This is a genomic window from Alistipes timonensis JC136 (assembly GCF_900107675.1).
In the GTDB taxonomy this organism is placed as follows: domain Bacteria; phylum Bacteroidota; class Bacteroidia; order Bacteroidales; family Rikenellaceae; genus Alistipes; species Alistipes timonensis.
On record NZ_FNRI01000001.1, the window covers coordinates 461,374 to 519,044 of the forward strand.

At 58.5% G+C, this 57,671-nt stretch carries 47 protein-coding genes, 1 tRNA gene and 1 other RNA gene (2 of these 49 only partly in view); 27 read left to right on the forward strand and 22 right to left on the reverse strand.

The features are described from left to right. The 7 genes in view from BLU78_RS01820 to BLU78_RS01850 are tightly spaced (at most 54 nt apart) and all read right to left on the reverse strand, a layout consistent with a single transcriptional unit that may run on beyond the window. Positions 1–233, reverse strand: the 5' portion of a protein-coding gene (locus tag BLU78_RS01820; RefSeq protein ID WP_010259716.1) for an acyl-CoA thioesterase. 178 nt of this gene lie to the left of the window's left edge; only the first 233 of its 411 coding nucleotides appear in the window; it begins with the start codon at positions 231–233; the stop codon falls past the left edge of the window. A gap of 54 nt (positions 234–287) precedes the next feature. Continuing rightward, on the reverse strand, positions 288–878 hold the full coding sequence (locus BLU78_RS01825; RefSeq protein ID WP_010259719.1) for an FAD synthetase family protein: 591 nt from the start codon (positions 876–878) through the stop codon (positions 288–290). Further along, on the reverse strand, positions 871–1,521 hold the full coding sequence (locus BLU78_RS01830) for a redox-sensing transcriptional repressor Rex (RefSeq protein WP_010259722.1): 651 nt from the start codon (positions 1,519–1,521) through the stop codon (positions 871–873). Before BLU78_RS01830 ends, BLU78_RS01825 begins: the two co-directional genes overlap by 8 nt. Positions 1,522–1,528: 7 nt before the next feature. Beyond that, complete coding sequence (locus tag BLU78_RS01835) at positions 1,529–3,355, reverse strand: LysM peptidoglycan-binding domain-containing protein (protein WP_010259725.1); 1,827 nt, start codon at positions 3,353–3,355, stop codon at positions 1,529–1,531. Continuing rightward, positions 3,352–4,119 carry a 3'-5' exonuclease gene (locus tag BLU78_RS01840; RefSeq protein ID WP_010259726.1) on the reverse strand — a complete coding sequence of 256 codons (768 nt, stop codon included), beginning with the start codon at positions 4,117–4,119 and terminating at the stop codon, positions 3,352–3,354. The genes BLU78_RS01835 and BLU78_RS01840 overlap by 4 nt, the downstream gene beginning before the upstream one ends. Before the next feature lie 10 nt (positions 4,120–4,129). Further along, positions 4,130–5,254 (reverse strand): DNA polymerase III subunit beta, encoded by a 1,125-nt coding sequence (gene dnaN / locus BLU78_RS01845; protein WP_010259728.1) that lies wholly within the window; start codon positions 5,252–5,254, stop codon positions 4,130–4,132. 33 nt (positions 5,255–5,287) lie between these two features. Beyond that, positions 5,288–6,166, reverse strand: coding sequence for a nucleoside phosphorylase (locus BLU78_RS01850; RefSeq protein ID WP_010259731.1), 879 nt, complete (start codon positions 6,164–6,166; stop codon positions 5,288–5,290). A gap of 114 nt (positions 6,167–6,280) precedes the next feature. Here BLU78_RS01850 and glmM point away from each other — a divergent pair, with 114 nt between their 5' ends. From glmM to glmS, 5 genes are all read left to right on the forward strand, one after another. Continuing rightward, positions 6,281–7,669: a phosphoglucosamine mutase gene (gene glmM / locus BLU78_RS01855; RefSeq protein WP_010259735.1), complete on the forward strand. Its 1,389-nt coding sequence runs from the start codon at positions 6,281–6,283 to the stop codon at positions 7,667–7,669. A 4-nt stretch (positions 7,670–7,673) separates the two neighbouring features. Then, complete coding sequence (locus BLU78_RS01860; protein ID WP_010259738.1) at positions 7,674–8,117, forward strand: copper resistance protein NlpE; 444 nt, start codon at positions 7,674–7,676, stop codon at positions 8,115–8,117. A gap of 4 nt (positions 8,118–8,121) precedes the next feature. Continuing rightward, positions 8,122–9,489: a dipeptidase gene (locus BLU78_RS01865; RefSeq protein ID WP_010259740.1), complete on the forward strand. Its 1,368-nt coding sequence runs from the start codon at positions 8,122–8,124 to the stop codon at positions 9,487–9,489. A gap of 2 nt (positions 9,490–9,491) precedes the next feature. Further along, positions 9,492–10,274, forward strand: coding sequence for an inositol monophosphatase family protein (locus BLU78_RS01870; RefSeq protein ID WP_010259742.1), 783 nt, complete (start codon positions 9,492–9,494; stop codon positions 10,272–10,274). Between the two features lie 123 nt (positions 10,275–10,397). Then, a complete protein-coding gene (gene glmS, locus BLU78_RS01875) occupies positions 10,398–12,242 on the forward strand; it encodes a glutamine--fructose-6-phosphate transaminase (isomerizing) (RefSeq protein WP_010259744.1) in 1,845 nt (614 codons plus the stop codon). Positions 12,243–12,298: 56 nt separating this feature from the next. On the opposite strand, the gene BLU78_RS01880 is transcribed toward glmS, so the two are convergent. Both BLU78_RS01880 and glyA read right to left on the reverse strand, forming a co-directional pair. Then, complete coding sequence (locus tag BLU78_RS01880; RefSeq protein ID WP_010259746.1) at positions 12,299–12,979, reverse strand: DUF2461 domain-containing protein; 681 nt, start codon at positions 12,977–12,979, stop codon at positions 12,299–12,301. Position 12,980: 1 nt separating this feature from the next. Then, on the reverse strand, positions 12,981–14,261 hold the full coding sequence (gene glyA / locus BLU78_RS01885) for a serine hydroxymethyltransferase (RefSeq protein WP_010259748.1): 1,281 nt from the start codon (positions 14,259–14,261) through the stop codon (positions 12,981–12,983). A gap of 308 nt (positions 14,262–14,569) precedes the next feature. Between glyA and fabG the strand changes: the two genes are divergently transcribed. Beyond that, positions 14,570–15,316 carry a 3-oxoacyl-[acyl-carrier-protein] reductase gene (gene fabG, locus BLU78_RS01890; protein ID WP_010259750.1) on the forward strand — a complete coding sequence of 249 codons (747 nt, stop codon included), beginning with the start codon at positions 14,570–14,572 and terminating at the stop codon, positions 15,314–15,316. Positions 15,317–15,564: 248 nt separating this feature from the next. Then, positions 15,565–16,446: a PorV/PorQ family protein gene (locus BLU78_RS01895; protein WP_026020599.1), complete on the forward strand. Its 882-nt coding sequence runs from the start codon at positions 15,565–15,567 to the stop codon at positions 16,444–16,446. On the opposite strand, the gene BLU78_RS01900 is transcribed toward BLU78_RS01895, so the two are convergent. Then, positions 16,424–16,912: a low molecular weight protein-tyrosine-phosphatase gene (locus tag BLU78_RS01900; RefSeq protein WP_010259755.1), complete on the reverse strand. Its 489-nt coding sequence runs from the start codon at positions 16,910–16,912 to the stop codon at positions 16,424–16,426. The genes BLU78_RS01895 and BLU78_RS01900 overlap by 23 nt on opposite strands. A 50-nt stretch (positions 16,913–16,962) precedes the next feature. Between BLU78_RS01900 and BLU78_RS01905 the strand changes: the two genes are divergently transcribed. The 4 genes from BLU78_RS01905 to BLU78_RS01920 all read left to right on the forward strand — a co-directional run bounded on the left by BLU78_RS01905 (position 16,963) and on the right by BLU78_RS01920 (position 20,927). After that, a complete protein-coding gene (locus tag BLU78_RS01905; protein ID WP_231290725.1) occupies positions 16,963–17,391 on the forward strand; it encodes a DoxX family protein in 429 nt (142 codons plus the stop codon). Between the two features lie 87 nt (positions 17,392–17,478). Further along, on the forward strand, positions 17,479–17,997 hold the full coding sequence (locus BLU78_RS01910) for a hypothetical protein (RefSeq protein ID WP_010259758.1): 519 nt from the start codon (positions 17,479–17,481) through the stop codon (positions 17,995–17,997). 6 nt (positions 17,998–18,003) lie between these two features. Beyond that, a complete protein-coding gene (locus BLU78_RS01915) occupies positions 18,004–19,200 on the forward strand; it encodes a BamA/TamA family outer membrane protein (RefSeq protein WP_010259760.1) in 1,197 nt (398 codons plus the stop codon). 14 nt (positions 19,201–19,214) lie between these two features. Beyond that, positions 19,215–20,927 carry a phosphoethanolamine transferase family protein gene (locus tag BLU78_RS01920; RefSeq protein WP_010259761.1) on the forward strand — a complete coding sequence of 571 codons (1,713 nt, stop codon included), beginning with the start codon at positions 19,215–19,217 and terminating at the stop codon, positions 20,925–20,927. Positions 20,928–21,035: 108 nt separating this feature from the next. Here BLU78_RS01920 and BLU78_RS01925 read toward each other — a convergent pair whose 3' ends face one another. Further along, on the reverse strand, positions 21,036–21,209 hold the full coding sequence (locus tag BLU78_RS01925) for a histone H1 (protein WP_010259762.1): 174 nt from the start codon (positions 21,207–21,209) through the stop codon (positions 21,036–21,038). Between the two features lie 165 nt (positions 21,210–21,374). Between BLU78_RS01925 and BLU78_RS01930 the strand changes: the two genes are divergently transcribed. The 8 genes from BLU78_RS01930 to BLU78_RS01965 all read left to right on the forward strand — a co-directional run bounded on the left by BLU78_RS01930 (position 21,375) and on the right by BLU78_RS01965 (position 33,950). Next, on the forward strand, positions 21,375–22,484 hold the full coding sequence (locus tag BLU78_RS01930) for an efflux RND transporter periplasmic adaptor subunit (RefSeq protein ID WP_010259763.1): 1,110 nt from the start codon (positions 21,375–21,377) through the stop codon (positions 22,482–22,484). A 4-nt stretch (positions 22,485–22,488) separates the two neighbouring features. Continuing rightward, entirely contained in the window at positions 22,489–25,626 is a 3,138-nt protein-coding gene (locus BLU78_RS01935) for an efflux RND transporter permease subunit (protein ID WP_010259764.1), read from the forward strand. Then, positions 25,623–27,008 (forward strand): efflux transporter outer membrane subunit, encoded by a 1,386-nt coding sequence (locus BLU78_RS01940; RefSeq protein ID WP_010259766.1) that lies wholly within the window; start codon positions 25,623–25,625, stop codon positions 27,006–27,008. Before BLU78_RS01935 ends, BLU78_RS01940 begins: the two co-directional genes overlap by 4 nt. Positions 27,009–27,120: 112 nt before the next feature. Beyond that, on the forward strand, positions 27,121–29,643 hold the full coding sequence (gene feoB, locus BLU78_RS01945) for a ferrous iron transport protein B (protein ID WP_026020600.1): 2,523 nt from the start codon (positions 27,121–27,123) through the stop codon (positions 29,641–29,643). Between the two features lie 196 nt (positions 29,644–29,839). Further along, entirely contained in the window at positions 29,840–30,211 is a 372-nt protein-coding gene (locus BLU78_RS01950) for a CidA/LrgA family protein (protein WP_010259769.1), read from the forward strand. Further along, entirely contained in the window at positions 30,204–30,902 is a 699-nt protein-coding gene (locus BLU78_RS01955; RefSeq protein WP_010259770.1) for an LrgB family protein, read from the forward strand. The genes BLU78_RS01950 and BLU78_RS01955 overlap by 8 nt, the downstream gene beginning before the upstream one ends. Positions 30,903–30,992: 90 nt before the next feature. Beyond that, a complete protein-coding gene (locus BLU78_RS01960; protein ID WP_010259771.1) occupies positions 30,993–32,657 on the forward strand; it encodes a putative transporter in 1,665 nt (554 codons plus the stop codon). Between the two features lie 105 nt (positions 32,658–32,762). Continuing rightward, a complete protein-coding gene (locus BLU78_RS01965; protein WP_010259773.1) occupies positions 32,763–33,950 on the forward strand; it encodes a pyridoxal phosphate-dependent aminotransferase in 1,188 nt (395 codons plus the stop codon). Between the two features lie 106 nt (positions 33,951–34,056). Here the strand turns inward: BLU78_RS01965 and BLU78_RS01970 are convergent, their stop codons facing one another. The 4 genes from BLU78_RS01970 to purT are packed head-to-tail and all read right to left on the reverse strand — an operon-like array spanning position 34,057 to position 38,042. Continuing rightward, entirely contained in the window at positions 34,057–35,220 is a 1,164-nt protein-coding gene (locus tag BLU78_RS01970) for an acyltransferase family protein (RefSeq protein WP_010259775.1), read from the reverse strand. Between the two features lie 4 nt (positions 35,221–35,224). Then, complete coding sequence (locus BLU78_RS01975) at positions 35,225–35,665, reverse strand: peptidylprolyl isomerase (RefSeq protein WP_010259777.1); 441 nt, start codon at positions 35,663–35,665, stop codon at positions 35,225–35,227. Between the two features lie 21 nt (positions 35,666–35,686). Beyond that, positions 35,687–36,820, reverse strand: a complete 1,134-nt coding sequence (locus BLU78_RS01980; RefSeq protein WP_010259780.1) for an acyltransferase family protein — start codon at positions 36,818–36,820, stop codon at positions 35,687–35,689. 52 nt (positions 36,821–36,872) lie between these two features. Further along, positions 36,873–38,042 (reverse strand): formate-dependent phosphoribosylglycinamide formyltransferase, encoded by a 1,170-nt coding sequence (gene purT, locus BLU78_RS01985; RefSeq protein WP_010259782.1) that lies wholly within the window; start codon positions 38,040–38,042, stop codon positions 36,873–36,875. Positions 38,043–38,293: 251 nt separating this feature from the next. Here purT and BLU78_RS01990 point away from each other — a divergent pair, with 251 nt between their 5' ends. Next, a complete protein-coding gene (locus BLU78_RS01990) occupies positions 38,294–40,282 on the forward strand; it encodes an LruC domain-containing protein (RefSeq protein WP_010259785.1) in 1,989 nt (662 codons plus the stop codon). Positions 40,283–40,333: 51 nt separating this feature from the next. On the opposite strand, the gene BLU78_RS01995 is transcribed toward BLU78_RS01990, so the two are convergent. The 3 genes from BLU78_RS01995 to BLU78_RS02005 all read right to left on the reverse strand — a co-directional run bounded on the left by BLU78_RS01995 (position 40,334) and on the right by BLU78_RS02005 (position 44,866). Further along, entirely contained in the window at positions 40,334–41,344 is a 1,011-nt protein-coding gene (locus BLU78_RS01995; protein WP_010259788.1) for an acyltransferase family protein, read from the reverse strand. 131 nt (positions 41,345–41,475) lie between these two features. Then, positions 41,476–41,879, reverse strand: a transfer-messenger RNA (tmRNA) gene (gene ssrA / locus BLU78_RS02000). Positions 41,880–42,004: 125 nt separating this feature from the next. Next, positions 42,005–44,866, reverse strand: coding sequence for an ATP-binding protein (locus BLU78_RS02005; RefSeq protein ID WP_010259791.1), 2,862 nt, complete (start codon positions 44,864–44,866; stop codon positions 42,005–42,007). A 224-nt stretch (positions 44,867–45,090) separates the two neighbouring features. On the opposite strand from BLU78_RS02005, the gene BLU78_RS02010 reads away from it, so the two are divergent. From BLU78_RS02010 to udk, 3 genes are all read left to right on the forward strand, one after another. Then, positions 45,091–45,834 carry a cell division ATP-binding protein FtsE gene (locus tag BLU78_RS02010; protein WP_010259793.1) on the forward strand — a complete coding sequence of 248 codons (744 nt, stop codon included), beginning with the start codon at positions 45,091–45,093 and terminating at the stop codon, positions 45,832–45,834. A 118-nt stretch (positions 45,835–45,952) separates the two neighbouring features. After that, positions 45,953–47,911 carry a DNA topoisomerase (ATP-hydrolyzing) subunit B gene (gene gyrB / locus BLU78_RS02015; protein ID WP_010259796.1) on the forward strand — a complete coding sequence of 653 codons (1,959 nt, stop codon included), beginning with the start codon at positions 45,953–45,955 and terminating at the stop codon, positions 47,909–47,911. 116 nt (positions 47,912–48,027) lie between these two features. Beyond that, entirely contained in the window at positions 48,028–48,651 is a 624-nt protein-coding gene (gene udk, locus BLU78_RS02020) for a uridine kinase (protein ID WP_026020601.1), read from the forward strand. Between the two features lie 87 nt (positions 48,652–48,738). On the opposite strand, the gene mutS is transcribed toward udk, so the two are convergent. From mutS to BLU78_RS02035, 3 genes are all read right to left on the reverse strand, one after another. Beyond that, the gene (mutS, locus tag BLU78_RS02025) at positions 48,739–51,372 is read right to left on the reverse strand and encodes a DNA mismatch repair protein MutS (protein WP_176791116.1); all 2,634 of its coding nucleotides are present in this window, start codon (positions 51,370–51,372) and stop codon (positions 48,739–48,741) included. A gap of 243 nt (positions 51,373–51,615) precedes the next feature. Further along, positions 51,616–52,191 carry a uracil-DNA glycosylase family protein gene (locus tag BLU78_RS02030; protein WP_010259803.1) on the reverse strand — a complete coding sequence of 192 codons (576 nt, stop codon included), beginning with the start codon at positions 52,189–52,191 and terminating at the stop codon, positions 51,616–51,618. Further along, entirely contained in the window at positions 52,184–53,599 is a 1,416-nt protein-coding gene (locus BLU78_RS02035; protein WP_026020602.1) for an ATP-dependent DNA helicase, read from the reverse strand. The genes BLU78_RS02030 and BLU78_RS02035 overlap by 8 nt, the downstream gene beginning before the upstream one ends. Positions 53,600–53,647: 48 nt before the next feature. Between BLU78_RS02035 and BLU78_RS02040 the strand changes: the two genes are divergently transcribed. The 4 genes from BLU78_RS02040 to BLU78_RS02055 all read left to right on the forward strand — a co-directional run bounded on the left by BLU78_RS02040 (position 53,648) and on the right by BLU78_RS02055 (position 55,534). Next, on the forward strand, positions 53,648–54,283 hold the full coding sequence (locus tag BLU78_RS02040; protein ID WP_010259811.1) for a hypothetical protein: 636 nt from the start codon (positions 53,648–53,650) through the stop codon (positions 54,281–54,283). Next, positions 54,261–54,878 carry a DUF3822 family protein gene (locus BLU78_RS02045; RefSeq protein ID WP_231290726.1) on the forward strand — a complete coding sequence of 206 codons (618 nt, stop codon included), beginning with the start codon at positions 54,261–54,263 and terminating at the stop codon, positions 54,876–54,878. The genes BLU78_RS02040 and BLU78_RS02045 overlap by 23 nt, the downstream gene beginning before the upstream one ends. Further along, positions 54,869–55,405: an RsmD family RNA methyltransferase gene (locus tag BLU78_RS02050; protein ID WP_010259817.1), complete on the forward strand. Its 537-nt coding sequence runs from the start codon at positions 54,869–54,871 to the stop codon at positions 55,403–55,405. Before BLU78_RS02045 ends, BLU78_RS02050 begins: the two co-directional genes overlap by 10 nt. 55 nt (positions 55,406–55,460) lie before the next feature. Beyond that, a tRNA-Asp gene (locus tag BLU78_RS02055) sits at positions 55,461–55,534 on the forward strand. Between the two features lie 88 nt (positions 55,535–55,622). Here the strand turns inward: BLU78_RS02055 and BLU78_RS02060 are convergent. Beyond that, a protein-coding gene (locus tag BLU78_RS02060) for a DUF4906 domain-containing protein (RefSeq protein ID WP_231290727.1) crosses the window boundary here: on the reverse strand, positions 55,623–57,671 show its 3' portion. Its footprint extends 786 nt past the window's final position; only the last 2,049 of its 2,835 coding nucleotides appear in the window; its start codon lies beyond the right edge, outside the window; its stop codon occupies positions 55,623–55,625.

Genomic DNA, 57,671 nt, shown 5'->3' on the forward strand with positions numbered 1-57,671 from the left:
ATGCGCACCGTAAGCAGTTCGTCGAAATAGGCCGGCTTGCGGTATTTGGACTGCACTTCGAGGATCGGCATCATGATGCCCCGCCGCTCGACTTCGGCGAACGACATGCCCAGCGCGCGCAGGAATTCGCTGCGGGCGGCTTCGTAGTAGCAAATGTAGTTCGAATGGTGGCAGATGGCCATCTGGTCGGTGTGCTTGTACCACACCCGTATCTGACAATCGTGGCTTAACATGTTTTCCTTATTTATTTGTTTTCAGTTTGGCAACGCAGGTCAGGATCAATCGCCCTAAAGCCCGCTTTTTAAGCGGACGCCTCTTAGGCGGGCGGCTTCCTCGGTCTTTCCCTCTTCCAGCAGCCGGCGGATCAGCGTCGAACTGACGCGCACGCCGTCGACCGTGCACGGCCCCACTTTCACGACTTTCAAAGGGCCCGTCGCCGCAAGCGCGTCGCAGTCGACCCGGTCGTGGCCGAAGCGGTGGTTATAGCCTGCGACGAGTGTCTCGGCGCCGACCTTTCCAATCAGGTACTCCTCGACGAACTCTGCGCCTGTCAGGGCGCTGAAAGCCCGGTCGAAAGGGATGACGATCACATTGTCCACGCCCAAATCCCCGAGCAGGGCGATCTTCTCGTCGAGGGTCGTCAGCAGTCGCAACCCCTCGCCACGGCCGAGCGTGATGCGCGGATGCGGTTCGAACGTCAGCACGATGCTCTCTCCCCCTGCGGCGCGGGCTTCGGCCACGAGCCGCTCGATCAGCGCCCGGTGCCCCCGGTGCACGCCGTCGTAGGAGCCGACGGTCACGGCCGGATGGACGAAGTGCGGAAGTGCGTCAAAACCGTGAAATACCCGTATACCGTTCCGTTGTTTCGTTTCAGGCATTGCTGATCTCCTCGTTCTCCTTGACGAAATAGGCGACTTTTTCCAGCAGCGTCGTAATGTCGTAGTTCTCGACGATGATTCCCTGCGGGAAATTCAGCGGCGTGGAGGTGAAGTTCAGCACGCCCTTGATGCCGGCGTTGATGATCGGCAGCACGAGCGTCGGGGCCACCTTCGTCGGCGATGAGACGATGACGATCGAGATGTCCTTGTCCTCGACCACCTCCTCGAACGTGTCCATGTGGTAGCACGGGATGCCGTCGATGGTCTTGCCGACCTTCTCGGGGTCGACATCGAACGCTGCGGTGATCTTCAGTTTGAGGCCCTTGCCGTTGAAATACTTGGTGATGGCCTGTCCCAGGTGACCCATACCCAGCACCGCGATATTCATTGGCGAAGGACTGTCGAGGATCCGGCTGATATATTCGATCAATACCTGCACGTCGTAGCCTTTCTTCGTGTCGCTCGAGAAGCCGATCAGCATCAGGTCTCGGCGCACCTGCACGGCCGTAATGCCGTGAATGCCGGCCAGCACGTGTGAAAAGATGTGCGTAATGCCCTGCTTGTGGCTGGCGAGCAGCGTGCGGCGGTATTCGCTCAGGCGCTCGATGGTTTTCTCGGGGATCGTATTGGTCAGAGTTGCCATGATTCTGCTATTCAATGGTTATCGTGAAGTCACTGTTGTAGTTGACGCGCATCCAGTTGCGGTTGATGTGGTTCTCGCGTCCCTCACCCTGGCCGAACCGGTACACGGTCTGCAACGGCGCATAGCGGCGGTCTTCGAGGTCGTACTCGATATCGCCGTACATGGCCGGGGCGAAGATCACGGCTGTGTCGTAACCCCGGTAGGAGTAGAGCGTCGGCAGTGCTCCGAACGCCCGGATGTAGGCGCTGTCGAATGTCCGCACAATCTCGGAATCACGCTTGGCGTGGTAAGCCGAGAAGAAGACCACGCGGTCCTTGAAGTAGATGGCACGGTCGATAGTGTTGAACCGGTTCCAGCGCGGGTTGCCCAGCACCACGAAACGGGGCGCCGTGCGTCCGCGGCTCGTGATGCTCGTATCGGCAGACGCCAGGGCCGCAAGGATGCGCTCTACGTCGACACTGTTGTCCGAGAGGATGATGAAAACATTGTCCTGCCCGTTCTCCAACAGCGGCGTGAGGTCGCTCGGGCTGTTCGACGAGCGCACCGTCGGATGCTCATACTTATAGGTGTACCGGGAATATTCCGAATCCCCCAGCAACGCCAGTATCTCGCGTTCGAACTCCTTGTCGGTCGATGCGGTGTAGATCAGCGTCACACGCTTGCCGCCGTCCACCAGATCCCCCGCTTTCTCATATTTGAGCGACGGATCGGGAGCCAACTGGAACAGCACGTCGCTGTTATGGTCGGCGATATGGGCCAGCGGCGATACCACAGGCACCTTTTTCTCCTCGGCGAAGCGAATCACCGGAGCGAGTCCCTCTTCATAGATCGGGCCGATAATCAGGTCCGATTTGCGGAACGCCTCGTCCCGCTCGACGATCTCGCGGATGCGGGCCGTATCGCGGGCCGTGTTGTAGAGATGGACGTTCACCGAGATGCCCTGCCGGATCTTAATGCTGTCAATCCCCAGCAGGAAACCCTGGTAGAACTCCAGGTAGTTGCCGTTGGCCTCGCCGCCCGTAGCAATGGGCAACAGCAGCGCCACATTGAGCGGCTCGCTGCGGCGCAAGGCCCGGAATTCGATAGGAATGGCCTGCGGTTCCGCAGCGACCACGCTGTCCCGGTGCAGGCTGTCGGCAACTTCCGCCGTCACGGCGCCGTCCAACTGCGGGATTTTGATCATCGCTCCGGCCTTGAGATCCGCGGGTTTCAGCCCGCCGTTGAGCTGGCTGAGTTCGGTCTCGGAGATTCCGAAACGCCGCGAGAGCGAATAAAACGTCTCGCCCGGGTGGACGATATGATATGCCGTGCCCTCGTCGGCGACGCTGTTCAGCGATTGGCGGTACTCCTCCCACTGCTCTTTAGTCCCGGCTTCGTCCTCCGATCCGATCTGCTTCTTGCGGATCAGAATGCGCTCCCCGAGGCGCATGTGCAGCGGATCGAGGTTGGGATTGTCTTCCAGGATGGTCTTCACGGGAATTTCATACTGCCGCGAGATGGCGTAAAGCGTCTCGCCCTTCGACACGAAATGGAAATCGAAGGTCTTGCGCAGCTTTTTATCCGACTTCGGCTCGGGAACATCGCTCACAAAAGGAATCTTGATGTTCTCGGCCGTCTTCAGCCCGCGGGCGATCGAGGGATTGTTCTCTAAGATCACCTTTTCGCCCACGCCGTAGGTCTTCGAGAGCCCGTAGAGCGTTTCGCCCGGCTGGACGGTATGGATGTAGAACTTCGAGCCGTTGATGTAGACGATCGTTCCGGACTTCTCCGCCGCAAAAGCGCAGAGGGCCCACACGATCATCAGGGCTGTGGCACAGAGTTGTTTCATCGTCATTTCAGTTTATCGCGCATCCGGATTTCGGTGATGACCTTCTTGGTGTAGAGCGGGAAATCGCCGTTCATCATCCACGCGTAGTAGCTGGGCTCGATGCGGAACACTTCGGCCACCGAACGTCCCTTGTACTTGCCGAATCCGAAAACTTCCTCGCCCTTTTCGTTGAAGAGAATGCGCCCGGCATAGTCCGCCGCCTCGGCGCGGCACGAGTATTCGGCCAACTTGTCGATGTCGTTCTCCAGATCGTCATAACGGTCCAACTGCGCCATCAGCACTTCGTAGGTAGCCTTCGTGTCGGCCTCGGCCGAGTGGGCGTCCTCGAGGTTCTTGTCGCAGTAGAACTTGTAGGCCGCCACCAGCGTCCGCTGCTCTTTCTTGTGGAAGATGTTCTGCACGTCGATGAACTTACGGCGCTTGAAATCCACGTCGACACCCGCCCGCAGGAACTCCTCGACCAGCACCGGCAGGTCGAAGCGGTTCGAGTTGAAACCGCCGAAATCACAGCCGCGGATGAACTGCTCGAGCGACTTGGCGACCTGCGCGAACGTCGGGCAGTCCTTCACATCCTCGTCCGTGATGCCGTGTACGGCCGTGGCCTCCTCGGGAATGTGCATCTCGGGGTTTATCCGGCGGGTTTTGGTGATCTCCTCGCCGTCGGGCATGACTTTGACCATCGAAATTTCGACGATCCGGTCCTTGGCGGTATCTATGCCGGTGGTTTCGAGGTCGAAGAAAATGATCGGGCGTTTGAGGTTTAACTTCATCTGACAGCCGTTATGCGTTGATCATCATCGGCATCAGCAGCATCAGCGTCGCGCTGGTCTGCTTGTCGTCGTAAACGGGCTTGAAGACGCCGGCACGGGTTGAATCGGCCAGCTCCACCACCACCGTCGGGGTCTCCATGTTCGAGAGAATCTCGACCAGGAACGTCGACTTGAAGCCGATCGAGATGGCTTGTCCGTCGTAGCTGCACGAGATCGTCTCGTTAGCCGACACCGAGAAGTCGATGTCCTGGGCCGTGAGGTTGATCTGGTTGCCGGAGATGTCCATACGGATAAGGTTTGTCGTGGGATTCGAGCAGACAGCCACGCGCTTGATGCCGTTGACCAGTTCGATGCGGTCCACCAACACCTTGTTGGGGTTGTTCGCCGGAATCACGGCATTGTAGTTCGGATAGTTGCCCTCGATCAGGCGGCACACGAGCGTATGGCTCTTGAGCTTGAACAGGGCGTTCTTCGAATCAAATGCCATCTCGATCGCATCGTCCTCCTTCAGCAGCACCGACTTCAGCAGGTTGGCGGGCTTCTTGGGAAGGATGAACGAGGCGGTCACCTCGTTTTCGGTCTCGGCCTCGTATTTCACGAGTTTATGCGCATCGGTACCCACGAATGTCAGTACATTAGGGGCCAGGTTGATATAGATGCCGTTCATCACCGGACGCAATTCGTCGTCCGCCGTGGCGAAGATGGTCTTGTTGATGCCGTTCACGAGCGTGTCGACGTTCAGGCTGAGCTCCTTTTTCTCGGCACTGAGCACCGGTACGGCGGGATAGCTTATGGCGCTGGCGCCGGGGATCGAAAGCGAACCGCTCTTCCAGTTGATCGTGATTTCCCAGTTCTTGTCGTTGACCTCGATGGTCAGCGGCAGTTCGGGGAACTCCTTCAGGGAGTCGAGCATCAGTTTGGCCGGCGCGGCGATCGTACCTTCGCGCTCCACGCTGTCCACCTCGATCTGTCCGACGAGCGTCGTTTCGAGGTCCGACGTGGTGACCTGCAGCGTGTTGCCGCTGAGTTCCAAAAGGAAGTAGTCCAGGATAGGCAGCGTGTTCTTATTGCTGATAACCTTGCCGGTGGTAGCCAGCAGCGAAAGCAGGGCCGAGCTTGATACGGAAAATTTCATACGTTTGTCTCTGTTTTTTTCTGTTATGGTTTCTTACTCTAAAATTGCCAGTTTGTCGAGGGCCGTTTGAATCATCTTCTTCACGAACGGCTTGTAGTCCGTGTTGACGTCCTGCGCGATGCGCTGGGCGATGATCGTACAAATCGTGGCGGCGCGGTGGCCCATCAGGGCTGCAAGACCCGCCAGCGCCGAACCCTCCATTTCGAAGTTGGTGATGCGGCGGCCTTCGAAGCTGAACGACTCGATCTTCTCGTTCAGGTGTGCGTCATGCGGTTCGAGACGCACCCAGCGGCCTTGCGGGGCATAGAAGCCCGGGGCGGCGATGGTGATGCCCTCGCGCGTGACGTCGCTGAAATGCTCGAACAGCGTCTTGTCGGCATTGACGAAATAGGGACGCGGCATCTTCTCGTACCAGCCCGTGTGCTTCACGAAAGCCTCCTCGAGCGCCAGGTCGCAGACTCCGTCGCGGCCCTTGTAGTAGCTCAGCAGGCCGTCGAAACCGCACGAGGTGCGCGAAAAGACGAACTCGCCGACTTTGATGTCGGGCTGAATGGCGCCCGACGTGCCGAGGCGTACCAGCGTCAACTGCTTCTTCACGGCCTTCTCCTGCCGCGTGGCGAAATCGACGTTGGCCAGCGCATCGAGCTCCGTGACGCAGATGTCGATGTTGCCGATGCCGATGCCGGTCGAGAGGACCGTCATGCGCTTGCCCTTATAGGTACCCGTCACGGTTTTGAACTCGCGGTTCTCGACCTCGCACTCCTTTTTGTCGAAAAATCCGGCCACGAGCGCCACGCGGCCGGGATCGCCGACCAGTATCACGGTGTCGGCAAGTTGTCCGGGATGCAGGTGCAGGTGGAATATCGAACCGTCGTCGTTGATAATCAATTCGGAAGCGGGGATCGTTCTCATAATAGTGGTTTTTTAATTTCCATAATTGGCATAAAAGTAATATATTTACCTCGAATATCAAAACTTCGAAGCGAATATTTCATAAATATAAGTATATCCAAAACCGAATAAAACATGACTCTTATCAAATCCATTTCGGGCATCCGCGGCACCATCGGAGGTCCCGCAGGAGAGAACCTGACGCCGCCCGACGTCGTGAAATTCACCACGGCCTACGTGCGTCTGATCGCCCGCCGTACACCGGGCAAAAAACTTACCATAGTCGTAGGACGCGACGCCCGGATTTCGGGCGAAATGGTCTCGAACCTCGTCGAAGGCACCCTGCTGGCCTGCGGAGCCGACGTCATCAACGTCGGGCTGTGCACCACCCCGGGAACGGAAATGGCCGTCATCACGAAAAAAGCCGACGGCGGCATCATCATCACCGCCTCGCACAATCCCCGTCAGTGGAACGCCCTGAAACTGCTGAACTCCGACGGCGAATTCCTGAACGACGCCGAGGGCAAGCAGGTATTGGCGATGTCCGAGGAAGAGGAGTACGACTACCCCGCGATCGACGCCATCGGGCATGTGCTGTCGCGCGAAGATTTCAACGACGAGCATATCCGCCGCGTGCTGGCGCTGCCGCTGGTCGATGTTGAAGCCGTGCGCAAACGCCGCTTCAAAGTGGTCGTCGACGCCGTGAACTCGGTGGGCGGTATCGTCATGCCCAAACTGCTGCGCGAACTGGGCTGTGAGGTCGTGGAGCTCAACTGCGAGCCCACGGGCGAATTCGCCCACAACCCCGAGCCGCTGCCGCAGAACCTCACCCAGATATCGGAGGCAATGGTGCGCGAGAAAGCGGATGTAGGCATCGTGGTCGACCCCGACGTGGACCGGCTGGCGTTCGTCTCGGAAGACGGCTCGATGTTCGTCGAGGAGTACACGCTGGTAGCCGTCGCCGACTATATCCTCTCGGAAAATCCCGGCAACACGGTTTCGAACCTCTCCTCGTCGCGTGCCCTGCGCGACGTTACGGAGCGTCATGGAGGCAAATACTACGCTTCGGCCGTCGGCGAAGTCAACGTTGTAACGAAGATGAAGGAGGTCGGCGCCGTAATCGGCGGCGAGGGCAACGGCGGAGTCATCTACCCCGAGTTGCACTACGGACGCGACGCGCTGGTGGGAACGGCACTCTTTTTGACGTGGCTGGCCCGGAAAGGCATGACGATGACCCAGCTGCGTGCCACTTATCCCTCGTACTACGCTTCGAAGAACAAGATCGAACTGACGCCGGCCATCGATGTAGATAAAGTGCTGCGTGAGGTAAAGAGCCGTTACGCCAATGATAACGTGAACGATATCGACGGTGTGAAGATCGACTTCCCGGAGAATTGGGTTCACCTGCGCAAGTCGAACACCGAGCCGATCATCCGCGTCTACACCGAAGCCAAGTCGATGGACGAGGCCGACGCGCTGGCGCAGCGGTTCATTGCCGAAATCAAAGATATCTGTAATATTTAAGACAATGAAGAAGAACGTATTGATCCTCGCCGCAGCGCTCGCGCTGGTCGCCTGCGGCGGAAATGCCCCGAAAAAGAAAGCTGCCGCCGAAACGCAGACTACAACCGCGGCGGTGCCCGACATGCACACTGCCGAAACGTCGCTCGACTACCTGGGAACCTACGAAGGAACCCTCCCGGCGGCGGACTGCCCGGGAATACAAACGACGCTGAAGCTCAATCCCGACAGCACATACGAGCTGCACATGAAATACATCGACCGCGATGCGGAGTTCGACGAGACGGGCGTTTTCACTGTTAAGGAGAACCTGCTGACCCTGTCCCAACTCGACGACGGCTCGGAAGAGTACTACAAGATTGAGGAAAACCGACTGCGCATGCTCGACGCTGAAAAACACCCCGTCTCGGGAGCGTTGGCGGAGAATTACGTACTGCAAAAAATCAAATAGTCCAATGGATAAAGCAAAAGTTTACATAAAAGAGAATAAAGAGCGGTTTATCAGCGAGTTGTTCGATCTGCTGCGTATTCCGTCGATCAGCGCGCAGAGCGAACACAAGCCCGATATGCTGCGCTGTGCGGAGTTCCTCGCCGCAGCACTCGCCAAAGCCGGCGCCGACCGTGCTGACGTGCTGCCTACGGAAGGCAATCCGGTGGTCTACGCCGAGAAGATCGTCGACCCGAAGGCCAAAACGGTGCTGGTCTACGGCCACTACGACGTGATGCCCGTGGACCCGCGCGACGAATGGCGCACCGAACCGTTCGAGCCCGTCATCAAGGAGGGCCGCATCTGGGGCCGCGGGGCGGACGACGACAAAGGCCAGTTGTGGATGCACGCCAAGGCTTTTGAGGCGATGTGCGCCACGGACACGCTGCCCTGTAACGTAAAATTCATGCTCGAGGGCGAGGAGGAGATCGGTTCGCCGAGCCTCTACCGCTTCTGCGAGGAGAACAAGGAGATGCTCGAAGCCGATATTATATTGGTGTCGGACACTTCGATGATTTCGATGCAAACACCCTCTATCACATGCGGTTTGCGCGGGTTAGCTTATATGGAGGTTGAAGTGACGGGCCCCAACAAGGACCTCCACTCGGGGTTGTTCGGCGGCGCGGTGGCCAATCCGGCCAACGTGCTGACGCGGCTGGTGGCCAGTTTGATAGATAACCAAGGCCGTGTGACGATCCCCGGCTTTTACGACGATGTGCGTGAGCTGACGCCCGGGGAACGCGAAGCGTTCAACAAGGCTCCGTTCAGCATGGAGGACTACAAGAAATCGCTGGAAATCGGCGACGTGGAGGGTGAAGCGGGCTACACGACGCTGGAACGCACGGGCGTGCGTCCGTCGCTCGATGTCAACGGCATCTGGGGCGGCTACACGGGCGAAGGCACCAAGACGGTGATTCCCGCGAAAGCCTCGGCCAAGATCTCGATGCGCCTGGTCCCGAATCAGGACTACCGCAAAATTTCGGAACTTTTCGAGAAGCATTTCAATGCCATCGCACCCAAGAGCGTGAAAGTGGTGGTGAAGTCGCTCCACGGCGGCATGCCCTACGTCTCCCCGACCGATATGCCGGCCTACAAGGCGGCTGAAAGGGCCGTCGAGGCGACTTTCGGCAAAAAGCCCCTGCCCTTCTATTCGGGCGGTTCGATCCCCATTATCAGCGGATTCGAGTCAATCCTGGGCATCAAATCGCTGCTGATCGGCTTCGGACTGGCCGAGGACGCCATCCACTCGCCGAACGAGAGCTACGGGCTCGAGCAGTTCGACAAGGGCGTGGAGACCATTCCGCTGTTTTACAAGTATTTCGCCGAAAGCAAGTGACGATGTACGAAGAACTGCTGGAATTTGCCGTTCGAATGGCCCGGGAAGCCGGAAGGATCCACCTCGCCTACTTCCGGAGCGACAAGCTCGCCATCCGGACCAAATCCAACGTCTACGACGTGGTGACGCGCGCCGACAAGGAGAGCGAGGAGCTGATTGCCGGGATGATTGCGGAACGCTATCCCGACCACGCCGTTCTGGGCGAGGAAGGCGGCAGCCGCGGCAGTGCGGAAAGCGACTGGCGCTGGGTGGTCGATCCGTTGGACGGCACGACCAATTACAGCCAGGGATTGCCCGTCTTCGCGGTCTCTATCGCCCTGCAGCACAAGGGCGAGACGGTCGTGGGCGTGGTCTATGCCCCCTATCTGAACGAGTTGTTCACCGCCGTAAAAGGCAGCGGGGCTTTCCTGCAATACGCTTCGCGGGAACCGGAACGCATCCGCGTCGGGGAAAAGCAGGCGCTTGCCACGTCGGTAATCGCAACGGGATTCCCCTATGACAAGGACGTGAATCCGGACAACAACAGCGACAACGTCGCCCGAATCATCCCCTACGTGCGGGACGTCCGGCGACTGGGATCGGCGGCCTACGACATCAGTTGTGTCGCGGCAGGGCTGCTGGACGGTTACTGGGAGCTGGCGCTCCACGAATGGGACGTCTGCGCCGCCGAACTGATCCTCCGGGAGGCCGGAGGCGTCGTTTGCGACCTCCGCCGTGACCGCGGCATCTCGATCGTCGCAGGCAACGCCGGAATCGTGGAGGAGATGCGGAAATACGTCAGGTAACCGACTGAAAAACAGCTTCGTTTCCAAAAAATCGACAGGGCGGGTGTAAATTCCCGCCCTTTTTTTGCGAATATTCGTAAAATATTTTACTATTTTTAACCCGGACAAATACCGAAAAAGCAGATGTGCGGAATTGTAGGATATGTCGGCCGGCGTGATGCCTGTCCGATTCTGGTGAAGGGTCTGCACCGCCTCGAATACCGGGGTTACGACAGTGCGGGAATTGCGCTGGTCAACGCAACGGGGACCCTCCACGTTTTCAAATGCAAAGGCAAGGTCTCGGACCTGGAACATTTCCTCGAGGGCAAGGACCTCGGCGGAACCATCGGCATCGCGCACACGCGCTGGGCCACGCACGGGGTTCCGAACGATGCCAACGCCCATCCCCACTACTCCGAATCGGAGAGCATCGCCCTGATACATAACGGCATCATCGAAAACTACCGTGTGCTGAAAGATGCGCTCGTGGAGAACGGCTACACGTTCCGCAGCAGCACCGACTCCGAAGTATTGGTGAACCTGATCGAATATGTCCGCGAGACGAACGGCTGTTCGCTGTTCGAAGCCGTGCAGCAGGCGCTTCGCCAAGTGGTCGGGGCCTATGCCATCGCCGTCGTCGAAAAGGGCAACACCGACCGGATCATCGCCGCACGACAGAGCAGCCCGATGGTCGTGGGCATCGGCGAGGGCGAGTATTTCCTTTCGTCCGATGCCGCGTCGATCATCGAATACACGCAGGATTTCGTCTACGTGGGCGACGGGGAGATCGCCGTGATCGAGCGCGACAAGCCCCTGAAAGTCGTGACGCTGGACAACCACGATGCAAAGATCGACATCCGCAAGCTCCAGCTCTCCATTTCGCAGCTCGAGAAAGGCGGCTATCCTCATTTCATGCTCAAAGAGATTTACGAACAACCCTCGACACTCGTGGACTGCATCCGCGGACGCATCAATCCCGACACCTGCGAGGTGAAGCTCTCGGGGGTGATCGACCACCGCGAGAAGTTCGTGAATGCCCGGCGCATCATCTTCGTGGCGTGCGGCACTTCGTGGCACGCCTCGCTGATCGGCGAGCACCTTATCGAGTCGATCTGCCGCATTCCCGTCGAGGTGGAATACGCCTCGGAGTTCCGCTACCGCAATCCCATCATCCGTGAAGACGACATTGTGATCGCCGTGTCGCAGTCGGGCGAAACGGCCGACACGCTGGCCGCCGTGGAGCTGGCCCGCAAGGCCGGGGCTTTCGTCTTCGGCATCTGCAACGTCGTGGGATCGTCCATCGCCCGGGCGACGGATTCGGGGGCCTACATTCACGTCGGACCCGAAATCGGCGTCGCCTCGACGAAGGCTTTCACCGGGCAGGTGACCGTGATGGCGATGCTGGCGCTGGCCGTCGGCCGCGAAAGAGAAACCGTTTCGGACGCATATTACCACGAAGTTTCGAGCGCCCTGCTCTACCTGCCCGAAACGCTGGAGGAGGTGTTGAAGGTTGCGCCGCAGGTCGCCGACCTGGCGAAGATATTCACCTATGCCCACAATTTTATTTACTTGGGCCGCGGATACAATTACCCTACTGCATTGGAGGGCGCCTTGAAACTCAAAGAGATTTCCTATATCCACGCCGAGGGCTACCCCGCCGCCGAGATGAAGCACGGCCCCATCGCGCTGATCGACGCCGAGATGCCCACCGTAGCCATCGCCACGCCGGACCACACTTACGAGAAGACCGCATCGAACATCGAGGAAATCCGGGCCCGTGGCGGCAAGATCATCGCCGTCATCGCCCGCGACGACCGACAGGTGCGCCGCTCGGCGGACTATGTGATCGAGGTTCCGGTCATTGCCGAGTGCCTTATGCCGATTGTGGTGTCGGTACCGCTGCAACTGCTGGCTTACTACATTGCGGTGTACAAGGGCCGCAACGTCGACCAGCCCCGCAACCTCGCCAAATCGGTGACCGTGGAGTAACAATAGGAAAGGTCGGCCCCGCTGGGTCGACCTTTCTCAATGATATGCGGAAACGCTTACATCATTTCGTCGTAGGCGTACTGTATGGCGCGGTTCAGGATGGCAACGAACGGCTGCGTGCGGCGGAACTCCTCGACCGTGCGGTCCAGCAGGTCCGGAGCGAGCAGGTATTCCTCGGTGATCGGCTGGTCAATGTAAAAATCTTTCAGCTTCAGCATCTCGGCATATTCGCTGTCGGCAGGAAACCCCGTCGGAACCCGCTTAAGTTTGTTTCTTTCGCTCAGACGGAAACCCTTTGCCTTTTTGATAGCCGCTTCGATCTCCGCACCGTTGTCGAGAACCTCCTCGCGGATCGAACGCAGGACTGTCGGCTCGATGCAGACGGCACCTGCCGAGAGCAGATTGCACCACACCAGCGAATCGGCACAGGGTTCGATGTGGAAGTAGTATCCCGCAAAGCCCGATTTCTTGCCCTTCGGGGCGATGTAGGCGCCGATATAGGTCTTGTAGGGCGACTTGTCGTTCGAGAAGCGCGTGTCGCGGGCGATGCGGTAGGTGCAGTCCTGCGGACGCAGGCCCCGCACCGTGGGATCGAACGACGCGATGCCGTCGATCAACTGTCCGGTGAAATCCGCAAACCGCCCCTTCACCCGGGTCCATTCGGCGCGGTTGGCGTCGAACCACTCCCGGGTGTTGTTGTCGTGCAGGCGGCGGAAGAAGTCGATGACCTCTCTCATCTTACCACGCGAAAAGCGGATAGTCGGCCATCAGGGCGTTCACGTCCTTGCGGACGGCGGCGATATTCGCCTCGTTCTCCGGATCGTGCAGCACGCGGTCGATCAGCTCGACGATGTAATCCATCTTGTCCTCCTTCAGGCCGCGGGTCGTGATGGCCGGGGTTCCGAAACGCAGACCCGAAGTCTGGAACGGCGACCGGCTGTCGAACGGCACCATGTTCTTGTTGGTGGTGATGTCGGCGGCCACAAGGCATTTTTCGGCCAGCTTGCCCGTCAGCTCGGGGAACTTCGTGCGCAGGTCGACCAGCATCAGGTGATTGTCCGTACCGTCGGAAACGATCTTGTAACCGCGCTTCACGAAAGCGGCGGCCATCGCTTTGGCGTTCTTCTGCACCTGTGCCTGGTACTCCTTGTAGGCGGGTTCCAGCGCCTCGCCGAAAGCCACGGCCTTGGCGGCGATGACGTGCTCCAGCGGACCGCCCTGGATGCCCGGGAAAACGGCCGAATTGAGTATCTGCGACATCATCTTCACTACGCCCTTCGGCGTGGTCTGGCCCCAGGGGTTCTCGAAGTCCTTACCCATCAGGATAATGCCACCGCGCGGTCCGCGCAGGGTCTTGTGAGTCGTCGAAGTGACGATATGGGCGTATTTCACGGGATTCTCCAACAGCCCGGCGGCGATCAGTCCGGCCGTGTGGGCCATGTCCACGAGCAGCAGCGCCCCCACCTTGTCGGCGATCTCGCGCATGCGCTTGTAGTCCCATTCACGCGAGTAGGCCGAGGCGCCGCCGACGATCAGCTTGGGTTTGCATTCCAGCGCCTTGCGCTCCATGGCGTCGTAGTCGATCACGCCGGTGGCCTCGTCCAGCTGGTAGCCCACGGCATTGAAATATTTACCCGACATGTTGACCGGCGAACCGTGCGAGAGGTGTCCTCCGTGTGCCAGATCGAGGCCCATGAAGGTATCGCCCGGCTGCATGCAGGCGAAGAAAACGGCCATGTTGGCCTGCGCGCCCGAGTGAGGCTGCACGTTGGCGTATTCCGCGCCGTAGAGCTTGCAGATGCGCTCGATGGCCAGCGACTCGACCTTGTCCACGACCTCGCAGCCTCCGTAGTAGCGGGCGCTTGGATAGCCTTCGGCGTATTTGTTGGTCAAAACCGAGCCCATGGCCTCCATCACCTGGTCGCTGACGAAGTTCTCCGAGGCGATCAGCTCGATGCCGTGCATCTGGCGGCTGCGCTCGGCGGCAATCAAATCGAAAATCTGGGAATCTCTTTTCATTATCGTTAGGGATTTTGTGAAATGCTTTTACAGCGGGTAAAGATAAGCAAAAATGCCGAAAATGGGTTCGTCGAAAAACGGTTTAAGATATTTTTCCTATATTTGACGGGGCAAAACCCGGTCTTGGACAGGCTGCGCCTCGGCAAAACCGCAAACTCCGTTTGCATTTGCCCTCGGCTTGTAGTATCTTTGGCTTCGCCTTAGATAGGCTGCGGCTCGGGAATGCCCAAATAAATTTGGCATTCCTCTCGCCTTGTACTATCTTTGTGCCGCAAAATCGACAGATATTACCTTAAAATATAAGTATTATGAAATTACTGGATGGAAAAGTGGCCGTTGTGACCGGCGCCGCACGCGGCATCGGCAAGGCCATCGCACTCGAATTTGCCAAAGAGGGCGCCAACGTGGCGTTCACCGACCTCGTGATCGACGAGAACGGCAAAGCCACCGAGGCTGAGATCGCCGCGCTGGGCGTAAAGGCCAAGGGATATGCTTCGAACGCCGCGAACTTCGAAGAGACGCATCAGGTCATCGACCAGATCGTGAAGGATTTCGGACGCATCGACATCCTCGTCAACAACGCCGGCATCACGAAGGACGGCCTGATGATGCGCATGTCCGAGGCTCAGTGGGACGCCGTGCTGACGGTGAACCTCAAATCGGCGTTCAACTTCATCCATGCCGTGACGCCGATCATGGCGCGTCAGAAAAGCGGCTCGATCATCAACATGTCGTCGGTGGTGGGTGTCAGCGGCAACGCCGGCCAATGCAACTACTCGGCATCGAAGGCCGGTATGATCGGATTAGCTAAATCCATTGCAAAAGAGATGGGTCCTCGCGGTATCCGCGCCAACGCCATCGCCCCGGGCTTCATCATGACCGAGATGACCGACAAGCTGCCCGACGAGGTGAAGGAGGGCTGGTACAAGCAGATTCCGCTGCGCCGCGGCGGTACGCCGGAGGACGTAGCCAAGGTGGCGCTGTTCCTCGCTTCGGACCTTTCGTCGTATGTCAGCGGTCAGGTTATCCACTGCTGCGGGGCGATGAATTGTTAAGAAACGATAGACAACAAACGAGTTGTTGAAAAAATGCCGCAAGGCATCGACTGGAAATAAAAACGTCCGTCCAAGCAAACTTGGCGGACGTTTTTATTTCCGGTCGGATTCCCACGGGGACTTTCGGCGACTCGTTTACTGTTATCGCGCCGCCAACGATCACCGAGCGAAGCGAAGGTAACTGCGCTCCGCCCTACATAACTTGCATCTTTTTTGCACCCATTCCGCTTTTTACTATCTTTGCAATTATGAAACGACTCATAACCTTGCTTGCGGCCCTGGCCGCACTCCAGACATACGCCCAGAGAATTGAGGCGACGCTCCCCAGCCCCGACGCCAAGGCGATCGGCATGGGCGGCGTGATGATGACCACCCTTTCGGGCTCGCACGCCATCTACAACAACTCGGCGATGGCTGTCTTTTCGCGCATGCCGTCGCAGATATCGTCGTCCTATTACGGACAGAAAAATTTCGATTACTATGCCGTATCGGGATTCTGCCGCTTCGACAACGTCAACCTCGCACAGGTCGGCTGGCGTCAGTATCTCCGCGAGCACGGCAACAACGACATGGCCGTAGACCTGGGCTATTCGCGCCGCATGGGCGACAACTGGTCGCTCGGCGTCGTGGCGCGCTACATGCACCTGAAACGCCCGGATATTTCGGCCGATGCGCTGGCCGTGGACCTCAGCGCCGCCTACCAACTGCCGCTGGAGAATGTCGGCAGTTATTCGACGCTGCGCGCAGGCGCCAAACTGGGCAATCTGGGCGGCTATGTCGACGATACGGATTATACGCTTCCGATGGATTTCACCGTCGGTGCGGCTCTCGACACGTTCCTCTCCGATGCACACGAGATCACCGTCGGCACCGACGTAGGCTACTATTTCTCCCCGAAAGCGGTCCGCGGATTCCAGATGTCGGTGGGTGCGGAATACAACCTCATGCAGTTGGTCCAACTGCGCACGGGCTATCACTACGGCGAACAGCGCGACTACTATCCGAGTTACTGGACCGTCGGCGCCGGCGTGCGCATCCTCCACCTGCGGTTGGACTTCGCCTACCTCTTCGCCAAGAAAGACACGCTCCTGCGCAATACCTACAGCATCAGTTTCGGGCTGGATTTCTAAGATATTCCATAATCCCCTCGCATCCATCCTCCAGCATGTCGAGCACCAGCTCGAAGCCCTCGTGTCCCTCGTAATAGGGGTCGGGGACATAGGTGCGGTCGGGATGTCGGCGGCAGAACTCCGCCATGCGGTATATTTTGCGGGCGGCCTCGCGGGAAGGCGCCAGGCGGTTGAGCGTCTCGTAGTTCCTGTCGTCCATAGCGACAATCATGTCAAAACGGTCGAAATCCTCCTCGCTCACCTGCCGGGAGCGATGTGTCAATGCATATCCCCGGCGCGAAGCGGCGCTGCGCATGCGTGCATCGGGCAGTTCGCCCCGGTGACCTCCATAGGTGCCTGCCGAGTCGATCGTGAACCGGTCGGCGACTCCCTGCTTCTCCACCATGTCGTGCATGATGCCGTCGGCGGCCGGAGAGCGGCAAATATTGCCCAAACAGACGAATAAAATCCTTGTTTTCGATTCCATGCCGTAAAGATAACGATTTTTTCGGAACGCGAATTGCAGAATACAGGGGCATGGAAAAGAAAATATCTGATCGGATCGGACAATCCCGCTGCATGGACTGGGCCGTGCTTTACATGCGGCTGTTCGCGGGAGCCATGATGCTGTTTCACAACATCGGCAAAATACAAAATTACAACGAAATAATAGCTTCATATCCAACGGTGCTCAACATCAATCCCGCCGTCGTATTTGTCGTCGTGTCGGTCGCAGAAGTGTTGCTGGCCGTGCTTGTCATCATGGGACTGTGGGTGCGTCAGGCGGCGTTCCTGATGGCGCTGGGTGTCCTCCTGACATTCGTCTGGGGCGGACTCGGCGCCGGGGAGCCCGAGTTCGTATGGCTGGGTATCTATGTCTTTCTGATCGTTTCCGGAAGCGGATTTTACGGATTCGACACCGCCCTCGCCGCTGCAGGCGGAAAAAAGAGACCAATCGAACAATAATAGGACTGCCGACATTCCCTATGTTCGAAGAAATGTCGTATCTTTGACGCGATTTGTTTTCGTTAGACACCACAAAAACAGAACGTAATGAAGATGAAAGTAATCGTGATGCTGGCAGCTTTCGCGCTGACCGCATCGGCAGCCTCGGCGCAGGAGTTGCCCCGCAAGGTGCAGAACGTCGAAGTGCTCGACCTGGATGGCAAACCGGCCAAACTGCCTCATTTCGGCGAAAAGAACCTGATGATATTCTACGTGGATCCCGACCGGCACAAACAGAACGAGGATTTCACCATCGAACTGGAGAAGAACGGCCGCGCGGCGAGCGAAAACATCTACGGCTTCGGGGTGATGAATCTCAAAGACGCTCCGATGGTTCCCAACGGCATGGCCCGCAGCATGGCCAAGAAACGCACGGCTTCGAACGGCGCCACGGTGCTGGCCGACCAGGACCGCATCCTGAGCACGGCGTGGAAGTTGGGCGACTGCAATAATCAGTTCGTGCTGATGATCGTATCGAAGGAGGGCGAGTTGGTGTTCCTGCGCAAGGGCATCCTCTCCGACGCGGACAAGGAGGCCTTTTACGAGACCATCGAGCAATATAAATAGGTCTCGATGGTGCGCAGAATCGTTGTCCTGATCCTCGTGCTCTCAGGTTCGGTCCTCACGGGCCGGGCCCAGGAGGAGGGCACCCGTATTGCAGACGGCGACACGCTGCACTACACCTACACCCCGCTGCCGCAGGAGGCTCCCCGAAAGAAACCTTTCCTGCGGCGCGTCGTCGATTATTTCGGCGAGTCGACCATCGACAAGACTTTCGAGAAGAAAATCGACTTCACGTTTGCCGGAGGTCCCAGCTATTCGAAGAACACGAGTTTCGGCATCGGTCTGCTGGCTGCGGGACTCTACCGCCTCGACCGTACGGACTCGATCACGGCGCCTTCCGACGTTTCGATCTTCGCCAACGTCTCGGTTTCGGGATTCTATGCGCTGGGCGTAACGGGAAACAACATCTTCGCGCATAACAAACGCCGTATAAACTATACGGTGATGTTCGCTTCGGCGCCCCGTAGTTTCTGGGGCATCGGCTACAACGCGGGGCGTGACAACTCCGAAAGCACCTATTCCGAGAAACGCTACCTGGTCGAAGGGCGCTACCTGCACGAGTTCCTGCCCCACACCTACATCGGCGGACTGGTGAGTTTCGAACACACGCGGGGTTTGAAGTTCACCGAACCGGCGTACCTCCGCGGAGAGAAGATGAAATACACGGCGACGGGTATCGGGGCGATCCTCGAATACGATTCGCGCGACTTCATTCCCAATCCGTTCCGGGGCCTCTATGTGAGTTTTCAGGAAACGCTCTTCCCGAAAGGGCTCGGAAACTGCGGCAAAACGCTGTGGCGCACGACCTTCACGGCCGACGCCTACCAGCGGGTGTGGAAAGACGGTATCCTCGCCGCCGACCTCTATGCGGTGTTCAATACCGACGGCACGCCGTGGCCGATGCTCGCCCGGCTGGGCGGCAGCCAGCGGATGCGCGGCTATTACCAGGGCCGTTATACGGACAACGATATGATTACCCTGCAGATCGAGCTGCGCCAGCGCATCTGGCGGCGGATCGGATGTGCGGTCTGGGGCGGTGCGGGCAACGTGTTTCCGTCGCTCGGCGAGTTCGATTGGTCGCAGACGCTTCCCAACTACGGCATCGGCTTCCGGTGGGAGCTCAAAAAAAGAGTTAACGTTCGCCTCGATTACGGATTCGGCAAGAAAACAAGCGGTTTCCTGCTAAGCATAAACGAGGCATTTTAAGAGCTATTTGGTTTATGAGTGCTGATACGAACCGGAAAAACAGACGGCGGGTTGTCAAAACCCGCAGCCGTTTCACCACGCTGCTGACCGTCTATTTCTTCGTGGCGCTGATTATCCCCAATTGTGTGTTGGCCAACACCGAGCCCTACTCGGTGTGGACCGTCGAGTCGCTGATCCTCATGCCGCTGGGGTTCTACATGATGTGGAGCGTAGCCCTGCGCCGTTCGGGCGTGATGATCTGGCTGGCGTTCCCGTTCATCTTCTTCTGTGCCTTCCAGATCGTGCTGTTGTACCTCTTCGGCAATTCGATCATCGCCACCGATATGTTTACCAACCTTCTGACGACCAATCCGGGCGAGGCGGGCGAACTGCTGGGCAACATCTATCCTTCGGTGGTGCTGGTCTGCGTGATCTATCTGCCGCTGCTGTGGTTCGCGGCGCGCGAGATAGGCCATAAACGCTACATCACCCGCACGGCACGCATGAACATCGGCCTGACCGGCGCGGCGCTCTTTGCATTGGGACTGCTGGCCCTGTGGCCCGCCTACCACGTGAGCGAGGACCGGCACGTGCTGCGCGACGAAATCTTCCCCCTGAACATCCTCTACAACCTCGGGCTGAGCGGCTCGGAGTTCCGCAAGTCGTTCAATTACGAAAAGACCTCCGCAGGTTTCACCTACGAGGCCCGGCGCACGGCCGAAGCCCCCGGACGCGAAGTCTATGTATATATTATAGGTGAAGCCGCGCGGGCCATGAACTGGCAGTTGTACGGCTACGAACGCGAGACCAATCCCTTGCTGTCACAGGAGAAGGGACTGGTGGTGTTCCGCGATATGCTCACCCAGAGCAACACCACGCACAAGAGCGTGCCGCTGATCCTCTCGTCGGTAGCCACCGACGAACACGAGGAACTGTACCGCCGCAAGGGACTTCCGGCGTTGTTCAACGAGGCGGGCTTCGATACGTGGTTCATCTCCAACCAGTCGCGGCAGGGCGCCATGATCGACCACCTGGCCCACGATGCCAAGCACCTGATTTACATTCGTTCGCCGCGCCACGACACGCAGTTGCTCGACGAGATGCGCAAAGTGCTCGAAAGGAGCAGTGAGCAGAAGATCCTTTTCATCCTCCACTGCTACGGGTCGCATTTCAGCTACCACCAGCGTTATCCGCGGGAGTTCGCCTATTTCCAGCCCGACGACGACGTGGCGATCGCCAAACAGCACCGCCCGATGCTGGTCAACGCTTACGACAACTCGATTCGCTATACGGACTACGTGCTGTCGCAAATCATCGACTACCTCGGGTCGCTCGAAAACACCTCCTCGGCGCTGCTCTACTGTGCCGACCACGGCGAGGACCTGATCGATGACGGCCGCGAACGCTTCCTGCATGCCTCGCCCACCACCACGGCCTACCAACTTTATGTGGCATCGCTGGCATGGTTCTCGGAGAGTTACCGGGAGCATTTCCCCCGGAAAGTCGCCGCCGCCGAGGCTAATGAAACGGCTCCGGCCACGACCCATGCGTTGTTCCACACCATGGCTGACATGGCTTCGATCCAGGGACGGTTCCTCTCGACGAAAGTTTCGCTCGTGAGCCCCGACTTCGACCGTCAGGCCCCGCGCCGCTATCTGAACGACCATAACGAGGCCGTACCCTACCGCAAAACGGGACTCCGGCCCGAAGACATGGAGGTGTTCCGGCGTTACGGAATCCAACCTTAGGTTCCGATTTCATGCGTCCATTTCCGCATATCCCCCGGACGGACGGGACAAACAAGAAACAATAAAGGCTGCCCGAAAAGGCAGCCTTTATTGTGAACCGAGTTCGAATTATTTCGCAGCGTCTACGGAAACCTTGCGGAACTCCTTCATCAGCTTCGAAAGCTCCAGAGCCGATTTACGGGCACGGGTGCCGGCAGCTTTGTTGTTCTTCTCAACCTGAGCAGCTGCATTGGCTGCAAATACCTCAAACTCTGCGTTAATTTTTGCTACTAACTCTTTCATAGTTTTATTTATTAAATTGGGTTTGTTATCAACGCAAAGATATAAAAATATTCTAAACTCAATCGCCCGGAGAACGAAAAAACAGCATTTTTTCACCAAAAAAGTCCATTTTACGGGGGCACCGGTACGTTTTTTGCCCTTACCCGGGGGTAAAACATACCCTATATGGATAAATTCTACCTTACAGCAGGCCTCTTTGCAGCGCTTCTCACGGGCTGCGGAAAACACGCTTCCCGGCAGGCGATGCCTCCCCTGCGGGTCGAAGTGGCCGAGGCCGCCGTGGACTCCGTTCCCAACCGGATGAGCTTTATCGGCTACCTTGCGAGCAATTTCGACGCCGTGATCCAGCCGCGCGTGAACGGTTACCTGTCGTCGAAACGCTACGGCAACGGCATGCCCGTCAAACGGGGACAGTTGCTCTTCACCATCGATCCCGACCAGCTTTCGACCTCGATGCTGGCTGCCGAGGCCCAGTTGGAATCGGCCCGTGCGCAGGCCATCGAGGCACGCAACAACTACGACCGTGCGGTGCCCCTGGCGAAGATCGACGCCATCAGCCAGTCGCAGCTGGACCAGTATACCGCACAATGGAAAGCCGCCGAAGCCTCGGTGCGCGCGGCCGAACAGACGCTCAGCAGCGCCCGGATGAATGTCGGCTACGCCGAGCTGCGCTCCCCGATCGACGGCATCATCGAGCATACGGCGGCGCATGTCGGCGACTACGTGGGACCCGGTACGCAGTTCAGCGTGCTGACGACCGTGTCGAACATCGACACGCTGACGGTCGACGTGGCAATCCCGATGTCGCAATACCTCCGCTATGCCGGCGACCGCACGTCGATCTACGACAACGAGGGGCTGCTCTCGGACATCCGCCTCGTGCTGGCCGACGGCACGCAATATCCCCACGCAGGGCTCTACGACTATACGCGCAAGGACGTATCGTCCACCACGGGGACGCTCGTGCTGGTGGTGATGTTCCCCAATCCTGACGAGACGCTGAAACCTGGGCAGTTCGCCCGTGTGGAGGCCAACGTAGGCCCCGTGCGACCGCGCGTCGTCGTGCCCCAGCAGGGCGTGAGCCAGGCCCAGGACCTCAGTTCGGTGTGGGTCGTCACGGCCGACAGCACGGCGCAGTACCGCCGCGTCACTCCGGGCGACACTTACGGCGCGCTGTGGTGCATCGACGAGGGGTTGGAACCGGGTGAACGGATCGTGGTTTCCGGGCAGCAGAAGTTGCGCAACGGCGCGAAGGTGATTCCCGAAAAGAGGTAGCCCTATGGAGAAATTTTTCGTTTCGCGCCCGATCTTCGCCATCTCGCTGGCCATCGTCATCGTGCTCGTGGGGCTGATCTCAATCACGCAACTGCCGATCGAGCAGTACCCCGACATCACGCCCCCGGTCGTGGAGGTCTCGGCGACCTACGACGGCGCCGATGCCGAGACGGTGAACAACGCCGTGGCGACGCCCGTGGCACAGGCCGTGATGGGTGTCAGCGACATGCTCTACATGCAGGCCACCTCGGCCAACGACGGGTCGATGACCCTGCAGGTTACGTTCGACATCGGCTCCGATCCCGATCTGGACGCCATCTTCACCCAGAACAACGTTTCGTCGGCCACGGCCGAGCTTCCGGCGACGGTCACCCGCCAGGGAGTCACCACGCGCAAGACCATGACGGGATTCCTGATGGTCTACTCGCTCCACAGCGACGGCCGCTACGACGGGGAGTTTCTCTCGAACTACGCCTACATCAACCTGCAGAACGAACTGCTGAAGATCGACGGCGTGGGCAAGGTCTCGATCATGGGCGCCGGAGAGTACGCCATGCGTATCTGGCTGCGGCCCGACGTGCTGAAATACTACGGCATCGCCGTGGACGAAGTGACGGCGGCCATCGAGAAGCAGGGCGGCATCTACCCTGCCGGACAGTTCGGAGCCGAGCCGGCTCCCGACGGCGTGGCCTATACCTATACGGTGACCATGCCGCCGCAGATCTCCACCGCCGGGGAGTTTGCCGACATCGTTGTGCGCACCACCTCCTCGGGCGAGCAGATCCGCCTGGGCGACATCGCCGAGGTGTCGCTGGGCAGCCAGACCTACGGCGTCAGTTCCTCCTACGAGAGCGATCCGACGGCCATGATCGTCGTCTACCAGCAGCCGGGCAGCAACGCCGTGGCCGTCGGCGGCAAGGTCAAAGCCGCGATGGAACGGCTCGCGGAGCGTTTCCCCGACGGCATCGAAGCCGCCACGATTGTCGATACCACGACGAGCATCGACGCCGGCGTGAAGGACATCTTCCGCACGCTCATCATCGCGCTCCTGCTCGTCATCTTCATCATCTACCTCTTCCTGCAGGACTGGCGGGCGACGGTCATCCCGCTGGTGGCGATCCCCGTGTCGCTCGTGGGAGCTTTCGCGCTGTTTCCCCTGCTCGGATTCTCGATCAACATCATCTCGCTGCTGGGGCTCGTGCTGGCGATCGGACTTGTGGTCGACGACGCCATCGTGGTCGTCGAGGCCGCGCAGGTGAATATCGAGCGGGGCATGAAACCCCGTGCGGCGGCACTGGAAGCCATGCGCAACGTGGCCTCGCCGATCGTCGCCACGACCGTCGTACTGCTGGCCGTCTTTATTCCCGTGTCGTTCACGGGCGGCATCACGGGACGGCTGTTCCAGCAGTTCTCCGTGACGATCGCCGTGTCGGTGGTCATCTCGGCATTCAACGCCCTGACCCTCTCCCCGGCGCTCTGCGCCCTGCTGCTCCGCCATCGGGAACCGTCGCAGAAAGGGTTCTTCGCGGCTTTCAACCGCTGGTTCGCCCGGCAGATGGACCGCTATACGACCTTCACCCCGACGCTGATGCGCCACGTCGCCCGCACGGGCGTCTTCGTGGCCGTGGTCCTGGGGGTGATCTTCGTCGTATGGCGCAAGCTACCCGCGGGATTCCTGCCCGAAGAAGATCAGGGCTATGTGATGGTGATGGTCTCCACGCCCGAAGCCTCGTCGCTGCAAGTGACCCGAAAAGCCATGACCGACGCCGATGCCGTGATCCGTACGCTTCCCGAAGTCGCCTCCACGTCGTTCGCCGCAGGATTCAACATGATGGCCGGCATCGCCTCGACGTCGAGCGGCATCATCTTCGTCAAACTCGTCGACTACTCCGACCGCAAACTTTCGGCCATGCAGATCGCACAAAAACTCACCGACGAACTTTACGTAGCGGTCGCCGGGGCCGAATGCTATGCTTTCATCCCGCCCTCGATCCCGGGGCTGGGCGTCACCTCGGGCGTTTCGGTAGAGGTGCAGGACCTCGAGGGGCGCGGCACGGCCTACCTGCTGGAAAACGCCGGACGGCTGATGGACTCGCTGCGAAAAAGTCCCTCCATAGCCTCCGTCACCACGCAGTTCAACGCCGGAGTGCCCCAGCGGCGGCTGCGCATCGACAAACAGCAGGCGTTGGCCGCAGGCGTGGACCTCGGAACGCTGTACGGTGAACTGACCACCCTGCTGGGCGGCGCCTACATCAACAATTTCACGCGCTTCGGCAAGCTCTACCAAACCTATATGCAGGCCGCGCCCGACTACCGCCTCGACCGGCGGTCGTTGGACAGCTACTATGTCACCTCGGCGTCGGGCGAAAGCGTCCCCGTGGCGTCGCTCGTCGAGGTGGCCGACACCGTGGGCGTGGAGTACGTCTCGCAGTTCAACCTCTACCGCTCCATATCGCTTACCGTCACCCCTGCCGCACGGGCTTCGACCACGACCGTCATGCAGGAGATCACCGCGACGGCCGCCGACGTGCTGCCCGACGACATCGGCACGGCGTGGAGCGGCACCTCCTACCAGGAGGCCAACGCCTCGAAGACCGGCGGGCTGGTCTATGCGCTGGCGCTCGTGTTCGTGTTCCTCGCGCTGGCGGCCCTGTACGAATCGTGGGGACTGCCGCTGGCGATCCTGATGAGCGTCCCGGTGGCGGTGCTCGGCGCCGTGCTGTTCGTCGGCGGGACGCACCTGATGAATGCGCTCTATGTCAACGACATCTACATGCAGATTTCACTCGTCATGCTGATCGGGCTGGCGGCCAAGAACGCCATTCTGGTCGTCGAATATGCCGACCGGCTGTTCCGCGAGCAGGGTGCGTCGCTGATGGACGCGGCCATCGGGGCCGCGAAGCTGCGCGTAAGGCCGATCATCATGACCGCCTTCGCCTTTATCCTCGGCGTCATGCCGCTCGTCTTCGCCAGCGGGGTCTATGCCACGGCCCGCAACATCATGGGCGTGGCGCTCGTGGGCGGCATGTTGTTCGCCACCCTGCTGGGCATCTTCGTCTACCCCGCGCTTTACTATTTCGTCGGGAAGATCGGTCGCTTCGAACAGCGCCGCGAACGTCAAAAAACGGAGGAAGCACAATGAAAACGAAACTTACGATAACCGCCGCCGTCGTGATGCTGGCCGCCTGCACCCCGAAATTCTACCCGCCGCAGGTCGCCACGCCCGACCGCTACATCTACGGCGAGGGTTTCTCGCAGGACACGACGGGCGTGGGCGAACGCTGGTGGGAGCTGTTCGGCGACACGACGCTCAACGCCTTCGTGGAACGGGCGCTGACGAACAACCGCGATGTGGCCGCTGCCGCCGCACGGGTCGAGGAGGCCCGGGCCAATCTCCGGAACGTGCGGGCGCAATACCTGCCCCAGATCGGCGTCGGGGCTTCGGCCGGGGGCGAATACACCCCTGAAACCAAAATCGTGCAGTCGTATGCCGTCGAGCCGACCCTTTCGTGGGAGCTCTCGCTCTTCGGGGCCCTGCGCAACGCCAAACGCGCTGCCAAGGCTGAAATAGCGGCTTCGGAATGGGCTTTGGCAGGCGTCCGCCTCTCGCTGGCCGCCGAGGTCGCCACGACCTACTTCACGCTGCTGGAATACGAGCGCGACCTCTCGATAGCCCGGCAGACCCTCCAACTGCGGCGTGAATCGGCCGCGCTGATCGATTCGATGTTCCGCTACGGCATGTCCGACGGCGTCGCGCTGGAGCAGGCCCGGAGTTTGGTCTACACCGCCGAAGCCGACGTTCCGCAATACAGCCGCGCCGTGGAGCAGACATGGCTCTCGATGGGCATTCTGCTGGGCGAAACGCCCTCGCGGGTGCAGCTTTCCGGGGCGGGCCTCCGCCTGCTGACCGACTACCGGCCTGCGGAGATTCCCGTGGGCCTGCCGTCGGAACTTCTGAAACGGCGTCCCGACATCCGCGAAGCACATTTCAACATGTTGCAGGCCGCCGCACGGGCCGGGCAGGCACGAAGCGCCCGGTTTCCATCCATCTCGCTGACTGCCAAAGGCGGAGTGGCTTCCGGCTCAATCAAAGGTTTAACTGCGGCAAACCCCTGGGCGTGGGACGCACTGGGGTCCATCGCCGAACCGATCTTTGGCTTCGGGAAGCTCCGCAACGCCGAACGGGCCGCGATGGCGGCCTACACGCAGTCGGCCAAGACCTATGAACAGACCGTGCTCACGGCTTTTGCCGATGTCGAGAAGGCGTTGGTGGCCATCACGACCTATCGTGACCAGACCGGGCGAACAGGCGAACTGGTGCTCTCGAACGACCGCATCGCCACGATGACCCGCGCCCTCTACCGTAGCGGACTGTCGGACTACCTCGACGTGATCGATGCCGAGCGCAGCCTCTACCAGACGCAGATGGAGCTGGTAAACCTCGTGGCACAGCAGTATATCAACTATGTCACGCTTTGCAAAGCGCTGGGCGGCGGCTGGAGCGGCAGCGGAAATCCGGATTGAGAGCGCGACAACGGCAGGAGGCCCCTAAAACCCGCCTTTTAGGCGGGTACCTACAAATTGGGATTGCACATATCGGCGTAAAGTCGTACCTTTGGACGCAAAACAGAAGAAAATGCGTCTATCCGAACTTAAAACCGGTGAATCGGGGACAATCGTCAAAGTGATGGGCCACGGAGGCTTCCGCCGCCGCATTATGGAGATGGGATTCGTCCGCGGACAGCGGGTCGAAGTGCTCCTGAACGCGCCCCTGAAGGACCCGATCGAATACAAGATCATGGGTTACGACATCTCGCTGCGGCGCAGCGAGGCCGACATGGTCGAGGTGCTCACCGACAGTGAGGCCCACGAATACCTCGCAGGCGGCGGAGATCAGCGTCGTCATCGCCACGATCATCACCACGAGCCCGTCGGAAAACCGGAACAGGACGAGGAACTCACGGCCACGGAACCCGACGCAGGATGCTGCACGAGCATCGACGAGGTGGTGACACGCCGCACACGGACTATCACGGTGGCGTTGGTGGGCAACCCCAACAGCGGTAAAACCTCGCTGTTCAACGCCATCTCGGGCGGCCACGAGCACGTGGGCAACTACAGCGGTGTGACCGTCGGAGCCAAGATCGGCAACCGCATCTACCGCGGCTACCGCTTCGAGGTCACCGACCTGCCCGGCACCTACGCCCTCTCGGCCTACACGCCCGAAGAACGTTACGTGCGTCATCACCTGGCCACGCACACTCCCGACGTGGTGATAAACTCCGTAGTAGCCTCTAACCTAGAGCGTAACCTCTACTTAACTACAGAATTAATCGATATAAACCCGCGCATGGTGGTGGCTCTCAATATGTTCGACGAACTGCACGCCAGCGGCGCCACGCTCGATTACGAAAATCTGGGCCGCATGCTGGGTGTGCCGATGGTGCCCGTCGAAGCACGCAACAACCGCGGCATCGACACCCTGCTGGACACCGTGATCGATGTCTATGAGAACCGCGACGAGCGCGTGCGGCATATCCATATCAACATGGGTCCTGTGATCGAGGAGGGGCTGCGCAGGCTCAACGGCGACATGAGCGAACACCGCGGCGAGCTGCCCAAGGCTTTCCCGCCCCGCTACTATGCGATGAAGATGCTCGAAGGCGACGCCGAGGCTGAAAAGAGCCTCCGCGAATGCAGCCGCTATCCCGAGTGGGCCGAAATCCGCGACCGCGAAGCCCGGCGCATCACCGAAGCATTGGGCGAGGATGTCGAGACGGCTTTCGCCAACCAGAAATACGGATTCATACAAGGGGCCCTGAAAGAGACCTTCACCCCCGGGCGGCGCGAGGAGGTCACGACGACAGCCGTGATCGACACTTTCGTGACACACAAGCTGTGGGGGTTCCCGATCTTCTTCGCACTGATGTGGTTCATGTTCTGGTGCACGTTCAGCCTCGGGGCTTATCCGCAGGAGTGGATCGACGCACTGGTGGGATGGATCGGCAGCGGAATGGACGCCCTGCTGCCCGCAGGACCGCTGCGCGACCTGCTGGTCGACGGCATCATCGGCGGCGTGGGCGCCGTCATCGTCTTCCTCCCGAACATCATGATCCTCTACCTCTTCATCTCGTTCATGGAGGATTCGGGCTACCTGGCCCGTGCGGCGTTCATCATGGACCGCGTGATGCACCGCATCGGGCTGCACGGAAAATCGTTCATTCCGCTTATCATGGGATTCGGCTGCAACGTGCCCGCGATCATGGCCAGCCGGACCATCGAAAGCCGCAGCAGTCGCCTGATAACCATACTTATTACACCGTTCATGTCGTGCAGCGCCCGCATCCCGATCTACCTGCTGCTGGCGGGAACGTTCTTCGCCGCGAACGCCGGGTCGGTAATGCTGGGGCTCTACGTGCTGGGCATCGTACTGGCTGTCGTCACGGCGCGGCTGATGCGGCGATTCCTCTTCCCTGTGGACGAGACGCCGTTCGTAATGGAGCTTCCGCCCTACCGTCTTCCGACGTGGAAAACGACCCTTACGCACATGTGGGACAAGTGCGCGCAATACCTTAAGAAGATGGGCGGCATGATCCTGATCGCCTCGGTGGTCGTCTGGTTCCTGAGTTACTACCCCCGCACGGAGGAGAGTGCCGGGACCGAAGCCCACTATGAAAATTCCTACCTGGGACGTCTGGGCAAAGGGTGCGAACCGGTGTTCAGCCCCCTGGGATTCAACTGGAAAGCCAGCGTGGCGCTGTTGTCGGGACTCCCGGCCAAGGAGATCGTGGTCTCGACGCTGGGCGTGCTCTATTCCGAAGGCGCCGCGACGACGCCCGCCGGAACGGAAATCATCGGCGGTGCGGACGGCCCGACCGAAATCGTCATCGCGGAATCTGTCACGGAAAAGTTCGCCGAACCCACCGGGGAGGAGGAAACGGCCTCATTGTCGCAGCGATTGCTGGCGAGCGGCGATTTCTCGACCGCCTCGGCGCTGGCATTCCTCGTCTTCATCCTGCTCTACGTCCCCTGCATCGCCACGGTGGTGGCCATCGGAGCCGAAGCCGGGTGGAAATGGGCCGCGGCATCGGTCATTTACAACACGGCGCTGGCGTGGTTCATGGCGTGGATTGTCTACCGTATCGCTTTGATATTCTAAGCAATGGGCTGGCAGGATTATATCGTATGGGCCATCGGGATCGCTGCGGCGGCAGTCGTAGCAGTGCGGCTTTGGCGGTTCGTGTGCGGCAAGCGGCGAGGGGGTTGTGCATCGTGCCCCTCGGCACAATGTCCGCATAAAAAGTTCAACCGAAAGAATTAAACCCTATCTTTGCGGCCGCAAACAAGAACGAAACGTGGTCGGACTTTTCTACATCCTGCTTTTCTGGCTCATCGGCAATGCGCTGAGCCTCGCGACCGGAGGGTATGTCTCGGGAAACATCATCGGCATGATCCTCCTCTTCGCGGCGCTGTGCCTGCGCTGGGTGCGGGCCGAGACGGTACGCCCCGCGGCGCGCTTCCTTTTAGGGGCCATGGCCCTCTTCTTCGTGCCCTACGGCGTAGGACTGATGGACTCCTACCGGGTGATCCTCGAAAACCTCGGGGCTATCGTGGTCTCGGGAATCGTCTCGACAATCATCGTGCTGCTCATCACGGGCAAGACCTTCCAAAGCCTGAACCGCCGCATTCGCCTGCGGCATATCAAACACCTCCGCCACGATGCCTGACACCTCATTCCTCACCTCGGACCTCTTCCTGCTGACCCTCACCGTGGGGCTTTATTGTCTGGGCGGCATAATCTACCGCCGCACACGGCTGCCGCTGCTACATCCCGTGCTGCTGACATTCATCGCCGTGATCGTCTTCCTGCGTTGCGCCGGAATCGGTTATGCACGCTATCAGGAGGCGACCGGAATACTCAATTTCGCCCTCGGCATGTCGGTCGTGGCATTGGGATACCTCCTCTACGAACAGTTGGAACGCCTGCGCGGAAGCCTGCTGCCCGTGGCCGTAGCCACGCTCGCAGGATGCGTCGCGGGGGTGCTGAGCGTGGTCTATATCGCCATGGCGTTCGGCGCCGAACGGCAGATATTGACCTCCATCGCTCCAAAATCGGTGACGGTGCCGATCGCCGTATCGGTCTCGGGACCGCTGGGCGGCAACGTGTCGGTCACGTCGGTGGTGGTTTTCTGCGTGGGGATTTTCGGTAGCATCTTCGGCGAATGGATACTGCGCCGCTGCGGAGTCCGCGACCCCGAAGCACGGGGATTTGCACTCGGAGCCGCGGCCCACGGCATCGGAACGGCCCGGGCCATCGAAATGGGAGCCGCCGAAGGGGCCCTGAGCGGCTTGGCAATGGCCCTGATGGGATTGGCGACGGCGCTGCTGATGCCGCTGATGGAGCGGTATCTGTATTGAGGAAAATTCTTTTTCCGAAAAGTTTTTTAAATTCTGCAATATGTAGTAATTTTGCGCCCGACTCGACAAACAGCACAAAATTAGGTTAATATGGAGTGGTTGTATACCCTGTTCTTCGGCAACGGCATCGCTCATGCCGTACTTATTTTCGCGTTGGTAATCACTATCGGCATCCTGTTGGGAAAAGTCAAAATCGGAGGCATATCGCTGGGTGTCACATGGATATTGTTCGTCGGCATTCTTTTCAGCCATTTCGGAATGACCGTCGACGGTGAAGTGCGCCATTTCGTGCAGGAATTCGGACTGATCCTTTTCGTCTTTTCGATCGGCCTGCAGGTCGGTCCGGGATTCTTCGCGTCGTTCAAACACGGCGGAATCACCCTCGTGGGATGTGCCGCGGCGATCGTCCTGCTGGGCGTCGCAACAGCCTATGTCATCCACGTCGTGACCGGGACGCCCATTCCCACAATGGTCGGCATCCTTTCGGGCGCCGTGACCAACACCCCCGGGCTGGGTGCCGCGCAGCAGGCCTATGCCGACGCTTCGGGGTTCAGCGACCCCAACGTTGCATTGGGCTATGCCGTGGCCTATCCGCTGGGCGTGGTGGGCATCATCTTCACGATGATCTTCATCCGTTACGCACTGCGTGTGAAATTCGAAAAGGAGGACGAGGCATTGGCTGCGCTGGCCAAGGAGCAGAAATTCGCCGAAAAGGTTTCCGTGGAGTTCACCAACTCGATGCTCGACGGACGCACGGTGGAATACATGCGCGACCTGGTCAACCGCCAGTTCGTGATCTCGCGCATCCGCCATGCCGACGGGGAGATCACGATGGCCGACGCCGACAGCGTGCTCCGTCTGGGCGATAAACTCTGGATCATCTGCCAGGCCGAGGATGTCGAAGCCGTCGTGGCCTTCTTCGGACACCGCGTGGAGCTCACCGACGAGGATTGGGGCAACAACACGCCCAACGCCGAGCTGATCTCTCGGCGCATCCTGATCACCAAATCGTCGATCAACGGCAAGAAATTCTCCGACCTCCGCCTGCGGACCAAATACGGCATCACGATCACCCGCGTCAACCGCGCCGGCGTGGACCTGATCCCCTACCAGGGGCTCGAACTGCAGGTCGGCGACCGCGTGATGGTCGTGGGACCCGAGAAGGCCGTGACGCAGGTGGCCGACGTGCTGGGCAACTCGCTCAAAAAACTCAACCAGCCCAATCTGGTGACGATCTTCGTGGGCATCGCTCTCGGAGTGCTGCTGGGATCGATTCCCCTGATGAACGTTCCGCAGCCCGTGAAGCTGGGTCTGGCGGGCGGTCCGCTGATCGTGGCTATCCTGATCGGGCGCTTCGGAACCCATTTCCACCTGGTGACCTATACCACCATGAGCGCCAATCTGATGCTGCGCGAAATCGGCATCGCGCTGTTCCTTGCGGCCGTGGGAATCGGCGCCGGGGACGGATTTATCGACGCCATCGTCGGAGGCGGCTACCGCTGGATCGGCTACGGTGTGATAATCACGATCGTACCCCTGCTGATCGTCTCGTTTTTCGCGCGGCTGAAACTGAAAATGAACTACTATACGCTGATGGGACTGATCGCCGGCGCGATGACCGATCCCCCGGCACTGGCCTATGCCAATGCCACGGCCGGGAACGACATGCCCGCCGTGGGCTATTCGACGGTCTATCCGGTGGTGATGTTCCTGCGCGTTTTGACAGCACAAATATTCATCTTGTTTGCATTATAACAAAAAGCGGCTCCGGCCGCTTTTTTTGTTCCTATAATTTTTTAATATTTCCATTATTTCCCTATCTTTGCCCGGAAAGCATAATCCCAAACATAATTTCAAGCTATGGCAAAAGCAGTTAACATCGCCCGTTCGCACCGGCTGGACGGCATCGGAGAGTACTATTTTTCGCGCCGTCTGCGCGAGATCGCCGAGATTGAGGCGGCAACCGGCCGCCAGATCGTCAAACTGGCCATGGGCAGCCCCGACCTTCCGCCCCACCAGTCCGTGATCGACCGCCTCGCAAAAGAGGCTCAGCGTCCCGACGTGCACAAGTACATGTCCTATCAGGGCGAACCCATCCTGCGCAAGGCTTTTGCCGACTGGTATAAGAAATGGTACCGCACCGACCTCGATTTCAAATCGGAGGTACTGCCCCTGATCGGCTCGAAGGAAGGCATCATGCATATCTGCATGACGTTCCTCAATAAGGGCGACAAAGTCCTCGTCCCCAACCCCGGCTACCCCACCTATTCGGCGGCCGTACGCCTGGCAGGCGGCGAGATGCTTCCCTACTCGCTGAATAAGCAGACCAATTTCTACCCCGATTTCGACGCCATCGAAAAGGCAGGGCTCGACGGCGTGAAGATGATGCTCGTCAACTATCCCAACATGCCGACGGGACAGACCCCCTCGATGGAGCTGTTCCAGAAGATCATCGACTTCGGCGCCAAGCACAATATCCTGATCGTGCACGACAACCCCTACAGCTTTATCCGCAACGCCGAGCACCCGATCTCGATCATGGAGGCCGAGGGCGCGAAAGACGTGGCGCTGGAGATGAACTCGCTGTCGAAAGGCCACTCGATGGCCGGCTGGCGCGTGGGCGTCGTAGTGGGCAAAAAGGAGTGGATCGACTCGATCCTCACCTTCAAGTCGAACATGGACTCAGGTATGTTCTACCCCATCCAGGCCGCTGCCGACACGGCACTGGCGCTGGGCGAGGAGTGGTTCAAAGAACTGAACGACATCTACTACGGCCGGGAGAAGCAGGCTTACGAGCTGCTCGACGCTCTGGGATGCCGCTACCGCAAGGGTCAGGCCGGCCTGTTCGTATGGGCCGAGCTGCCCGAGGGCTACGAGGGCGACAGCTTCGCATTCTCGGACGAGGTGATGGAGAAGACCGACGTGTTCCTGACCCCTGGAGGAATCTTCGGATCGGAAGGCAAGCACTACATCCGCATCACCCTCTGCTGCCCCGAGGAGCTGCTGAAAAAGGCCACCGACAAGATCAAGGCCGCTTTCGGCAAGTAAACGCCACGACATACAGAACGAGAACAGCCGCCCCGAATGGAGCGGCTGTTTTTATCGGCAGAAACGCAGAACCGGCCGAATATAGCATTATAACAGCCCGTCGTCCCTAAACCCCGCCTCTTAGGCGGGGGCGGGTGAGCCACTCGCGGACGGGCAGGTCGTAGAGTTTCAGGCAGGCCCAGGCCAGTCCGACAGACATGATGAATACCGAGACGCTGACGAAGATATGTGTGCCGAGCGGAGCTTCGGGATTGCTTGCCGCCCACGCCATCTGCATATAGACCAGCGGATAATGCGTGATGTAAAGCGGATAGGATATTTCGCCGAGGAATTTGCAGACGGCAACGGATCTGGCATCCGTGACGCGGCTTCCGGCGCCCATCGAGACGATCAGCGGAAAGACGAGCAGGATCACCAACGCCTGATAAACGCCGTTGAACCACGGTGTCGAGGGGTCGCCGACATGGGGCATGACCAGTGCCGCCGCAACCAGCAGCGAACACCACCAGAACGCACCCCGCACCCGGATCAGCGCCCCGAGGCGCGAGAGCAGCAGGCCGGCGAAGAAGGGGTACAGCAGGCGCGAGAAGCCGATGTAAACCTGTTCCGGAGTGATGCTCCAACCGCCGATCACAGTCCATGCCACGGAGCGGTCCGCAGAGAGCAATCCGAATAGATTGAGGTTCAGCGTGAGATCGACGGTCAGCACCGCGGCTCCGGCCACGAAGACGCCGAGCAGGAGTTTCGAAAAGCGGCGGATGACGAGTGCATAAAGGATATTGGCGATGTACTCGTAGAGCAGCGACCACGCGGGACCGTTCAGCGGACTGGTTTCGCCCCACCCGCGGATGTCCCACGCCGGAGGCGCGGGGAGGATTGTGCAGGCCAGCAGGCAGACGAGCAGCACTTTCCACCAGGCCACGTCGGCGATCATCGGGAAAGCCGCGGCCTGGAAGTAGAAGAACAGCGCCCCGATGACCGATCCCATGACCACCATCGGATGCAGGCGTATGAGCCGCCGCTTAAAGAAATCCCTGAGCGACATGCGGTTCCAACGGTCATCATAGGCATAGCCGATCACGAAGCCCGAGAGCACGAAAAAGAAATCGACAGCCAGGTAGCCGTGGTTGAGAATCTGGAAAGCCTGACCTTGGGAGTAGGTCTCGAACAGGTGGAAACCCACCACGATCAACGCCGCAACGCCGCGCAGTCCGTCGAGGATTTCGTAGCGGGGTTTGGAGGCCAGATAGCCGGCGGATACAGCGGACATGGGCTTATTCCTCGACGATGCGGATGGAAAGTATTTTGTCCCCGGGACGGATGTCGTCGATCACGTCCAATCCTTCGACCACCTGACCGAAGCACGTGTGGCGGCCGTCGAGGTGCTGGGTGTTCTCGCGGTTGTGGCAGATGAAGAACTGCGAACCGCCCGTGTCGCGTCCGGCGTGGGCCATCGAGAGCACCCCGCGGTCGTGACGCTGGCGCGGGGCCGACGTCTCGCATTTGATGGTGTAACCCGGACCTCCCGTGCCGTCGCCCTTGGGACAGCCGCCCTGGATGACAAAGTCGGGGATCACGCGGTGAAAAGTCAGCCCGTCATAGAAATTGTGTCCGGCCAGCTCAACGAAGTTGGCCACGGTTCCGGGGGTCTCGGCAGCGTAAAGCTCGGCCTTCATCACCCCTTTTTCGGTCGTAATGATCGCGTAAGTTTTCATATCGTTCGGATTAAAATGGTTTTACTTGTTTTTTGCCCGCAGCAGGTGCCTCGACAGGAAGCGGCGGACAGGTTCGTCGTACAGTTTCAGGCATCCCCAGGCCAGCAGGACCGAGCCTGCGACCAGCGCCGCAGCGCCGGGCAGGGACTCGGAGAAAGTGAGGTTCTCGTTTTTAACCCACGCATAATAGAGGTATATGAAGGGATAGTGGACCATATAGAGCGGATAGGAGATGTCGCCCAGGAATTTGCAGACCCGCGCGGTTATCCGGTCGGTGGTCTTGCCCGAAGCCGCCAGCCAGACGACCGCCGGGAAGAGCACGATGGCGCAGAAAGCGTCGTAAATTCCGTTCATCCACAAGTGCTCGCTGCCTCCGAGGCGCGGCACGGAGGAGATGGCGACGATGGCAACGCTGCCGATCCAGAAAGCGCCCCGCACCTTTAACGGCCTGAATATCCGCGCCAGCAGCAGACCTGCCGGGAATGCGAACAAAAGGCGCAGGGAGCCGCCGAGGATATTCTCGTCGGTCAGCGCGAACCCGACACACAGGTCGCCGAGCGGTCCCCAGACAGCGAAGCTTGCCAGTCCGCACGCGGCCAGCAGGACCAGAGCGGCGAGCGCACGGGTCGGAAGCAGCCGGATGAAGAAGGCATAGAGGACGTTGCCGATGTATTCGAAGAACAGCGACCAGCTGGGGCCGTTCAGCGGGAACATCTCCCCTACGCCCCGGATTTCGGCCCCGGGGGTTGCGGGGATCAGCAGGGCGTTCATCAGCGTGGCGAGAAGCAGCGCCCCGACCGAGACCCTAGAAACGTCCCAGACGGAGCAGCCCTGGAAATAGAACATCACGGCGCCGATCAGGGCCCCGATGACGACCATCGGGTGCAGACGTATGACGCGCCGTTTGAGGAACTCCCAGACGGTCATCTTCGTCCAGCGGTCGTCATAGGCATAGCCGATGACGAACCCCGAGAGAATGAAGAAGAAATCGACGGCCAGATAGCCGTGGTTGATCCGCTGGTCCAAGTGACTGGTCGCATAGGCCTCGAACAGGTGAAAGCACACCACCGTCAACGCCGCAACGCCGCGAAGTCCGTCGAGAATGTGGTAATGCGGCTTGGTGTCCGCAAATGCAGCCGCCGAAATGTTTGACATACTATCTGTTTGGGGTTAGTCCTTGCCCGCGCGCCGAAGCGCCCTTTTACCTCTACTCCGTCACCTTCACTTTTGCGGCGGCGGCCTTCACACGGTCGCGCAGGGCGTCGAGATCGCTGCCCAGCGGTTCGTAGCCCACGACGACGCCCATGCGGCGGTTCACGCGCGCCACGGGTTTCCCGAAGATGCGGATGTCGGTACGGGGATCTTCAGCCACAGCCTCCCCCACGCCTTCGTAATGCGGCGTCTGCGTCGCCACGGGCGAGAGGATCACGGCGCTGGCACCCAGACGCTCGAACGTGACGGCCGGGATCGGAATCCCCAGCACGGCCCGCAGGTGCAGCTCGAACTCATTGAGGTTCTGCGTCCCAGCCAGCGTCACCATGCCCGTATCGTGCGGACGGGGCGACAACTCGGAGAAATAGACCCCGTTGTCGTGGCTCAGGAAGAACTCCACGCCCCACAGCCCGGCACCGGTAAGCGCCTCGGTGACAGCCGCCGCCATACGCTGCGCCTCGGCGAGATGCTCGGGAGCGACATGGGGCGACTGGAAGCTCTCGCGGTAGTCACCGCCCTTCTGCACATGGCCGATCGGCGGGCAAAAGAGTGTGGGACCGTTCTTTTGAGTGACGGTCAGCAGCGTGATCTCGCTGTCGAAGCGGATGAACTCCTCGACGATCAGTTCGCGGATGTCGCCGCGCGAACCCTCGCAGCCGTACTGCCATGCGTGTTCCAGCTCCTCGGGAGCCTTTACCAACGACTGCCCTTTGCCCGAGGAGGACATCAGCGGCTTCACCACGCAGGGAAAGCCGATCTTCGCGGCGGCCTGCTGCAATTCCTCGAGCGACGTGGCGTAGAAATAGCGGGCTGTTTTCAGCCCCAGTTCCTTTGCCGCCAGATCGCGGATGGCCTTGCGGTTCATCGTAAAATTCACGGCCCGGGCACTCGGCGCCACCTGCACCCCGGCCCGTTCGAAATCGTAGAGACGTTCGGTCCGGATGGCCTCGATCTCGGGAACGATGATGTCAGGACGGTGTTTGGCAACCGCTGCCGCCAGCGCGTCGCCGTCGAGCATGTCGAAAACCTCAAAGGCATCGGCCACCTGCATCGCGGGTGCACCCGCATACTTGTCGCATGCCACGACGGTCTGGCCCAACCGCTGGGCCGCAATCACGAACTCCTTGCCCAGTTCGCCCGAACCCAGGAGCAATATCTTTTTCATATAAGGTATGTATTAAAAAAACGACAGAATCCATTTTCCGCCTGCCGGAATATGAATTCCGCCGACGTTTTGCAACGCAAAGATAACCTTTTCAGCCGAATTTCCTGCTTTACATCGCAAATTCCCGTAAAACTTACGTCTGAAATTTGCATCGGCATCTTTTTTTCGTACCTTTGCAGTGCATTAACATTTCAGCTCTTTTTCTAATCAAATCGGCCTGAAATAAGAAGTCACACTCACTCCATACAATAATGAAAAAACTTATTTTCCTGCTGGCTCCGGTGCTGATGACAGCCTGCGTCAAAAGCGCGTCGGACTACGACACGCCTGAAAATCCGGAAAAGCCGTGGAACGAATTCGATTTCACGACCAGTGCCGTGACCTCCCTTTCACTTGATTACGCCGCGGATGCAGCGGTCTATTTCGAGATCTACGACACGGCGCCCGTCCGTGAGAACGAGTCGGGAACCGCCTACGAAAAGGTCGAAGGGATAGAGCCCCTCTATGCCGGCATTACCGACGAACAGGGCCGTTTCTCGGCACAAATCGAGCTTCCGACCTACCTCGACAAAGCCTATGTCTACACCCCGAACGTCCATGCACAAACGCTGCTCACCGCCGAAAAGAAAGCCGGAGTGCTGACCGCTTCGGCGGCCGAAGAAGCAGAAGCTACGACCTTGTCGGCGACACGCGCCGGGGGGGGGTACGAATCGGATGCCGTAACCAAGGACGGCTGGAAAACATGGCTCGGCACCTATGACAACACCTATGGCCGGATCGACTACGCCTACAAAGGCGATGAACTCCGTGAGAAGAACTGGAAACAGCTTTTCAACGCCGCCAACAAGGTCTTCGACACGTCAAAAGCCTGCCCCAAGGAGTATCGCTCGTCGAGCGACCTCTATCTGGAGAAGGATGCCGAGGTAGCCATCACGTTCCTGATGAGCAACACCTGCTGGAACTGCTCGATGGGATACTATTATTACGATGCTTCGAAACACCCCGCTTCGCTGGCCGACGTGCATCCTGTCATGATCTTCCCCAACACGCAGGACGGCAAATGGAGCAACGATCCCAAAAAGGCCAACAAATACAAAGGCGTAAACCGCGGAACCGCCGTGCAGCTGATATTCTACCCCAATATCGCTGAGGGCAGTATGGAAGGAGCCACTACAATCTTCCCCAAAGGCTACCGCATCGGTTTCGTGCTGGCGACAAACGCCTGGGGCAACCGGCTGCCCGGATTCACCGGAACTAAGAAATACCGCGCCGCCACATCCGACGGACTGAGCGTCAATGACAAGGGCGTCGCCTACAAGCAGCCCCGCACGGCCGTCTACCGCTATACGAACAACGCACTCAACCTCAATTCGGTCATCTGCTCGTTCGAAGATTATACGACGGACCAGAATTTCAGCGACGTGATCTTCACGATGAAATCGAATCCCGTAGACGCCGTGGTAGACATCCCGTCGGTCGAAGAGAAACCCGGCGCCGAGGAGAGCAAAAAGGAGGTTCGCCTGCTCAAAGGCATCTACGCCTTCGAGGACCTTTGGCCCAGCCAGGGTGACTATGACATGAATGACGTGATGGTCAAACTCGACTACGAAAAAACCTTCGGCGACAAGGGCATTTACGAAGAGTCATACCTTTTTAAAACCTTCAACAACATCGCCGGACTCGAAAACGGACTGGCTTTCACGCTCGGGGGAGACGCCGCATCGGCCGAGCTGGAGTTCTCGATACTCCGCCCCGCTTCCGAAAAGAATTCCGCACCGGAGTACGAGGTTTATACGCCGGAGCGCGACGGCAATGTGATCCTGCTGACGGACAATGTGAAAGGCGACATGGGAGCCACGTATAAGGTGACGGCAAAATACGCTTCACCGATCTCCGACGCGAGGGCCGCCGTGGTAAAACCCTTCATCTACCGCACGACCGACAAGGACCTCGCTCCCGGCAAACGCAAGGAGGTGCACCTCCCCTTCGAAGCCCCGACCGGCAAAGTGGACATGAGTTTCTTCGGCACGAGCGACGACAAGTCCGATCCGAATGCCGAACGCTATTACGTACGCGCCAACAGCTACCCGTTCGCCTTCTATCTCGCGGGCGCCACGGAAATCGACCTTGCAAAACTACTCGATCCGAAGAACGAAAAAACGCCTGTCGACCAGCTCTACCCCGCCTATTCGGGATGGGTCTCGTCAAACGGCGGCAGCAATACCAACTGGTACAAATAACAGCCGCAAAGACGGTCCAAAGAAACAGGTTCCTTTCCGGGAGCCTGTTTCTTATTTTTTCAGGAGGGTTTTCTGCGCGACGGTCTGAGGTATCAGCCGCACGATCAGGGGCGTCAGCAGCAGACATACTCCGAGCGTCACCGCCAGCAGGACGATCGACTGCGCCCATTCGTTGTGCAGGAAACGCGAAACAAGGGGCCGGAAAAAGAAGAGCAGAGGTCCGTGGATGCCCAACGTAATGACCGAGAAACGACCCAGATAAGTGACGACAGGCGCTTTCTTCACCTTCTTGCACAACAGCATGATGGCAAAAATACCTGCGAAAGCCGCCAGGTAGACCTGGATGAAATTTCCCGGATAGTTATTGGTCCGCATACCCAGCGGTGTGGCCGTGAAATACATCGTGACCAGAGCCACCAGGATGAATAGCGGGATCAGTTTGTCGAAACGGTGGTGCGGAAAGAGGAAAAAATTATAACGCCGAATCCAGAATCCCGCAAAATAAAACGGCAGGGCCGTCATGGCAACATCAATGTAGAACGGCAGTTCGATCCGCTGCTTGCCCAGCCAGAAGCCCGTGGCGCCGATCAGCAGCGTCACAGCGAACATCGTGGGAATGTGTTTCCGGCGCAGGTAGTGGACGACATAAAACAGCATGTTGCAGTTGAAAAGGGCGACCAGAAACCAGATCGGCGGGTTGAAACGGATCAACTCGTGGTTCCGGAAGACCAGCAGCAGCTCGTTCCAGCGCACCGGAAGGCGGAATGTTCCCGGCACCGCTTTCGAGATGCCGTACATCAGCAGGAACGCCCCGAGGTAAAAGATCAGAAAGGGCACGAGCAGTTTATCAACCTTGCGGGCGAGGAATCCGCCGAACCCCTCGTAGGACTTAAAGAAAAGGCCCGAAACGAAGAAATAGAGCGGCATGGTGAAACTCGACAGGACGGGCCCGGTGGCGAGACCGTCAAATGCGCCCCCGACATGCATCATTACGACAAGCATGATACAGAGACCTTTGGTAAGGTCAATGAACTCGATCCGCCGATTTTCCTGTTGTTCCATCGCACAAAGATAACGATTGCATGCAACAAAAAGAAGCCGCAGACGGAAATTGACTGATCATATATGTAAAAACGAGTGGACGGAATCGTCCATCGAGCTACAAAAAAGACGAGCAATATTGCTCGTCTTTTTTGTGGAGGTGGCGGGAGTCGAACCCGCGTCCAAACAGGGAACCCGAAAGCTTTCTACACGTTTATCCGCAATTTAATCCTTCTCCCCGTGCCTGGCAGGCGGCAACCGAACGCGGGGCCCAGTTCCTAAAATTTCGCACGACGACCGGAACGCTCCGTCGCACTATCTCTAAATGAATGATACCCCGTATGAAGAGCCGTTAAAGAGCGGAACGTCCCTTCGGGATACTCGTCGCCAAAGCGCCTGGGCTCCGGCGATTAAGCCAATTTTCCTTGAAAATTAGGCAGCGAGTGCAAGGCGATTATTGCCATTTGTAGTTTGAGCATCGGGATTAACGAGCCGCCGCACAGCGCTCGACGTGCTTACAATCAAACTCTGCCTGCTGTCAAAACCGGGCACCCCCAGTCTTTCCGGCACAAAGCCTGTCTAAGTCGGAAGCAAAGATAGCTATTTTTTTCGGAATCCCAGCCGTTCCCTGCGGAAAATCGATTGCCTGCCCTGCAACAGCCGACGAAGCTTCTGCCGTATCTATTCGCCCGAAAGCAATCTGCGCAACGTCTGCCGCAGCGTGTCACCCGTGAGGGGCTTGGCAAGATATTCATTACAGCCGGCCTCGAGGGCTTTCTGACGGTCCCGGTCGTAGGCGTAAGCCGTCACGGCAATGATCGGCACCTGACTTCCGTTCCCGCGAATTTGCCGCGTGGCCTTCAGTCCGTCCATCACGGGCATCTGAATGTCCATCAGCACGGCATCGGGCTGAACCTGCCCACAAAGCCGCACCGCCTCTTCGCCGTTGCCGGCACGGATCACTTCATATTCCTTTTTGAGCATCAGCGACAACAGCAGGTAGTTGCTGTCCGTATCTTCAGCGATCAGCAGTACGGGACGGCGTCCGCCGCGGGCTGACGACGGTGCGAACACCTGCTGCGGATGCGCTGCGTCGGCCTCCGGAAGCTCCTCGGGGATTCCCATCGGCACCGTAAACCAGAAGCAGGCACCCTTGCCCAATTCCGACTCGACACCGATCCGGCCGCCCATCTGCTCGACGATCGATTTCGAGATCGACAGACCGAGGCCCGTGCCCTGCACAAAGCTGTTGAGTTTGACGAATCGTTCGAAGATGTTGGCCAGATGCTCCTTGTCGATACCCGAACCGGTGTCTGCAACCGCAAAGCGTATCTGATCTCCTTCGACCGCATAGCTCAGCGTTATGCTGCCTTCGGCTGTGAATTTGACGGCGTTGTTGATGAAATTGGTGATGACCTGCGTCAGGCGGCCCTTATCGCCCAGGATGAAACAGGGCCCGCCGGGACCGACGAAGCGCAGCTCGACGGGACGTCCCTGTACTTTGAGGCTCAGCGAACGCACCACCTCTTCGCACATCTGGTTCACGTCGACCGACCCATAGTTGAAGTCGAACGTTCCGGCCTCGATCTTCGAGAGGTCGAGGATATCGGATATCAGCGTGAGCAGCAGGTCGTTGTTCTCTTCGACCACGCGCAGGTAATCGCGCCGCTCTTCGGGGTCCTCGGCTTCGGTCAGCAAATTCGAAAATCCCACGATGGCGTTCAGCGGCGTGCGTATCTCATGGCTCATGTTGGCCAGGAAAGCCGATTTGAGCCGGTCGCTGACCTCGGCCTTGTTCTTGGCTTCGATCAGGTTCTTTTCGGTCATCTTCAGCTCCGAGATATCGTAGTTGACGCAGACCATCTCAATCTTCGACGGATCGTTGTTCATCGGGTTGCGCACCACGTTGATACGTGTCCATTTCTCCGTGCCGTCGTCGTTCAGGATATGCAGGTCGAGGTTGAAGCTGTCCGACGTTCCGGCTTTGACGCGGCCGATATTCTCGAGGATCGCCGCCTTATCGACGGGATCGACGTGGTTGTAGACGCCGAGAATCTGGTTGAGCGGCGTGTCGGGATGCTCCCCGAGGTTGCGGTACCACTGGGGCACCCCGCTGCCGACCCGCTCCAGCAGGTCGAAACGGCAGAAGCCCATCTTGCCCAGCTTGCTCACCAGTGCGAACGAACTCTCGAACTCCGCCAGCCGCGTATGGGCACGGTTGATCTCCGTGTTGTCGATATTTATCAGCATGAAGTTGGAGATGTTCCCCTCGATGTCGTAGAGCATGTTGACCGTGGTGTAAATCTCCAGAAATCCGGTCTTGGCCGAAGTATAATAGCCGTTGAGCCGGTCGAAAGGATAGTTGATCCGGAATGCCTGTTCGTGCCCGGCGCGTACCCCCTCGCGCGCCTCCAGCGGCACGAGCGGATTCTCGAAGAAATTGAGTCCGAGGGCCTCCTCGCGGGTCACGCCGAAGATCTCCATGTCCTTGTTGTTGATGTCGACCAGCGTGCCGTCCGGAGCATAAAGCTCCACCCCGACCTGAATGTTGTCGAAAATGTTGCGCAGGAAACGTTCATTGCGGTAGATCGCCTCGTGGGCCTTGTGCACCTTGGCCCGGTCGGCCTGCGCCGCCTGCTCGGAACGTTGCAGATCGAGGCACAGCCCGATGATATTGACCAGCGACGCGAACCACTGGCAGTCCTCGTCGGTCCACTCACGGTGTTCGTCGACGATGTCGATGCCGGCATAGCCCCAGACTTTGTCCCGCGAGGCCAGCGGCATGATAAGCAGCGACTTGATATCCTGCGCCGCCAGCAGATCGTGTTCGCCCGCCGCCTCGGAAGGCAGGTCGCTGATGTCGGAAAGAATAATGGAATTGCCCTGTGAGACATGCTTCGTCCACCACGGAAAATCCTCCATCGGAATCGAACTGAGCCGGTCCTGCTCGCTGGAAACGCCGTTCGCCGTCACTTCATAGGTGCAGTTATGGGTGCGTTTCTCCCAGTCGAACTCGATGATGTAGGCCCTGTCGCCGCGGAACATCGTAAGCACTTCATAGAGAATCTTGTTGACCGTATCGCGGGTCCTGTCGCTGTGCAGCAGCGCAAGCAGCGTATGCGAAATGCTGTTGAGCCGATAAAGCAGGTTGTCTATCCGGGCGCGGTCGCGCCCGTTCTCCGTGGACTGTTCGAGCTCGGTCTGCTGCACATAGCCGGTCATGACGTCGCGTCCGTCGGGAGTCGTTTCCCGGTTGAGCACCTTCCATTGCAGCCACAGCCGGTGCCCGTCGGGAGCGATCAGCGGAATGGCGCGTTTGAGCGTATGCGCATCCTGCAACAGGCAGTTTCCCGGTCCGGATATTTTCGCATAGGCGTCCGGGATCAGACTTTTGATCTCGTCGAATCCCACCTCCGGAGTGGAATATCGGAGCAAGTTCTGTAAAAAATCGGACATGCGAAACATCCGTCTCGTCATATCCGCTTCCCACCAGCCTGTCTTGGCATCCTTCAATACCGCCCGCAGTATCTCTTCTTCTTTCATCAATAATTCCCTCAATATTTGGACAAATGTAGGTATCCGACGCCGGATTTACAAATAAAAACGCGCGTTTTTCCATACAAAAACGTCCAACAACAACCGTATTCAGTCCTTTTACCCGAGCCAAAGGCATACAGAAGTCCCGGCGGCGCTTTTTTTGCGCCGGGATGTTTTGCGGGACGATATTTTGCGTATCTTTGGTGTCGCAACGACACTTTAATATCAGCATGCAGACAGATAACAAATATGTTGTCCGACTCCGCGACGCGGCGATTTACCACGCCGACGATCCATTCGGCAGCCGTCCGGAAAAGAAACTCCTGCGACAGGGCGAAATGGTCCTTTCGGAAATCAACCTCTCGGTCGCCCCGGGCGAGTTCGTATACCTGATCGGTCGCGTCGGAAGCGGAAAAAGCTCCCTGCTCAAAACCCTCTATGCCGAAGTGCAGCTACTCACGGGCGAGGGGCACGTCGCCGGGTTCGACCTGCGCCGCCTCCGCCGCCGGGACATCCCCTACCTGCGCCGCCGCATCGGCATCGTCTTTCAGGACTACCAGCTGCTCACCGACCGCAACGTCTTCATGAACCTCTATTATGTGATGAAGGCCACGGGCTGGAAGCGCGAGCAGGAGATCCGCGAGCGCATCGACCGGGTGCTGGGGCTGGTGGGACTCGGCGCCAAGAGCTACAAGATGCCTTTCGAACTCTCGGGCGGCGAACAACAACGCCTGGTGATCGCCCGCGCCCTGCTGAACGAACCGCAGGTATTGCTGGCCGACGAACCCACGGGCAATCTCGACCCGGTGACGGCCGACGGCATCATGCAACTGTTCCAGAAGATCGCCTTGCAGGGCTGCGCGGTGGTGATGTCGACGCACAACACGGCACTGATCGAGAACTACCCCGCCCGCGCCGTCCTCTTCGCACAGGGCAAAATCCGCGAGGTGGACCTCAAGGCCGAGCTGGCGTAGATTCCGCACGCATCGCAAAGCGAATAAACAGGCGAAAAAATCGAATATAAAGGCTTTTCCGGACGCTTGTTTTATCCGGAAATATTTCGTATATTTGTACGATATTTTAAAGACTACGATGAGTACCGAATTAGAAAACGTTAAAAAGCAAGAAGAAGAATATTCCGCGTCGAACATCCAGGTCCTCGAAGGCCTCGAAGCGGTGCGCAAGCGTCCTGCCATGTACATCGGCGATATCGGCGAAAAGGGTCTCCACCACCTGGTTTACGAGGTCGTGGACAACTCGATCGACGAGGCGCTGGCGGGCTATTGCACCGATATCGACGTGACGATCAACGAGGACAACTCGATCACCGTCAAGGACAACGGCCGCGGTATCCCCACCGACTTCCACGAGAAGGAGGGCAAATCGGCACTCGAAGTCGTGCTGACGGTGCTGCACGCCGGAGGTAAATTCGACAAGGGCAGCTACAAGGTTTCGGGCGGTCTTCACGGCGTGGGTGTATCCTGCGTCAATGCGCTTTCGACACTGCTGATCGCCGAGATCCACAGCCGCGACGGCAAGATTTACCGCCAGACGTACAGCAAAGGCGCTCCGACCTCGAAAGTCGAGGTTGTAGGCGAATGTTCGGACCGCGGTACGATCATCACCTTCAAACCCGACGGCTCGATCTTCACCCATACCACCGAATACAAATACGAGATTCTGGCCAACCGCCTGCGCGAACTGGCGTTCCTGAACAAGGGCATCAGCCTGAACCTCTACGACAAGCGTTCCGACGAGGAGGGCAAGACGCGTGAGGACCATTTCTATTCGGAAGAGGGCCTGAAGGAGTTCGTGAAATACCTCGACGCCACGCGCGGCACGCCGATCGTCGAGCAGATCATCTACCTCGACACCGAGAAGAACGGAGTCCCGGTGGAGGTGGCCATGCAGTACAACGATTCGTTCTCGGAGAACGTGCACTCCTATGTAAATAATATCAACACCATCGAGGGCGGTACGCACCTGACGGGATTCCGCCGTGCGCTGACCCGCACGCTTAAAAAATACGCAGAGGATTCGGGTATGCTCGCCAAGCTGAAATTCGACATCAACGGCGACGACTTCCGCGAGGGACTCACGGCCGTCGTATCGGTGAAGGTGCAGGAGCCGCAGTTCGAGGGACAGACCAAGACCAAGCTGGGCAACGACGAGGTTTCGGCCGCCGTCGATCAGGCCATGGCCTCGGCGCTGGGACAGTATCTCGAAGAGAACCCCAAGGACGCCAAAGCCATCGTGCAGAAGGTGATTCTGGCCGCCACGGCACGCCATGCCGCACGCCATGCCCGCGAACTGGTGCAGCGCAAGACCGTGCTGTCGGGAGCCGGACTCCCGGGCAAGCTGGCCGATTGCTCGAGCCGCGACCGCTCGATCGCCGAGATTTTCTTCGTCGAGGGTGACTCTGCAGGCGGTACGGCCAAATCGGGCCGTGACCGTAACTTCCAGGCCATCATGCCGCTGCGCGGTAAGATCCTGAACATCGAGAAGGCCCAGGAGCACCGCATGTGGGAAAACGAGGAGATCAAAAACATGTTCACGGCTCTCGGCGTCACGATCGGCACTGAGGAAGACTCCAAAGCCCTGAACCTCGAGAAGCTGCGCTACGACAAGATCATCATTATGACCGATGCCGACGTCGACGGAAGCCACATCGCCACGCTGATGCTGACATTCTTCTTCCGCAAGATGAAGGAGTTGATCGAGAACGGCCACGTTTATATCGCCACCCCGCCCCTCTACCTCGTGAAGAAGGGCAAGCAGGAGCGTTACTGCTGGACCGAGAAGGAGCGCGACGAGATCACGGCCGAATTCGGCAAGGGATCGCACGTGCAGCGTTACAAAGGTCTCGGTGAGATGAACGCCCACCAGTTGTGGGAGACGACGATGAACCCCGACACGCGCATCCTGCGTCAGGTGAACATCGAGAACGCCGCCGAAGCCGACCGCATCTTCTCGATGCTGATGGGCGACGAGGTTCCGCCCCGCCGCGAATTTATCGAGAAGAACGCGCATTACGCGAATATCGACGCATAACCCGCTTAATAAGCGGGGTTTAAGGGCAACGGGCGGACGCAGCGAATCGATTCGGATTTTGCGCTTCCGCCCGCCTGTGGAAGAGGACTGAACAATAGCAAAACCTACTGATGACCATGGACGTAACGGTAATTGGAGTCGCCGGAGGAACCGGCTCGGGAAAGTCGACGCTCGTCAAACGTCTGCAGGAGGCGTTCGTGGGTGACGACGTCGTGACGCTCTGCCACGACTATTACTACAAGGCGCATTCCGAACTCAACTACGAAGAGCGCACGAAGCTCAACTACGACCACCCGCAGGCTTTCGACACGGAGATGCTCGTGGAGCATATCAAAGCGCTGAAAAACAACGTGCCCATCGAGCACCCGGTCTACTCGTTCGTGGACCACGACCGCACCGCCGAAACCGTCTGCGTAAAACCCTCGAAAGTGATTATCGTCGACGGTATCCTGATCTTCGAGAACCGGGAATTGCGCGAACTGATGGATATCAAAGTCTACGTGGATACAGACGCCGACATCCGCCTGGCGCGCCGCATTCTGCGCGACGTCTGCGAACGCGGCCGCACGATGCAGTCGGTCATCACACAGTACACCTCTACCGTGAAACCGATGCACGACGAGTTCGTCGAGCCGTCGAAGAAATACGCCGACGTCATCATTCCCGAAGGCGGCTTCAACTCGGTGGCCGTCACGATGCTGATCCAGAACATCCGTTCGCTGATCGTAGGCAGCCGATAGGTCGTTCCACTGGCAAAAAAACAAGCCCCGGACTTCTCGAAAAGAGGTTCGGGGCTTTTGGTATATCCGACTTCCAGCATCGCTTTATCAGATACCGGTTATCTTTTTGATTTCATTGAGTTTATTGAGCGCCTCGATCGGCGTCAGCGAATTGATGTCGAGGCCTTTGATCTGATCCCGGATCTGCACCAGCACGGGATCGTCCAACTGAAACATCGACAACTGCATGTTCTGGGGACCGGCACTCTCGGCGGCTTCCTTCACGGCCTGCGCCGTGGGCTTACGCCCCCGCTCCTTAAGACTGCGGCTCGGCACGATCTCGTTGCTGCCGTAGACCAGCTCGAGGTTGCGCAGGATTTCGTCGGCCCGCGAGACGATCGACGCCGGCATACCGGCCATGCGGGCAACATGGATACCGAACGAATGCTCCGTGCCGCCGCGTTCCAACTTGCGCAGAAAGACGATTTGATTGCCGATCTCCTTGACCGAAACGTGGTAGTTCTTCACCCGCGGACACATCTGCTCCATCTCGTTCAGCTCGTGGTAATGCGTGGCGAAGAGCGTCTTGGCATGCGCCGTCGGATGGTTGTGCAGGTATTCGACCATTGCCCAGGCAATCGAAATGCCGTCGTAGGTCGACGTTCCGCGGCCGATCTCGTCCAGCAGCACGATACTGCGGTCGGAGATGTTGTTCAGGATGCTGGCCGACTCGAGCATCTCGACCATGAAGGTCGATTCGCCCTGCGAAATGTTGTCCGAAGCTCCGACGCGGGTGAAAATCTTATCCACAACGCCGATATGGGCCGACTTCGCGGGCACGTAACACCCCATCTGGGCCATCAGGATAATGAGCGCCGTCTGGCGGAGCAACGCCGACTTACCCGACATGTTGGGACCGGTTATCATCATGATCTGCTGCTGCTTATCGTCGAGCAGCACGTCGTTGGGAATGTACTCCTCCCCCACGGGCATCAGAGTCTCGATCACCGGGTGGCGGCCCTGCCGAATGTCGATGCGCTTGCCGTCGTCCAGCACCGGACGCACGTAACGCCGCTCGCAGGCCAGCCGCGCAAAGGATTGCAGGCAGTCGATGCGGGCCACCACGGCAGCGTCGCGTAGCATCGGCGTCAGCGAGCCGCAAATGAACGCCATGATCTCGGCATAGATGCGCTGCTCCAAAACGAGCATCTTCTCCTCGGCGCCGAGGATTTTTTCTTCGTATTCTTTGAGTTCCTCGGTAATGTAGCGTTCGGCATTGGCGAGGGTCTGTTTGCGAATCCACGTCCCGGGGACCTTCTCCTTATGGGCGTTGCGGACCTCGATGTAGTAGCCGAAGACATTGTTGTAGCTGATCTTCAGCGACGGGATGCCCGTTGCCTCGCTTTCGCGCTGCTGGATGCGTGCGAGGTAATCCTTGCCGTGGAGGGCGATACGCCGCAGGTCGTCCAGTTCGGGATCGACCCCGTCGGCAATCACGCCGCCCTTCTGTATCTGGTTGTTCTGCGGGTCGGGATAAATCTCACGGGCAATGCGGTCGCGGACCTCCGTCAGCGGGTCGATCTGCCCCGCCAGCGCGTGCAGGCGGTCGTCGTCGGTGGATTCCAGAGCGGCTTTGAGGGTCTCGATGGCTCCCAGCGAGTTTTTGAGCTGCACCAGTTCGCGCGGTGTGACCCGCTGGGCCGCAATACGTCCCGCAATGCGCTCCAGATCACCCACCAGCGCCACCTGCTCGCGGATGACATCAGCGAGGTCCGCATCTTTCAGGAAGCGTTCCACCACGTCCAGACGCTCGTTGATCCGCGCAGGATCTTTGATCGGCATGGCGATCCAGCGTTTCAGCAGACGCCCGCCCATCGGGGTCAGCGTGCGGTCGATCACATCGGCGAAACTGCACTTCTCACGCGCACCGTTCGACGAAAAAAGTTCCAGGTTGCGAATCGTGAACTTGTCGACCCACACGTAGTCGTCCTGGTCGATGCGCGCGATGGAGGCGATGTGCCCCGTCTCGCGGTGCTCGGTGAATTCGAGGTAGTAGAGAATGGCCCCGGCGGCCGAAATGCCGCTCGTGAACTGCTCCACACCGAATCCTTTCAACGATTTGGTCCCGAACTGCTTGCAGAGCTTCTCGCGGTTGACATCCTCCGAAAAGACCCATTCGTCGAGGCGGTAAGTGTAGAGCTTCGACCCGAACGAATCGGAAAAGCGGTCCTCGTAGCCGCGCTGGTAGACCACCTCTTTGGGCTGGAGGTTCGAAATCAGTTTGTCGACATAGCTGTCCGAACCCTCGGCCACGTAAAACTCGCCCGTGGAGATGTCCAGAAAAGCCACGCCCGTGGTCTGCCGGCCGAAATAGACCGACGCGATGAAGTTGTTCTCCTTGTTGGCCAGGATGTTGTCCCCCAGCACGATGCCCGGGGTCACCAGCTCGATGACGCCGCGCTTGACGAGACCCTTCACGCTCTTGGGGTCCTCCAGCTGTTCGCAGATGGCCACACGCTCGCCGGCCCGTACCAACTTGGGCAGGTAGGTGTCAATGGCATGGTAGGGAAACCCGGCCAACTCGACATACGTCGCCGAGCCGTTGGCCCGGCGCGTGAGCGTGATGCCCAGAATGCCGCTGGCCTTGATCGCGTCGTCGCCGAAGGTCTCGTAGAAGTCGCCTACGCGGAACAGCAGTATGGCGTCGGGATGCACCGCTTTGATGGAGTAATACTGCTTCATCAGGGGCGTCTCGACATATTTTTTATCGATTTTCTTGTCTGAGGCCAAAATAAAAAATTGTATAATTTATAGGGCAAAGATACAAAAAAATAAGACCCTTGCAATAGCCGATTGCCTGCGACCGCGTAAAATCATCCGGCAAGTAAAAGTGTTGTTACGGCTCCAAAGATAGACTTTTTTACATGCCGGGCAAAGCCGGAACCCTATTTTTTCGTTCTCCTCGCGTGCTTCTTCGGAAGCTGCCTATATGATCCCGCTTTCGGAGAAGACTTTCCGGTAAAATTCGGCTTTCCACTCCACGGGACGCGGATAGGCCCGCGACGAAGAGGGCATGCGCCACAGTTTCAGATCGCGGCCGGCAAAGTGCATCGGCACCCACTCGCCCACCGCCGGCTCGTCGCAGCCCGTGACGGCGCGCAACGTGTCGGTGGCTTTCTGCCCCGTGGTGACGATGTTCCCGCAGGCGGGAATGCGGGCCAGCAGGGCCTCTAAATCCACCTCACGCACCACTTGAAGAAAATTATCCGAAGCATTGTCTTTCAACCGGATAACCTCCACGGCCGTGTCGTACAATGCAATACCCCGTTCGCGGCAGAACGCCTCGATGCGATCCTTGTCGAAACGCCTTCCGCCGGGCTCCAGGAAATGCATCCTGTCACCCGCGGCCAAATAGCCCACGATGCGCCACATGTCGTTTTGCAGGTTGGGATAGAAGAACTCCATCGACCAGCGGATACGCTTGGGCGGAAAGCTGCCCAGCATCAGCAGGCGGGCATTTTCAGGGAGGAAAGGTTCGAGGGGATGCTGTTCGCTATTCATAGAATTGATCGTCGAAATTTACCAGGTACAATTTATCGGTAGCACGCGTCAGCGCCGTGTAGAGCCAGCGGAGCATGTCGCGCGTCATGGGCTCGTCGCCGAACAGACAGCGGTCGATGAAGACCGCCCGCCACTGGCCGCCCTGCGCCTTGTGACACGTCACGGCGTAGGAAAACTTCACCTGAACGGCATTAAAGTGCGGATTCTCACGGATTTCCTGAAAGCGTTTGATCTTGCTTTTGATATCGAGGTAATCCTTCTCGACCTCGTAGAACAACCGCGTCGATTCGTCGCGCGTGAGCGACGGGGATTCCGAGGCGATGGTGTCCAGCAGGATTTTGCACTCGATTTCCGCATTGTCGTAGTCGGGAAATTCGAGCACGGCGTTGGCGAAGCGGAAGCCGTAGAAATCCTCGAAACGGCGCAGGCGCTTCAGCCGCGCGATGTCGCCGTTGGCAATGAAGTTCATCGGGCAATCCTCCGTATGCTCGGGAAAATAGTAGTTGTTCTTCACGACCATCAGCATATCGCCGCTCTCGATCTCCTCCTCGGCACAGAGCACATTGCGGCGAATGCCCTCGTTGTAGCGGTTGGCGCGCTTGTTCGACCGCGTGACGACGATCGTCTCGTCGCGGCCGTAGAGGGCATAGCAATCCTGCAGTTTTTCGAGGAACTCGCCGCCCTCGACCTGCTCGACATCCGGAAAATCGAGCCGGAAGCGGGGAATCTCGTAAAGGCCGTTCTCGAGCATGCATCGTACCACCGTGGCGTTAAACAGGATGCCCGACTGCGCCTCCTGCCGCACCACCTCGTCCATCGTGCCGTAGACGATGTCGCCGTAGGCATCCATCGACGCAGGATCGAGCGCAGGGCTGAAATCGGCCCCCACGGGCGGGAGCTGGGCGCTGTCGCCTACCAGCACCAGACGGCACCCACGGCCGCTGCGGACATATTCCACGAGGTCCGAAAGCAGCGAACCGCTCCCGAAAACCGCCCCGCCGCCCGACGAATCGGAGAGCATCGAAGCCTCGTCGACGATGAACACCGCACCGCGCTCCTGGTTGAAATTGAGCGAGAATTTCGATTCGTAATCGGCATTCGTACGCTGACGGTAGATGCGTTTATGGATGGTAAAAGCCTTTTCCTTAGCGTATTGAGCCAGCACCTTGGCGGCCCGGCCCGTGGGCGCCAGCAACACGGGTTTGATTCCCAAATCCTTAAGCGCCCCGACCAAGGCCCCGATAAGCGTCGTTTTTCCGGTGCCCGCATAGCCGTTCAGCACGAAAATCTTCGAAAAATCGTCGTCTGCAAGATATTCGGACAACTTTTCTATGATTTTTTTTTGTCCGGGAGTTGTTTCGAAACAAATTTTAGCGTAAATTTGGGTCGCGATACGTGTGCTGAACATGCGTCGGTTTTTAATTGGTGCAAAATTAATAACAAATATTTATTTAAAATGAAAAAACTCTTTCAAATCATTCTTGCCGTAGCTATCGTGGGCCTGATCTACGTTATCTATGTCCAGATCTCCACCCCGATTCGTTTCGACGATGAAATGAAGGCGAAGAAAGCTCAGGTTATCGACCGCATCAAGGATATCCGTACTGCGCAGCGCGCCTTCAAGTCGAAATACCAGCATTTCACCGCCAGTTTCGACACGCTGACTGCTTTCGTGCTTTCCGATACGCTCGAAATGGAGCGCAAGATCGTGGACGAGGATGACTCAGTGGCTATGGCCATGCTGAAGAAGGCAGGCAAAAAGAACGTCGAGAAATTCAAGGTGGCCGTGATCGACACCATTTTCGCCCCCAAGAAAGTAACCCGTCAGGCAATCGAAAACCTCCGCTATATCCCCGGAACGGACAATCAGGCCCAGTTCATCATGGAGGCTGGTGTCATCACCACCGAGTCCAAGGTCGTGATTCCGGTCGTGGAGTGCCGCGCCCCCTACAAGATGTTCCTCGACACGGTCAACTACCGTCAGGAGGTCATCAACCTGATCGACGAGGAGGAGAACAACTTCAACCGCTATGCCGGTGTCAAGTTCGGTTCGATGGAATCCGGAAACAATGAGGCCGGTAACTGGGAGTAACACGCCGCAGGCAGGCAATATGGTGTCCATTCAGCGCTCGTTGGATGGACACTCTTTTTCGATCCCTGCACTGTCGGACATACCCGCAGGATACGATCCCGTGCAGGTCGAAGTGCTGCTCCCCCACACGATGCTCATCCCTGCGGAATTGTTCGACGAGGAGCACGCCACAGAACTGCTCGCGGCGAACGGCATGCCTTTGACTGCGGACGAATGCGCCGTATGCTGCGGCCGGGAGGAGCAATATGTGGCCGTCGCGGCCATAAGCAGCGAAGCCCTGCGGCTGGTGAAGGAAAAACTGGGCGACAGGGCCCGGTTCACCACCCCGCTGCTCCGTACGCCGAGCAAAGCTGTCGGGACCGTATGGATGTGTCGCCGCGCAGAACTGCTATATATAAAGGTATACGACGGCAGCGGCGTCCTGCAATTGGCCGAGGTAGTACCCGCAGAAACGGACGACGACCTAGTCTACTTTTTCGAACGATTGAACGGGTGTTTCCCGCTGGCGGAGTTCGGGCTGCATATCACGGGAGACGCCCCCAAAGCGGCGCGCAAACTGCTGGGAAAACGTTTCAAACAGGCTATATGCGAATAGTAAGCGGAAAATACAAGGGCCGGGCGATCAACCCGCCCCGCAACCTGCGGGCGCGGCCGACGACCGATTTCGCCAAGGAGAACCTTTTCAACGTGCTGGGCAACCTGGTGGATTTCGAGGAATGCGACGTGCTCGACCTATTCGCCGGCACGGGGTCTATCAGCTACGAATTCGCGTCGCGCGGGGCGCGGAGCGTCACCTCCGTGGAGATCAACAGCGTCCATTACAACTTCATTCGTCAGACCGCCGCACAGCTGGGGATCGGGAACCTCTATCCGGTGAAAGCCAACGTGTTCCTCTACCTGAAAAGCTGTCCGAAGCAATTCGACATCATTTTTTCGGACGCCCCCTACGACCTGGAGGGCAGTGAACAGGTCGTGAAGCTGGTCCTCGAAGGCGACCTGCTGCGCCCGGGCGGCATCCTCATCTTCGAACACTCGAAAAAAATGGATTTTTCGGCTTATCCCGAGTTCTGGCAATTAAGGAGTTACGGCAGCGTGCAATTTTCTTTCTTCAAAAAGCTGTAAAAGCATTTGCCGATTAAAAAAAATCCATTATCTTTGCACTCGCAATAACCGGAATGGTGCGTTAGTTCAGCTGGTTAGAATACGTGCCTGTCACGCACGGGGTCAGGGGTTCGAGTCCCCTACGCACCGCAAGAAAGGGTGTAAATCAAGCAATGGCAAGATTTACACCCTTTTTCGTATTCAGTGATATCCGACGGTTCGAACACCGGCCCGCCCGTCAGTCGTCAACGCGCCGCAGGAATGCGGCATCGGATGAAAGTTTCGTGGAAGTGTTCCCATCCGAAGACATGATATTAGTATCATAACTTTCGAAACCAAAGGTGAAATAGTTGATATCGAACCCGTAATAGAAGTCATTATCATTGGTGGATGTGGAAGGTTTTCCCGCTTTAAGACTCCGCAAACCGTAATAATAAAGAGCCCCCGTGCTTGTATAAAGATCGTAGAAACAAGGCATTGTCATGGCTTTCCCTTCGTCCATCTCCTCTGCACGGTTGGCGTACTTCAACACGCCATTTCCTCTCAACGGAGTACTCGTAGTAGTCTGATCCTTATGCTTGCGCCGCCCGTAGCCGGTGTTGCCAATCGGGAAAAAGAGATGCTTATGCGTCTTAGTGTCATAGACGAAACAGCCTCTCATTCCGCGTTCCTGGCCTACGCTGGTATAGGTATTCGTAACCGTATTGGCATCGAGCGTATGGGTGCACTCATCCCCATAGAGAATTCCGTAATAACGAATGAACTGCGTCGGATTCGACAACGATTTCCAATCGTCGGCGGTGGCTACATGGCACGCTTTGTTTCCGTTTTTGATATCCTGCTGCATTCCAGCCTCCGTGAAGCCGTTCCGATAGGCGGGGATCGCTTTGAATGTTTTCGAGCTTTTCCCTCCCGAAGCATTATAAATGTCGAATGTTTTGTCATAACAGGAAATATCGAATCCGTATCCATCCTTCAAATTGTTGGTGGATGCGATCGCATCAGTCGAATTGCCGAACTTGAACATAGAGCCTTCGAGCAGCGGATTGTCCGTGTCGGCACCGCAGTATTCGACATTGGTCATGTGCCACTTGCGTCCCTCGATCTCGACCGGTCCGAGGCCCTGGCTCACCAGCACGACGTGGGTGCAGGTATTGTTATGGAACGTGATTTCAATTCGGCCAAAGCGGCTTCCGTCCCGATATTCCGTGTCGGGTTTGTAGTCGAACTCAATATTCGAACCCGTACCTCCCGTAACCGGCTCCGTACCCCACACGGCAGACTCCGTATCTTTGATACGCACCCAATCACTGCCGTCGAGAATCCTCGCAGTCCAAGGTCCGTCGGAAGGCAGGGCTTCGAATTCATGGGCCACGTTGGGGCTGGAATCGGAGTTCTTCAGCGTAATGCGGAAGGGCTTGGTCGACGATCCCTTGCGCCAGATACCTTTGGGATTGACCAGTCGCCGCGACTGGATCACCTCGACGACCTTTTCCGTCAACTTCGTCTCGCCGTTCCACGCCGTAAACCGGACCTGCGCATAGCGTCGGCGTCCGACATAATAGTTGTTGCCGGAGAATCCGCTGCCAAGCGTCATCGGACGCGTGTAAACGGGAATATCGAACCGGTAGCGCTTGTCGTCCACGCTCACCGGGCTATTGTAAGTCTGCGTGCCTGTATATTCTTTCGTCCGATCGCCTACCGAAGTCTTATCAATGAAACCCAGCGAGAGGAATCCGTCGGTCAAAGCGTTGGCGGCCTTATCAATATAGGGATGATCGTAATAGCCCCAGTCGTTGCCGATAATCTCGGCCGTAACCTTCGTGACCTCCGTGATGTTTTTGTCGTAATAGACCGTCAGCGGAATCGTCAACTGCTGATTCGAGAGATAGGAAATGTACATCGGACTGGCCACGACGATCTCCGGCGGCTGAGGAACATAATCATAGTCGATATGCCAGTCGGGGTTATTGGCGTCCTTGTTGAACACCAGCGTCAGTTTGTAGTGCGTATTGCGCTCGGCGTCGAAATCGTCCTCCATGTTACGCCCCAACATACAGCGGTAGGTGATGTTGCCGTAGGAGGGGTTGTCGACCGAACGGTTGATGTAGTAGCCTTTGACCTCGAGGAAAGTGCCGTTGAGCACATTGTCCTTGTCAGGGCCCTGATACAGATGCTTGTCGGGATGCTGTCCCTGCATATTCTCGTAGAAGAACAGCGACGGAGCGTCCTCGGCATGGTTTCCGAAGGTGTTCACGCCGCGGCCGCACGAAAGTTTCGGCCACTC

Coding starts and splice junctions, on each gene's coding strand:
- BLU78_RS01825 (WP_010259719.1), bottom strand. CDS start 878: ATGCCTGAAACGAAACAACGGAACGGTATACGGGTATTTCACGGTTTT.
- BLU78_RS01830 (WP_010259722.1), bottom strand. CDS start 1,521: ATGGCAACTCTGACCAATACGATCCCCGAGAAAACCATCGAGCGCCTG.
- BLU78_RS01835 (WP_010259725.1), bottom strand. CDS start 3,355: ATGACGATGAAACAACTCTGTGCCACAGCCCTGATGATCGTGTGGGCC.
- BLU78_RS01840 (WP_010259726.1), bottom strand. CDS start 4,119: ATGAAGTTAAACCTCAAACGCCCGATCATTTTCTTCGACCTCGAAACC.
- dnaN (WP_010259728.1), bottom strand. CDS start 5,254: ATGAAATTTTCCGTATCAAGCTCGGCCCTGCTTTCGCTGCTGGCTACC.
- BLU78_RS01850 (WP_010259731.1), bottom strand. CDS start 6,166: ATGAGAACGATCCCCGCTTCCGAATTGATTATCAACGACGACGGTTCG.
- glmM (WP_010259735.1), top strand. CDS start 6,281: ATGACTCTTATCAAATCCATTTCGGGCATCCGCGGCACCATCGGAGGT.
- BLU78_RS01860 (WP_010259738.1), top strand. CDS start 7,674: ATGAAGAAGAACGTATTGATCCTCGCCGCAGCGCTCGCGCTGGTCGCC.
- BLU78_RS01865 (WP_010259740.1), top strand. CDS start 8,122: ATGGATAAAGCAAAAGTTTACATAAAAGAGAATAAAGAGCGGTTTATC.
- BLU78_RS01870 (WP_010259742.1), top strand. CDS start 9,492: ATGTACGAAGAACTGCTGGAATTTGCCGTTCGAATGGCCCGGGAAGCC.
- glmS (WP_010259744.1), top strand. CDS start 10,398: ATGTGCGGAATTGTAGGATATGTCGGCCGGCGTGATGCCTGTCCGATT.
- BLU78_RS01880 (WP_010259746.1), bottom strand. CDS start 12,979: ATGAGAGAGGTCATCGACTTCTTCCGCCGCCTGCACGACAACAACACC.
- glyA (WP_010259748.1), bottom strand. CDS start 14,261: ATGAAAAGAGATTCCCAGATTTTCGATTTGATTGCCGCCGAGCGCAGC.
- fabG (WP_010259750.1), top strand. CDS start 14,570: ATGAAATTACTGGATGGAAAAGTGGCCGTTGTGACCGGCGCCGCACGC.
- BLU78_RS01895 (WP_026020599.1), top strand. CDS start 15,565: ATGAAACGACTCATAACCTTGCTTGCGGCCCTGGCCGCACTCCAGACA.
- BLU78_RS01900 (WP_010259755.1), bottom strand. CDS start 16,912: ATGGAATCGAAAACAAGGATTTTATTCGTCTGTTTGGGCAATATTTGC.
- BLU78_RS01905 (WP_231290725.1), top strand. CDS start 16,963: ATGGAAAAGAAAATATCTGATCGGATCGGACAATCCCGCTGCATGGAC.
- BLU78_RS01910 (WP_010259758.1), top strand. CDS start 17,479: ATGAAGATGAAAGTAATCGTGATGCTGGCAGCTTTCGCGCTGACCGCA.
- BLU78_RS01915 (WP_010259760.1), top strand. CDS start 18,004: ATGGTGCGCAGAATCGTTGTCCTGATCCTCGTGCTCTCAGGTTCGGTC.
- BLU78_RS01920 (WP_010259761.1), top strand. CDS start 19,215: ATGAGTGCTGATACGAACCGGAAAAACAGACGGCGGGTTGTCAAAACC.
- BLU78_RS01925 (WP_010259762.1), bottom strand. CDS start 21,209: ATGAAAGAGTTAGTAGCAAAAATTAACGCAGAGTTTGAGGTATTTGCA.
- BLU78_RS01930 (WP_010259763.1), top strand. CDS start 21,375: ATGGATAAATTCTACCTTACAGCAGGCCTCTTTGCAGCGCTTCTCACG.
- BLU78_RS01935 (WP_010259764.1), top strand. CDS start 22,489: ATGGAGAAATTTTTCGTTTCGCGCCCGATCTTCGCCATCTCGCTGGCC.
- BLU78_RS01940 (WP_010259766.1), top strand. CDS start 25,623: ATGAAAACGAAACTTACGATAACCGCCGCCGTCGTGATGCTGGCCGCC.
- feoB (WP_026020600.1), top strand. CDS start 27,121: ATGCGTCTATCCGAACTTAAAACCGGTGAATCGGGGACAATCGTCAAA.
- BLU78_RS01955 (WP_010259770.1), top strand. CDS start 30,204: ATGCCTGACACCTCATTCCTCACCTCGGACCTCTTCCTGCTGACCCTC.
- BLU78_RS01960 (WP_010259771.1), top strand. CDS start 30,993: ATGGAGTGGTTGTATACCCTGTTCTTCGGCAACGGCATCGCTCATGCC.
- BLU78_RS01965 (WP_010259773.1), top strand. CDS start 32,763: ATGGCAAAAGCAGTTAACATCGCCCGTTCGCACCGGCTGGACGGCATC.
- BLU78_RS01970 (WP_010259775.1), bottom strand. CDS start 35,220: ATGTCCGCTGTATCCGCCGGCTATCTGGCCTCCAAACCCCGCTACGAA.
- BLU78_RS01975 (WP_010259777.1), bottom strand. CDS start 35,665: ATGAAAACTTACGCGATCATTACGACCGAAAAAGGGGTGATGAAGGCC.
- BLU78_RS01980 (WP_010259780.1), bottom strand. CDS start 36,820: ATGTCAAACATTTCGGCGGCTGCATTTGCGGACACCAAGCCGCATTAC.
- purT (WP_010259782.1), bottom strand. CDS start 38,042: ATGAAAAAGATATTGCTCCTGGGTTCGGGCGAACTGGGCAAGGAGTTC.
- BLU78_RS01990 (WP_010259785.1), top strand. CDS start 38,294: ATGAAAAAACTTATTTTCCTGCTGGCTCCGGTGCTGATGACAGCCTGC.
- BLU78_RS01995 (WP_010259788.1), bottom strand. CDS start 41,344: ATGGAACAACAGGAAAATCGGCGGATCGAGTTCATTGACCTTACCAAA.
- BLU78_RS02005 (WP_010259791.1), bottom strand. CDS start 44,866: ATGAAAGAAGAAGAGATACTGCGGGCGGTATTGAAGGATGCCAAGACA.
- BLU78_RS02010 (WP_010259793.1), top strand. CDS start 45,091: ATGCAGACAGATAACAAATATGTTGTCCGACTCCGCGACGCGGCGATT.
- gyrB (WP_010259796.1), top strand. CDS start 45,953: ATGAGTACCGAATTAGAAAACGTTAAAAAGCAAGAAGAAGAATATTCC.
- udk (WP_026020601.1), top strand. CDS start 48,028: ATGGACGTAACGGTAATTGGAGTCGCCGGAGGAACCGGCTCGGGAAAG.
- mutS (WP_176791116.1), bottom strand. CDS start 51,372: ATGAAGCAGTATTACTCCATCAAAGCGGTGCATCCCGACGCCATACTG.
- BLU78_RS02030 (WP_010259803.1), bottom strand. CDS start 52,191: ATGAATAGCGAACAGCATCCCCTCGAACCTTTCCTCCCTGAAAATGCC.
- BLU78_RS02035 (WP_026020602.1), bottom strand. CDS start 53,599: ATGTTCAGCACACGTATCGCGACCCAAATTTACGCTAAAATTTGTTTC.
- BLU78_RS02040 (WP_010259811.1), top strand. CDS start 53,648: ATGAAAAAACTCTTTCAAATCATTCTTGCCGTAGCTATCGTGGGCCTG.
- BLU78_RS02045 (WP_231290726.1), top strand. CDS start 54,261: ATGAGGCCGGTAACTGGGAGTAACACGCCGCAGGCAGGCAATATGGTG.
- BLU78_RS02050 (WP_010259817.1), top strand. CDS start 54,869: ATGCGAATAGTAAGCGGAAAATACAAGGGCCGGGCGATCAACCCGCCC.